This is a genomic window from Pseudomonas sp. 3HC3 (assembly GCF_044904505.1).
Classification (GTDB): Bacteria; Pseudomonadota; Gammaproteobacteria; order Pseudomonadales; family Pseudomonadaceae; genus Aquipseudomonas; species Aquipseudomonas putida_Y.
Map to the genome: position 1 here is coordinate 57,672 of NZ_JADDRH010000020.1, position 46,869 is coordinate 104,540.

43 protein-coding genes and 1 riboswitch (1 of these 44 cut by a window edge) are annotated in these 46,869 nt (G+C 61.6%); of the genes, 31 read left to right on the forward strand and 12 right to left on the reverse strand.

Annotated elements, in window-relative coordinates; genetic code table 11:
* From INQ47_RS21380 to INQ47_RS21395, 4 genes are all read left to right on the forward strand, one after another.
* Positions 1–1,366 carry the 3' portion of a PIG-L deacetylase family protein gene (locus INQ47_RS21380; RefSeq protein WP_404702534.1) on the forward strand. Its footprint begins 38 nt before the window's first position, so 1,366 of the gene's 1,404 nt are visible here — the last part of the coding sequence; its start codon lies off the left edge, out of view; its stop codon occupies positions 1,364–1,366.
* 48 nt (positions 1,367–1,414) lie between these two features.
* Positions 1,415–2,371 (forward strand): glycosyltransferase, encoded by a 957-nt coding sequence (locus INQ47_RS21385; protein ID WP_003249439.1) that lies wholly within the window; start codon positions 1,415–1,417, stop codon positions 2,369–2,371.
* Between the two features lie 65 nt (positions 2,372–2,436).
* Positions 2,437–3,210, forward strand: a complete 774-nt coding sequence (locus INQ47_RS21390; protein WP_252461264.1) for a glycosyltransferase family 2 protein — start codon at positions 2,437–2,439, stop codon at positions 3,208–3,210.
* A gap of 37 nt (positions 3,211–3,247) precedes the next feature.
* Complete coding sequence (locus INQ47_RS21395; RefSeq protein ID WP_252461263.1) at positions 3,248–4,339, forward strand: glycosyltransferase; 1,092 nt, start codon at positions 3,248–3,250, stop codon at positions 4,337–4,339.
* A gap of 3 nt (positions 4,340–4,342) precedes the next feature.
* Here INQ47_RS21395 and INQ47_RS21400 read toward each other — a convergent pair whose 3' ends face one another.
* On the reverse strand, positions 4,343–4,948 hold the full coding sequence (locus INQ47_RS21400; RefSeq protein ID WP_404702535.1) for a toluene tolerance protein: 606 nt from the start codon (positions 4,946–4,948) through the stop codon (positions 4,343–4,345).
* A gap of 100 nt (positions 4,949–5,048) precedes the next feature.
* Here INQ47_RS21400 and INQ47_RS21405 point away from each other — a divergent pair, with 100 nt between their 5' ends.
* The 3 genes from INQ47_RS21405 (at position 5,049) to hldE (ending at position 9,600) form a co-directional block, all read left to right on the forward strand.
* The gene (locus INQ47_RS21405; RefSeq protein WP_404702536.1) at positions 5,049–6,224 is read left to right on the forward strand and encodes an O-antigen ligase family protein; all 1,176 of its coding nucleotides are present in this window, start codon (positions 5,049–5,051) and stop codon (positions 6,222–6,224) included.
* Positions 6,225–6,239: 15 nt separating this feature from the next.
* The gene (msbA, locus tag INQ47_RS21410) at positions 6,240–8,048 is read left to right on the forward strand and encodes a lipid A export permease/ATP-binding protein MsbA (protein ID WP_252461260.1); all 1,809 of its coding nucleotides are present in this window, start codon (positions 6,240–6,242) and stop codon (positions 8,046–8,048) included.
* Positions 8,049–8,178: 130 nt separating this feature from the next.
* Positions 8,179–9,600, forward strand: a complete 1,422-nt coding sequence (gene hldE, locus INQ47_RS21415; protein ID WP_021783834.1) for a bifunctional D-glycero-beta-D-manno-heptose-7-phosphate kinase/D-glycero-beta-D-manno-heptose 1-phosphate adenylyltransferase HldE — start codon at positions 8,179–8,181, stop codon at positions 9,598–9,600.
* An 81-nt stretch (positions 9,601–9,681) separates the two neighbouring features.
* Here the strand turns inward: hldE and INQ47_RS21420 are convergent, their stop codons facing one another.
* The 4 genes from INQ47_RS21420 to INQ47_RS21435 form a co-directional block, all read right to left on the reverse strand.
* The gene (locus INQ47_RS21420) at positions 9,682–10,650 is read right to left on the reverse strand and encodes a metal ABC transporter ATPase (protein WP_209969682.1); all 969 of its coding nucleotides are present in this window, start codon (positions 10,648–10,650) and stop codon (positions 9,682–9,684) included.
* 58 nt (positions 10,651–10,708) lie between these two features.
* Positions 10,709–11,521: an aldo/keto reductase gene (locus tag INQ47_RS21425; RefSeq protein WP_003249454.1), complete on the reverse strand. Its 813-nt coding sequence runs from the start codon at positions 11,519–11,521 to the stop codon at positions 10,709–10,711.
* Positions 11,518–12,693 carry an FAD-binding oxidoreductase gene (locus INQ47_RS21430; RefSeq protein WP_014859637.1) on the reverse strand — a complete coding sequence of 392 codons (1,176 nt, stop codon included), beginning with the start codon at positions 12,691–12,693 and terminating at the stop codon, positions 11,518–11,520. The genes INQ47_RS21425 and INQ47_RS21430 overlap by 4 nt, the downstream gene beginning before the upstream one ends.
* Before the next feature lie 88 nt (positions 12,694–12,781).
* A complete protein-coding gene (locus INQ47_RS21435; RefSeq protein WP_098089472.1) occupies positions 12,782–13,114 on the reverse strand; it encodes a multidrug efflux SMR transporter in 333 nt (110 codons plus the stop codon).
* An 86-nt stretch (positions 13,115–13,200) separates the two neighbouring features.
* On the opposite strand from INQ47_RS21435, the gene INQ47_RS21440 reads away from it, so the two are divergent.
* The 8 genes from INQ47_RS21440 (at position 13,201) to INQ47_RS21475 (ending at position 19,420) form a co-directional block, all read left to right on the forward strand.
* Positions 13,201–14,091 (forward strand): LysR family transcriptional regulator, encoded by an 891-nt coding sequence (locus INQ47_RS21440; protein WP_003249460.1) that lies wholly within the window; start codon positions 13,201–13,203, stop codon positions 14,089–14,091.
* Between the two features lie 11 nt (positions 14,092–14,102).
* Complete coding sequence (waaA, locus tag INQ47_RS21445) at positions 14,103–15,374, forward strand: lipid IV(A) 3-deoxy-D-manno-octulosonic acid transferase (protein WP_404702537.1); 1,272 nt, start codon at positions 14,103–14,105, stop codon at positions 15,372–15,374.
* A gap of 238 nt (positions 15,375–15,612) precedes the next feature.
* Positions 15,613–16,053 (forward strand): cysteine peptidase family C39 domain-containing protein, encoded by a 441-nt coding sequence (locus INQ47_RS21450; protein ID WP_404702538.1) that lies wholly within the window; start codon positions 15,613–15,615, stop codon positions 16,051–16,053.
* A 277-nt stretch (positions 16,054–16,330) separates the two neighbouring features.
* Positions 16,331–17,059, forward strand: coding sequence for a hypothetical protein (locus INQ47_RS21455; RefSeq protein WP_404702539.1), 729 nt, complete (start codon positions 16,331–16,333; stop codon positions 17,057–17,059).
* Positions 17,060–17,150: 91 nt separating this feature from the next.
* Entirely contained in the window at positions 17,151–17,387 is a 237-nt protein-coding gene (locus tag INQ47_RS21460) for a hypothetical protein (protein WP_404702540.1), read from the forward strand.
* A gap of 243 nt (positions 17,388–17,630) precedes the next feature.
* Positions 17,631–18,437: a hypothetical protein gene (locus tag INQ47_RS21465; protein WP_404702541.1), complete on the forward strand. Its 807-nt coding sequence runs from the start codon at positions 17,631–17,633 to the stop codon at positions 18,435–18,437.
* A gap of 157 nt (positions 18,438–18,594) precedes the next feature.
* The gene (locus INQ47_RS21470) at positions 18,595–18,813 is read left to right on the forward strand and encodes a hypothetical protein (RefSeq protein ID WP_404702542.1); all 219 of its coding nucleotides are present in this window, start codon (positions 18,595–18,597) and stop codon (positions 18,811–18,813) included.
* A 31-nt stretch (positions 18,814–18,844) separates the two neighbouring features.
* Positions 18,845–19,420 (forward strand): hypothetical protein, encoded by a 576-nt coding sequence (locus INQ47_RS21475; RefSeq protein WP_404702543.1) that lies wholly within the window; start codon positions 18,845–18,847, stop codon positions 19,418–19,420.
* A gap of 462 nt (positions 19,421–19,882) precedes the next feature.
* Here INQ47_RS21475 and INQ47_RS21480 read toward each other — a convergent pair whose 3' ends face one another.
* Positions 19,883–21,319, reverse strand: coding sequence for a TolC family outer membrane protein (locus tag INQ47_RS21480; RefSeq protein ID WP_404702544.1), 1,437 nt, complete (start codon positions 21,317–21,319; stop codon positions 19,883–19,885).
* 160 nt (positions 21,320–21,479) lie between these two features.
* Positions 21,480–21,586: riboswitch (TPP riboswitch) on the forward strand.
* A gap of 154 nt (positions 21,587–21,740) precedes the next feature.
* Between INQ47_RS21480 and thiC the strand changes: the two genes are divergently transcribed.
* The gene (gene thiC, locus INQ47_RS21485) at positions 21,741–23,621 is read left to right on the forward strand and encodes a phosphomethylpyrimidine synthase ThiC (protein WP_021783856.1); all 1,881 of its coding nucleotides are present in this window, start codon (positions 21,741–21,743) and stop codon (positions 23,619–23,621) included.
* Between the two features lie 145 nt (positions 23,622–23,766).
* Positions 23,767–25,050 carry a putative hydroxymethylpyrimidine transporter CytX gene (cytX, locus tag INQ47_RS21490; RefSeq protein ID WP_404702545.1) on the forward strand — a complete coding sequence of 428 codons (1,284 nt, stop codon included), beginning with the start codon at positions 23,767–23,769 and terminating at the stop codon, positions 25,048–25,050.
* Here cytX and INQ47_RS21495 read toward each other — a convergent pair.
* On the reverse strand, positions 25,019–25,765 hold the full coding sequence (locus INQ47_RS21495) for an RsiV family protein (protein WP_176683123.1): 747 nt from the start codon (positions 25,763–25,765) through the stop codon (positions 25,019–25,021). The genes cytX and INQ47_RS21495 overlap by 32 nt on opposite strands.
* 185 nt (positions 25,766–25,950) lie before the next feature.
* On the opposite strand from INQ47_RS21495, the gene INQ47_RS21500 reads away from it, so the two are divergent.
* The 9 genes from INQ47_RS21500 (at position 25,951) to INQ47_RS21540 (ending at position 35,230) form a co-directional block, all read left to right on the forward strand.
* A complete protein-coding gene (locus INQ47_RS21500; protein ID WP_021783858.1) occupies positions 25,951–26,568 on the forward strand; it encodes an NUDIX domain-containing protein in 618 nt (205 codons plus the stop codon).
* Positions 26,559–27,011 (forward strand): DUF1249 domain-containing protein, encoded by a 453-nt coding sequence (locus INQ47_RS21505; protein WP_176683124.1) that lies wholly within the window; start codon positions 26,559–26,561, stop codon positions 27,009–27,011. The genes INQ47_RS21500 and INQ47_RS21505 overlap by 10 nt, the downstream gene beginning before the upstream one ends.
* Before the next feature lie 85 nt (positions 27,012–27,096).
* A complete protein-coding gene (gene cpdA, locus INQ47_RS21510) occupies positions 27,097–27,897 on the forward strand; it encodes a 3',5'-cyclic-AMP phosphodiesterase (protein WP_404702546.1) in 801 nt (266 codons plus the stop codon).
* Between the two features lie 131 nt (positions 27,898–28,028).
* Positions 28,029–28,637: a YqiA/YcfP family alpha/beta fold hydrolase gene (locus INQ47_RS21515; RefSeq protein WP_084851068.1), complete on the forward strand. Its 609-nt coding sequence runs from the start codon at positions 28,029–28,031 to the stop codon at positions 28,635–28,637.
* Positions 28,638–28,672: 35 nt separating this feature from the next.
* Complete coding sequence (parE, locus tag INQ47_RS21520) at positions 28,673–30,577, forward strand: DNA topoisomerase IV subunit B (RefSeq protein WP_404702547.1); 1,905 nt, start codon at positions 28,673–28,675, stop codon at positions 30,575–30,577.
* Positions 30,574–31,560 (forward strand): esterase-like activity of phytase family protein, encoded by a 987-nt coding sequence (locus tag INQ47_RS21525; protein ID WP_404702548.1) that lies wholly within the window; start codon positions 30,574–30,576, stop codon positions 31,558–31,560. The genes parE and INQ47_RS21525 overlap by 4 nt, the downstream gene beginning before the upstream one ends.
* Positions 31,557–32,075 (forward strand): TIGR02281 family clan AA aspartic protease, encoded by a 519-nt coding sequence (locus tag INQ47_RS21530; RefSeq protein WP_404702549.1) that lies wholly within the window; start codon positions 31,557–31,559, stop codon positions 32,073–32,075. The genes INQ47_RS21525 and INQ47_RS21530 overlap by 4 nt, the downstream gene beginning before the upstream one ends.
* 13 nt (positions 32,076–32,088) lie before the next feature.
* Positions 32,089–34,347: a DNA topoisomerase IV subunit A gene (parC, locus tag INQ47_RS21535; RefSeq protein ID WP_252461242.1), complete on the forward strand. Its 2,259-nt coding sequence runs from the start codon at positions 32,089–32,091 to the stop codon at positions 34,345–34,347.
* Positions 34,348–34,519: 172 nt separating this feature from the next.
* Positions 34,520–35,230: a membrane integrity-associated transporter subunit PqiC gene (locus tag INQ47_RS21540; RefSeq protein ID WP_252461241.1), complete on the forward strand. Its 711-nt coding sequence runs from the start codon at positions 34,520–34,522 to the stop codon at positions 35,228–35,230.
* Between the two features lie 518 nt (positions 35,231–35,748).
* Here INQ47_RS21540 and INQ47_RS21545 read toward each other — a convergent pair.
* On the reverse strand, positions 35,749–37,206 hold the full coding sequence (locus INQ47_RS21545; RefSeq protein ID WP_404702550.1) for a histidine kinase: 1,458 nt from the start codon (positions 37,204–37,206) through the stop codon (positions 35,749–35,751).
* A 134-nt stretch (positions 37,207–37,340) separates the two neighbouring features.
* Between INQ47_RS21545 and serB the strand changes: the two genes are divergently transcribed.
* Positions 37,341–38,555, forward strand: a complete 1,215-nt coding sequence (gene serB / locus INQ47_RS21550; RefSeq protein ID WP_392523566.1) for a phosphoserine phosphatase SerB — start codon at positions 37,341–37,343, stop codon at positions 38,553–38,555.
* 77 nt (positions 38,556–38,632) lie between these two features.
* Here the strand turns inward: serB and asd are convergent, their stop codons facing one another.
* Genes asd through INQ47_RS21565 form a run of 3 tightly spaced genes read right to left on the reverse strand, consistent with a single transcriptional unit; the run spans position 38,633 to position 41,895 of the window.
* Positions 38,633–39,496: an archaetidylserine decarboxylase gene (gene asd, locus INQ47_RS21555; protein ID WP_025340835.1), complete on the reverse strand. Its 864-nt coding sequence runs from the start codon at positions 39,494–39,496 to the stop codon at positions 38,633–38,635.
* 9 nt (positions 39,497–39,505) lie between these two features.
* Positions 39,506–40,315, reverse strand: a complete 810-nt coding sequence (locus INQ47_RS21560; RefSeq protein ID WP_404702551.1) for a rhodanese-like domain-containing protein — start codon at positions 40,313–40,315, stop codon at positions 39,506–39,508.
* A gap of 44 nt (positions 40,316–40,359) precedes the next feature.
* The gene (locus INQ47_RS21565) at positions 40,360–41,895 is read right to left on the reverse strand and encodes an HDOD domain-containing protein (protein WP_404702552.1); all 1,536 of its coding nucleotides are present in this window, start codon (positions 41,893–41,895) and stop codon (positions 40,360–40,362) included.
* A 130-nt stretch (positions 41,896–42,025) separates the two neighbouring features.
* Between INQ47_RS21565 and motA the strand changes: the two genes are divergently transcribed.
* Entirely contained in the window at positions 42,026–42,877 is an 852-nt protein-coding gene (gene motA / locus INQ47_RS21570; RefSeq protein ID WP_003249507.1) for a flagellar motor stator protein MotA, read from the forward strand.
* A 3-nt stretch (positions 42,878–42,880) separates the two neighbouring features.
* Positions 42,881–43,912, forward strand: a complete 1,032-nt coding sequence (gene motB, locus INQ47_RS21575) for a flagellar motor protein MotB (protein ID WP_252458782.1) — start codon at positions 42,881–42,883, stop codon at positions 43,910–43,912.
* 307 nt (positions 43,913–44,219) lie between these two features.
* Here the strand turns inward: motB and rsgA are convergent, their stop codons facing one another.
* A complete protein-coding gene (gene rsgA / locus INQ47_RS21580) occupies positions 44,220–45,251 on the reverse strand; it encodes a small ribosomal subunit biogenesis GTPase RsgA (RefSeq protein WP_404702553.1) in 1,032 nt (343 codons plus the stop codon).
* Between the two features lie 151 nt (positions 45,252–45,402).
* On the opposite strand from rsgA, the gene orn reads away from it, so the two are divergent.
* Together orn and INQ47_RS21590 are read left to right on the forward strand one after the other, a co-directional pair.
* Entirely contained in the window at positions 45,403–45,945 is a 543-nt protein-coding gene (gene orn / locus INQ47_RS21585) for an oligoribonuclease (protein ID WP_404702554.1), read from the forward strand.
* 91 nt (positions 45,946–46,036) lie between these two features.
* Positions 46,037–46,648, forward strand: a complete 612-nt coding sequence (locus tag INQ47_RS21590) for a trimeric intracellular cation channel family protein (RefSeq protein WP_252460653.1) — start codon at positions 46,037–46,039, stop codon at positions 46,646–46,648.
* Positions 46,649–46,869 lie beyond the last annotated feature (221 nt).

Consider the following 46,869-nt stretch of genomic DNA (forward strand, 5'->3'; position numbering starts at 1 on the left):
CAACAAACGCCTGGGGCTGCTGGCGGGCCTGGTTGCGTTGGTCGCCCTCGGTGTATTCAGTTGGTGGTGGCTGCCACTGCTGCTGTTGCCGCTGCTCTGGGCTGCCCATGAGGCCTGGTTTGCCGACCACCTGTTCTATGCACCGGGTGAGGACTATGCCTACGACTTCGGCGATCAGGTGCAGCAGGTTCCTGCCAGCCTGCACGATGGCTGGCTCAAGGCTGAGTGCATGCTGCAAGGCGGCGAAACCCTGGTGCTTGAACTGCGGCTAAAAAGCACCTGGTTAGGGCGCTTTCTCGACCCTCGGGTTGAGTTACTGGCTGGCGAGCAGGCCGATCGGCAAGCGTTCGAGCGGGGCGTCGATGGCGTGCGTTTCCTCAACCTGACGGGTCTTGCTGCGCCATTGCAGGCCGGCACGTTGCGCCTGCGCGGCCGGCATTGCAAGTTGCAGGGTCAGTTGCGCCTGTGGATAACCCCTTCGATCGAGCTGCAGCGTCGCCGGGTGATGGTGATCGCGCCACATGCCGACGATGCCGAGTTGGCCGCGTATGGTTTGTACAGCCAGGCCGACGAAAGCTGGGTGGTGACCCTGACCGCCGGTGAGATAGAGGCCGAGCACTATCAGCAGATGGGCCTGGCAAAGGCCGAGGCCGCGCGCCTGAAGGGGCGCCTGCGTGCCTGGGACAGCATCGTCGTGCCGCGTTGGGCCGGTGTGCAGGAGTCGCGTTGCATACAGCTGGGTTACTTCTGCCTGCAACTACCTGCCATGCAGGCCGCACCCGACCAGCCGGCGGCCTCACGTGAGGCAGACCTGGCCGATATCCGTGTGTTCCGCCAGCTCAACCCGTTCCCGTTACCGGGCGACCGTGATGGCGCACCCACCTGGCACAACCTGCTGGCCGACCTGCGAGCCTTGCTGGAACTGGCCAAGCCAGAGGTGCTGGTGATGCCGCACCCGCAGCTAGACCCCCACCCGGATCATATCTGCGCTCAGGCGGCGGTGCTGGAAGCCTTGCAAGGTATGGCCTGGCAGCCGCAAACCTTACTGTGCTACGCCAACCACCTGCACGATAACGACCGCTGGCCTATGGGCAACAGTGGCGATGGCGTGGCTTTGCCGCCGCAATTGAGCGCTGCCCAGGCCTGGGCACCCTGCAGCCTGGTGCTGGACTGCGCAACCCAGCGCGACAAGGCCATGGCCCTGGGCATGATGCACGACCTGCAGCCGCCGGCACCGTTCAAGCGCCGCCTGCGCCGCCTGCTGCAACGCTGGCTTGCCGGGCGACAGCCATCGCCTTACGGGGAGAACGAATTCTTCCGCAAGGCCGTGCGCCGACACGAACTGTTCTGGCGGCGTGAGCTGTAAGCACGCCCCATGGTTGACCGCGAAGGCGCAGAGCGCCCAAGGAAAGCAATGAAAGTCCTATTTCTGGTGCAGAAGGAACAGCGGGCGATTCTTGACCGCCTGTACGATGGCGTCGCGGCCAACTGCGAGTGCGACCTGCGCTGGCTGACCAGCCAGGATCAGCGCAACCTGCGCCGTTACTTCAAGCGTGAGGTGCAAGTCGAGCGCTATGACCGCATCGTGTTCTTCCTGCGTTTCAAGCAGGAGATCCGCCAAGTGGCCTTCATCCGCACTGTGCCGAACCTGGTGATTCTCGAGCACGACGCCTACCAGAACTACATCCCGTGCAAGTACACCGGCAAGTTCAGCGCTCATTACCGCCAGTTGCCATGGGCGCGGGTGATCAGCTCCGGCTATATGGTAAGCGAGCGCCTGCGCCAGGAAGGTTTTGACGCGGTGTTCGTGCCCAAGGGCTATGACGAGCAGTTGCTGGCCGACCAAGGGCGCGAGCGTGACATCGAGCTGGCCTTTGTCGGTAGCGTCAACAGCGTGGCCTATAGCGGCCGCAAGGCGCTGCTGGACGAGTTGGGGCAGGTCGAGAACCTGTTGGTAACCCGTACCAAGTCGGGCGAGGACTACTGCAACACGCTCAACCGTATTCGTTTCTTCGTCAGTGCCGATGTCGGCATGGGCGAATACATGATCAAGAACTTCGAAGCCATGGCCTGTGGCTGCGTGTTGCTGGCATACGACCAGGGCGAGGAAGAGAACCGTGCGCTGGGCCTGCAAGACATGCACAACGTGGTGTTCTATGACAACATCCCGACCCTTCAGGAAAAGCTCCGTCGCTTGCGCGCGAACCCCGAACTAGCCCGGCAGATTGCAGAAAATGGCCGCCATCTGGCGGTTTCCCGTTTTAGTTTCGGCGCAGTTGGACGTAGCATCGTCGACCACATGCGCCCGGCGCTCAGGCCCCACCCGCCATTGTCTGCATGGCAGCGGCTGCGCCTGAAGCTGGGCATCTAAACAAGAGTTTTCACGCCCAGGAGCGGGTTGTTGAAAACCGATAGTCGTAATGCGGAGGGAGTCCGGTGCGCTTTTCAAATGAGAGTGACGTCACGCTCGTCGTGACCAGTTGTGGGCGGTTCGATCTGCTCAAAGACACCCTTGAGAGTTTCGATCGCTACAACACCGCGCCCATTCGCGAGGTATTCATCACCGAAGACTCTGGCGACGATGCTGTGCATGCCGCCGTGCCGGCGCACTGGAAGCCGCACTGCAAGGTGTTCGTCAACCGGCCCAAACTTGGCCAGTTGCCGTCTATCGACCTGGCCTACAGCCACGTCAAGACGCCGTACATTTTTCACTGCGAAGACGACTGGCAATTCTACCGCCAAGGCTTTGTCGAAGACTCGCAGGCCATCCTGGATGTCAGCCCCAACCTGTTGCAGGTGTGGTTGCGCAGCCATGCCCACGACTTGGCTATCCACAGCCCGTACATCCACTTGGGCGATCGCCAGGTGATCGCCGGGGTGCCGTGCTATCCGCTGCTGTCCGACAAGGCCGAGTGGCAAGCGTTCTCGCTCAACCCTGGGCTGCGCCGATTGAGCGATTACCAGCGCTGTGCGCCATTTGCCGCCTATGCTGGAGAAAAGGCGCTTTCCCGTCGCTATGCTGAGTTAAATCTGACAGCGGTCACCTTGGAGGGTGACGCAGTATTGCACACTGGATTCGGCAATCACGTGACCTTGCCCATTGAAGTGGAGCGTAAGGCCAAGCGTCGTCAGCGTGACCGGATGAAGCTGGTATTGACGCTGGTTGCGGGGGCCTTGATCGGCATGGGAATCACCATTTTTGTTCAATGAAGTCGCTGTCCCACCTGACTTGAGCGGGAGAGGGCCCATGAACATCGTCAATATGATGTGGGCGGGTGGAACGCCGTACATGTCCATCCACAAGGTGCATCGGCAGGTCTTGTCGAATGCGGGTGCCGATGCCCGGATCAGTAACTGGCTACTGCTGGGGAGCGGGCTCTGCTGTGGGCTCGGTTCGACCCGCGAATGGCATATGCCCTCACGAGCGCTCAAAGGGCGGCACTTGTGGCGCTTGCTGCGCCCATGGCTGCGCATGCGCTTGCGCAAGGCACTGGCCGATGCCGCAGCCGAAATCGTGCTGCTTGATGGTATTGGCGTGGCCCGGTTGGTGCTGCCGTTGTTGCAGCGCATTCCGCACGTGCGTGCCAAGGTACTGTTCCATGGCAAGACGCGTCTGCATGCCAGCGATATCCGCATGTTGCAGATGTTTCCGTCCGAGCGCCTGAGTATTGCAGCGGTATCACAGACCTTGGCCGAGTCGCTGGCGTGTGACCTGGGCAGGCCGGTGCAGACGCTGCGCATGGCGCTTGACCCGCTTGCATTCGTCGAGCCTTTGTTGAACCGGGACCAGGCCAGGCAGGCGCTGCGGTTGCCTCAGGGTGCTGGAGTGATGCTGGGTGCGGTAGGGCGATTGGTAGAGAGTAAAGGCTTCGAAATGCTGATTGGAGCATTCGCCAAGGCCAGTGCACGGCAGCCGGGCTTGCAGTTGGCGATCATTGGTGAGGGACCGCAGCATGCCATGCTGCAGCAGCGTATCAACGCGCTGGGCCTGGCTGAGCGTGTTCATCTGCGCGGTCACCGCGAAGACCTGCAGCAGCTGTATCGGGCATTCGACTGGCTGTTGGTGCCTTCGCGCTCCGAAGGCCTGGGGCTGGTGGTGCAAGAGGCGGTGATGGCCGATGTACCGGTGGTCTGCAGCGACCTGCAGGTGTTTCGCGAGCAGTTGCGCGACACTGGTGGCTACCTGCCGGTTGCCGACGAAAGCGCCTGGGCTGAGGCGATAGAGCGCTGCACGACGCTCAGTGCTTCGACGATAGCCGCGAAGCAGCGCCAGGCACTGGCACCGGAGCAGGCCTGGCAGGCGTTCTGCAACGGCTCGCAGAGCCTGTTGCGCAGCTGACCTTCAGCGAGTCAGCAAGGCTGCCTCGAAGGCGGCAAGGGGGAACCGGTCGCCCAGGTTCTCCCGCTGGATATAGCGCACCATATGCTGCACATTGCGTCGAATCATGCGGGCCGACAGCGGCGGGCGCAAAAAGCGCATGTCGGCCACGTCGATCAGGCCCAGACGCTGGTCGGGGGTGACCACCACATTGCCCAGGTGCAGTGAGCGGAAATAAACGCCGCTGCGGTGCAACTGACGGATCAGTTCGATCAGGTGCGGCAGGTAATTGTCCCAGCTGAAGCCTTCATCGCGCGATATCTGCAGCAGCGTCCGCCCTGGTAGCGGGCGATACAGCACAGCAGTGCGGCCCGGCAGGTCGAGCTTGTGCTGGCTGATCACTTCGAGGGTAGGGATGCCCAGTTGCGCCAGGCGCGCGGCGTTATCGACGAAGCGCTGCGAGTAAGGTCGTAGCAGTGCGGATGAAATCAGCCGCTTCCTACGAAAAACCTTGAGGAAATTTCCATCTGTGAGCAGGTAGACTTTGGCGCCATGGCTGTCTGCCTCAAGCACCTGTGCGCCGAGTGTCAGCTGATCGAAGTCGACCTGGGTGAGCCGGGAGCATTGCATGAATAGAGCCTTGTCGTCTGGCGAGCAAAATGACCGGCAATAATGCCGAAAATAATGCTGTAGCACCATGGATGGTGTTTTTGATTCATCGGGGGAAAGGATGTTGTATCAAAAAAGCTGGGCACAGGCCTGGTTAGGTTTTGGCCTGGTCTGGTTCCTGGCGGCGATTGCCCTGGCACCCAGCAACAAGGTTTATCAGCAAGGTCTGGTGTTGTTCTTGTGGCTGCCAACGCTGGTATTGGCCTGGTCGGCCCGAGGTGTGCTGGTGCAAGCCTGGAGGCGCCAACCGGCGCTGTGGGGGAGTGTGCTGCTCCTCCTGGTCTGGAGCGGCCTTAGCCTGGCATGGTCGCCCGCCGAGGAGCCCGGGCGCGAGCTCAAACGCTTGCTCTACATCCTGGTGTTCCTGCTGGCGTTTCCGCTGTTGGCCCAGCTTGGCCAGGCCCGCATTCGTCAGCTATTGCTGCTTGGCAGCGCGCTGCTGGCCCTCGCTGCGTTGCTCTCCATCATCAATTTCTATGGGTTGCAGCGTACGCCGCTGCTGGTCAGGCTGGCGGGTATCGGCGAGATATCCCACCCCATCCTGGGGGCCTATGTCATTGGTGCGGCCGTGCTCTTGATGCTCTACGAGCCACCTCGGCAACGTGGCTTGCAGTTGTTGTGGCTGGCGGCACTGGCTTGCCTGGGGGCCTTCGCCATGCTCAGTCAGAGCCGTGGCGCTATTCTGGCACTGGTGATTACCGTAGTGATGGCGCCGCTGTGGTTCCGTGACCGCTACAGCCGGGTGTTTTCTGTTCTGGCGTTGCTTGCCACTGGCCTGGCCTTTTTGGCCGTGTACGATCTTATCGCCCAGCGTGGCTCGTCCTACCGGCCGGAAATTTTCCATGCCGTGGTCGAGATGATTGCCGCGCACCCTTGGACTGGACTTGGCCTGGGGGCTGATTACAAAGTGAGCGCCGTCGGCATGCACTTCGATCACACCCACAACATGTTCACCCATGTTGCCGTTGAAATGGGCGTGCCCGGCATGTTGCTGTGGGTAATGGTATGGCTGTTCACGCTGGGCGAAATCGTGCGCGCACGCAGCACCCTGCTGGGCAAGGTCCTGCTGGGCTTCTGGGTGTACTCGACCCTGGCCATGCAGTTCGATGCCGCCAGCCTCACCGGTACGCCACGTGCCGAATGGTTCATCAGCTGGCTGCCGGTGGGCCTTGCCATGTTGCTGCCATGGGGGCGTGCCGAAAATGACGCCTGTGGTAAAATTGCCGGTTCAACCTGAACAGCGAGCTCGATAATGGCCGAAACACCGCGACCAGCGGAGCACACCTCCAGCCTGAAGATCTACTTCCGGCTGTTGAGCTATGTGAAACCCTATGTCGGCATTTTCCTGCTGAGCATTGTCGGTTTCGTGATCTTTGCCTCGACCCAGCCAATGCTGGCCGGCATTCTCAAGTACTTCGTCGATGGGCTGAGCAACCCCGAAGCGGTATTGTTCCCCAACGTCCCCTACCTGCGTGACCTGCAATTGCTGCAGGCGGTGCCGCTGCTGATCATCTTGATCGCTGCGTGGCAGGGCCTGGGCTCGTTCCTCGGCAACTACTTCCTGGCGAAGGTCTCTCTGAGCCTGGTGCATGACCTGCGGGTGGCATTGTTCAACAAGTTGCTGGTGTTGCCCAACCGCTACTTTGACAACCACAACTCCGGGCACCTGATTTCGCGCATTACCTTCAATGTGACCATGGTCACCGGCGCCGCTACCGACGCCATCAAGGTAGTGATCCGCGAAGGCCTGACCGTGGTGTTCCTGTTTGCCTATCTGCTTTGGATGAACTGGCATCTGACCCTGGTGATGGTCGCCATCTTGCCGGTGATCGCGGTAATGGTCAGCATCGCCAGCAAGAAATTCCGCAAGCAGAGCAAGAAGATCCAGGTAGCCATGGGCGACGTCACCCACGTTGCCTCGGAAACCATCCAGGGTTACCGCGTGGTCCGTAGCTTCGGTGGCGAGGCGTATGAGGAGCGGCGATTCGGCCAGGCCAGCCAGAGCAACACCGACAAGCAACTGCGTATGACCAAGACCGGCTCGCTGTACACACCGATGCTTCAGCTGGTGATCTACAGCGCCATGGCTGCGCTGATGTTCCTGGTGTTGTTCCTGCGCGGGGACTCCACTGCCGGTGACCTGGTGGCTTATATCACCGCTGCCGGCCTGCTGCCCAAGCCTATTCGCCAGTTGTCGGAAGTCAGCTCGACCATCCAGAAGGGCCTGGCAGGTGCCGAGAGCATCTTCGAGCAACTGGACGAAGCACCCGAAGTGGACACCGGTACTGTCGAGAAGGAACGCGTGGAAGGGCGCCTGGAAGTGCGTAACCTGAGCTTCACCTACCCGGGTACCGAGCGTGAAGTGCTGAGCGACATCAGTTTTGTAGCCGAGCCCGGGCAGATGATCGCCCTGGTCGGCCGCTCAGGCAGTGGCAAGTCTACTCTGGCGGCACTGATCCCGCGTTTCTATCACCACGACAAGGGGCAGATCCTGCTCGATGGCGTGGAGATCGAGAACTATCGCCTGCGCAACCTGCGTCGCCATGTTTCGCAAGTCACCCAGCATGTCACCCTGTTCAACGACACCGTGGCCAACAACATCGCCTATGGCGATCTGGCTGGCGCGCCGCGCGCAGACATCGAAGCCGCCGCAGCCGATGCCTATGCCAAGGAATTCGTCGACCGGCTGCCAAAGGGCTTCGATACCGAAGTGGGTGAGAACGGTGTACTGCTTTCTGGTGGGCAGCGCCAGCGCCTGGCTATTGCCCGTGCGCTGCTTAAAAACGCGCCGTTGCTGATCCTCGACGAAGCCACTTCGGCGTTGGATACCGAGTCCGAGCGGCATATCCAGGCCGCTTTGGACCACGTGATGCAAGGCCGTACCACGCTGGTGATCGCCCATCGCCTGTCGACCATCGAGAAGGCCGACCAGATCCTGGTCATGGACCAGGGCCGCTTGGTCGAGCGCGGTACTCACGCCGAGCTGCTTGCGGCTAATGGCCATTATGCCCGCCTGCATGCCATGGGGCTGGATGAGCCGGCCAAGGCCGATATCACTTGAACCCTCCTTGATCGGGGCCGTCATGGCCCCGATTGTCACGGGAATTTTCCAGGGATGATCTGGCCATAAAGCCATTGACTACCCTGTGCTAATATCCTGCCCCTGTTCATTATTTCCATATGGGTTGCCCATGAAGTTGTCCATGCCGCGTTTCGATCAAGCCCCGGTACTGGTGGTCGGCGATGTCATGCTCGACCGCTACTGGCATGGCGGTACTTCGCGTATTTCGCCTGAAGCGCCAGTCCCGGTGGTCAAGGTCGATCAGATCGAGGATCGCCCCGGCGGTGCGGCCAACGTTGCCTTGAACATTGCTGCGCTGGGCGCGCCGGCTTCGCTGATCGGCGTTACCGGCCAGGATGAGGCTGCCGACAGCCTGGCCAACAGTCTGCAGGCTGCCGGTGTCCGTTCGGTATTCCAGCGCATCGCGCACCAGCCGACTATCGTCAAGCTGCGGGTCATGAGCCGTCACCAGCAGTTGCTGCGTATCGATTTCGAAGAGCCGTTCGCCACCGACCCGCTGTCGCTGGGCGCGGAGGTCGATGGCCTGCTCGAAGGTGTCAAGGTGCTGGTGCTGTCTGACTACGGCAAAGGTGCATTGAAGAATCACCAAGACCTGATCCAGGCGGCGCGCGCCAAGCGTATTCCGGTGCTGGCCGACCCCAAGGGCAAGGACTTTTCCATCTACCGTGGCGCCAGTCTGATTACCCCGAACCTCAGCGAGTTCGAGACCATCGTTGGCCGTTGCGTCGATGAGGCCGAACTGGTCGCCAAGGGCTTGCAATTGCTGCAGGACCTGGACCTGGGTGCCTTGCTGGTCACCCGCGGTGAGCATGGCATGACCCTGCTGCGTGTTGGTCAGCCGGCGTTGCACCTGCCAGCACGGGCACGCGAAGTGTTCGATGTTACCGGTGCCGGCGATACCGTCATCTCCACCCTTGCCGCGGCCATTGCCGCGGGTGAGGACCTACCCCATGCGGTGGCCCTGGCCAATCTGGCGGCGGGCATCGTGGTCGGCAAGCTGGGTACGGCTGCCATCAGCGCCCCTGAACTGCGCCGGGCCATCCAGCGTGAGGAAGGCTCCGAGCGCGGCGTGCTGGGCCTGGAGCAATTGCTGCTGGCCATTGATGACGCGCGGGCGCACAACGAGAAGATCGTCTTTACCAATGGCTGCTTCGACATCCTGCATGCCGGGCATGTCACCTACCTGGAGCAGGCGCGGGCCCAGGGTGATCGCCTGATCGTTGCGGTAAATGACGATGCCTCGGTAAGCCGCCTGAAGGGACCGGGCCGGCCGATCAACAGCGTTGACCGGCGTATGGCCGTACTGGCCGGTCTGGGCGCGGTGGACTGGGTGATCAGTTTCCCGGAAGGCACCCCGGAAAACCTGCTGAGCCAGGTCAAGCCGGACGTGTTGGTGAAGGGTGGCGACTATGGCATCGACCAAGTGGTGGGCGCTGATATCGTCAAGGGCTATGGCGGCACCGTGAAGGTGCTGGGGCTGGTCGAGAACAGTTCGACCACGGCGATTGTCGAGAAAATTCGCAAGAACTGATCTGACCTTGGGGCCGCTGTGGCGGCCCTCTGCTGGGGCGGGTTTACCCGCCCCAGCAAGCAGGTGAAAGCCTCCGGGATGTCACTTGTTCAGCGAGGTACGTGCCCGCTCCAGCAGTGCTCGCGCCTTGTCGCCAAACCGTTGCAAGTGCGACGCCCGTGCGGGCTTGCTTTCCACCAAACCTTGCTGCTTCACCCAATCCTTCCAGCGTACCCGTTCATCTGCCACCACCCAGCCTTCCTGCCGGGCAAAACTTTCTGCCAGGTACAGCCCACGCGTACTCGCCGGCACCAGTTCATCCTTTTTCAGCGTGTACAGCTCTGCCAGTGGCTGGCCGTCCTTCAATGGCATCAGGTACAGGTCGGGCCGTTTGCGGTTGAGTCGCGCCACCAGTTGGTCGCCCTCCAGCCGCTCGTCAACGTGGAACAAGCTGAGTTTCTTGGCGTCCCGGGGCACTTGCAGGCGCATGTCATAGATCAGCTGTAGCGAAGCGGTGGGCAGGTGCACATAGGCCCGTGGGCGCTCCAGTAGCATCAGCTTGCCGCAATGCACCGGGCGTGCGGCACCGGACTGAGGTGCCAGCACGAAGTGGGGTGTTTCGCGGTAGTGCAGGGCGGCGGCGTAGGGTACGGGCAGCCAGGTGTCGTTGAAGCGACCGCCCAGCCAACCTTCCGGGGTTTCCAGCAGACACTCCTCGGCCACTTCCTGTACAGCCGTGTGCAGCGGCAGGTTCAGCTCCTGTGCCGGTACATAACCGGAAATCAGTTTCAGCACCACATCCCCACGGTCTTGGCGGCGCTGGCGCACCAGTACCCAGTAATCGCGGTTCTGCCAATGCAGCGTGAGGCGCACTGACACGCCCAGGTTGGCCAGTTCGACCACGAAGTGTTGCGCGTCGGGTAACTGGATGGCCTTGCGCCGTTGCTGGGTCTGGGCAAAGTTCAGCGGCATGCCGATGCTTTGGTAGATCAAGCCTTCGGGCGTGGCCTCGACATGCAATGGCAGTGTCTTGAAGTTGCTCGGGTTCTTGCGGATCAGCGTTCGCGCCACGAGGCTCCTCCTTGCGTCGGGTCAGTCTCCAGGCCCTGAGTCGGAGGCCTGAGGTAACTCAATGCTGGCCCAGGATGCGGGCGACGGTGGCCACGTTGTGGGCCAGGTGCAACGGGTTGATGGTGCCGACAATAGCACTGCTGACGCCCGGGTGGGCGAACAGCAGCTCGAAGCTGGCCTGCACCGGGTCGACGCCCGGGGCCAGGCAGATGTGCCCGCTCGCCAAGGCCTTCTTTACCAGGATGGCCTTGCCGTGTTCGGCAGCGTAGTCCAGCACCGGGCGTTCTGCCTGTTCATTTAGGTTGTAGGTGACCATGGCGCAGTCGCCTTGCTCCAGCGCCTTCAGGCCGCCGGCGACGGTCTTGCCGGACAGCCCGAAACCGAGGATCTTGCCCTCCTGCTTGAGTTCGGCCAGGGTCTGGTAGACCTCCTGCTGTTCGAGGATGGCCAGGTCGTTGCCGTCGGAATGCACCAGCACCAGTTCGATGCGGTCGGTTTCGAGCCGGCGCAGGCTGCGCTCCACCGAGCGGCGGGTGTGGGCAGCGCTGAAGTCGAAATGCGACAGGCCTTCCTCGAACTCTTCACCGACCTTGCTGACGATTACCCATTCATCGCGCTGGCCGCGCAGCAGCGGGCCCAGGCGTTCTTCGCTACGGCCGTAGGCTGGGGCGGTGTCGATCAGGTTGATGCCAAGCTCGCGGGCCTGGGCCAGTAACAGGCGGGCTTCCTCATCGCCAGGGATCGTGAAGCCAGTGGGGTACTTCACGCCCTGATCGCGGCCCAGCTTGACCGTGCCGAGGCCCAGTGGGGAGACCGTGAGGCCGGTGCTGCCCAGCGGGCGATGGAATGCGTGCAGGGTTGGCAGGCTCATGGCAGCAACTGCTCCCAGGCCGGTACGCTCAGTGGAGGGCGTGGGAGGTCGGCCAGGTCGGCCTGTGCTTGTGGGCGAATGCCGTCGCGCTCCAGGTGGCTGATTACCCGGTCGCTGAAGTCCGGTGCCAGTGCCAGTTTGGTCGGCCAGCCCACCAGCAGGCGCTGCTGGTCGGCAAGGAAGGCGTTGTCCGGGCGTGCCAGGCCAGATTGTGCAGGCTCAGCGCGGTCGACGCGCAGTGTGGCCCAGCGCACCAGGCTCTGATCGACCCAGGGCAGCAGGTTGGCGATTTCCTTCTGCGCTGCAGCTATCTGCGCTGCAGGCTCGCGCGCCACGCCATCGGCTTCGGCCAGGTCCCCACCGAGGTACCAGACCCACTGGCCATCGGCTGCCGGATGGGTGGTCACCGTTACCCGCGGCTTGGGCCCGCCGCCGAGGCAGTGGGCGTACAAAGGTTTGAGGTTCGGGCCCTTGGCCATGACCATGTGCAGCGGGCGGGTTTGCATGGCCGGCTGATCCAGGCCCAGCGCCTGCAGCAAGCCTTCGGTGCCGGCTCCGGCACTCAATACGATGCGCTGGGCACGGATTTCCCGGTCGTCCACGCGCAGGCCGACCAACGCATTACCTTCACGCAAGGGTTCGATGCGTTCACCTGCCAGCAAGGACTCGCCGGCCAGCTCGGCCAGGTTGGCCAGCAGGCTCGGGACATCGACCACCAGTTCCGCCAGGCGATACACCTTGCCCTTGAATGCGCGGTCCTGCAGTGCCGGTGGCAACTGGTCACCTTTGACCTGGTCGACCCGGCCGCGCACGGCCTTGCTGGCGAAGAAGCTTGTGAGGTTGCCGGCCAAGGTGCCCGGCGACCACAGGTAGTGGGCATCGGAGAGCAGGCGGGTACGCCCGAGGTCGAGTTCACCGTTGCCGGCCAAGGCCTCGCGCCAGCGGCGCGGCATGTCGGCGATGGCTTCCGAGGCGCCGGTCAGGGCGCCGTGCAGGGCGTATTTGGTGCCGCCATGGATGATGCCCTGCGACTTGATGGTCTGCTCGCCGCCAAGGCTGGCGCGCTCCACCAGTACTGTCGAGTAGCCCAGGCGGCGCAGGCGGGCATTGAGCCAGAGGCCTGCGACCCCGGCGCCGACGATCAGCACGTCAGTGGAAATGGCAGATGGCATGGCGGTACCTCGAAGACTGGGACAGCTGGCAAGTATACAGGCTATACCTGAGATGGCCCTATCGTCGGCGAGCCCCGCACACGGGCTCTCAATGCCCAGCGGTCTTCGAGAACAGCTGAATCACCACCACGCCACCCACGATCATGGCCATGCCAAGCATCGCCGGCATATCCAGCTTCTGCCCATAGATCAGCAGCGCCGCCACACTGATCAGCACAATCCCCAGCCCCGACCAGATGGCGTAGGCAATCCCCACCGGAATGCTGCGGACCACCAGCGTCAGCATCCAGAACGCAATGCCATAGCCAACCACCATCAGCAGCAGTGGCAACGGCGTGCTCAGGCCTTTCACCGCCTTCATCGAGGCGGTGGCGATGACTTCGGCGCAGATGGCAATGGCGAGGTAGGTATAGGCATTCATGGCGGGATCCTCCGTTACTGAGCGGGCATTCTAGACGTTGCCTGGATGGGGTAAAGTCATTACCTATCAATGGGGGAGATAGGTTGATGGCCGAGCAGTGGAACCTTGAACAATTGCGTACCTTTCTGCGCGTTGCAGAACTGCGCTCGTTCTCCGCGGTGGCACGTGAGCAGCACAAAGCCCAGTCGGCGATCAGCAGCGCCATCGCGCTGCTCGAAACAGACCTAGGGGTCACCCTCTTCGAGCGCAGCAGCGGCCGGCAACCGAAACTGACTGAAAACGGCAGCGCCTTGCTGGAGGACGCCCGCGAATTGTTACGCCAGTGCGAACGCCTGGATGGCCGCGCCCTGGCCCTGATGCGCGGGCAGGAGGCCTTGCTGCGGGTCGCGCAGGACGAAGCCATGCCGTATCAGCCGGTGATCGACAGCCTCGACGAACTGGCGAGCCGCTACCCGTTCCTGGAGGTGCAACTGGCCAGCGGAGCCCAGGGCGATGTGGCGCGCAAGCTGGTGGAGCGGCGCGCCGATCTGGGCCTGTTCTTCCTCCACGAAAGCATCCCGGCTTCCTTGGAACGCCGTGCCTTGGGCAGCGTGGAGATGGTCACGGTGTGCGCGGTCGGCCACCCGCTGGCGGGCGAAGGCCGGGTCACCCGCCAACAATTGGCCCGCCACCGGCAGTTGCTGATCACGCCACAACAAAGCGGCTACCCCGGCGGCGAAGCGATCAGCCCGCAGGTCTGGCGTGCCGACAGCTTCTACGCCATGGCCGAACTACTGATGCGCGGCCTGGGCTGGGCCTGGTTACCCCGGCATGTGGTGCAGTACCCGACCTACCAGGCGCACATGGTCGAACTGGACAGCGATTGGCGGCCCCCGGCTTTGGTGGCGGAGCTGGCCTGGCGCCGTGATGAGCCTCTGGGCCCGGCCGCGCAGTGGCTGGCCGAGCGCTTTGCAGTGCACCTTCGCGCGATCGGGTAGACTTAGCCGCCATGAACAGAACTCTCTATACCTTGCTGTTTCACCTGGGCCTGCCGCTGGTTGCGCTGCGCCTGTATCTGCGCGCGCGCAAGGCACCGGCCTACGGCCAGCGTATCGGCGAGCGCTTTGCTTTCAAGCTGCCGGCCATGCGCCAGGGTGGTATCTGGGTACACGCGGTATCGGTGGGCGAGAGCATTGCTGCCGCACCCATGGTGCGTGCCTTGCTCAAGGCTTACCCGGAGTTGCCGATCACACTGACCTGCATGACCCCTACCGGCTCTGAACGCATCCGCGCCATGTTCGCCGACGAACCGCGCGTGCAGCATTGCTACCTGCCCTACGACCTGCCTTGGGCGGCGGGGCGTTTTCTCGATCATGTGCAGCCTAAGCTGGGCATCATCATGGAAACCGAGCTTTGGCCCAACCACATTCACCAGTGTGCCAGGCGCGGCATTCCGGTGGCGCTGGCCAATGCGCGCTTGTCCGAGCGCTCGGCCCGTGGCTATGGGCGCTTTGCCAGGCTGACCCGGCCGATGCTGGCCGAGATGAGCCTGATTGCCGTGCAGACCGAAACCGAGGCCCAGCGCTTCCGTGACCTGGGTGCACGCCCTGAGCGCGTGCGAGTCACCGGTTCGATCAAGTTCGACCTGACGATCGACGAACAACTGTTGCCGCGCGCCAGGGCATTGCGTGAACAGTGGGGGGGCGGCCAGCGCCCTGCGTGGATCGCCGCCAGTACCCACGAAGGTGAAGATGCCTTGATCCTGCAGGCGCATCGGCAGTTGTTGCAGGTGCATGGCGATGCCTTGCTGATTCTGGTGCCGCGCCATCCCGAGCGCTTCAATGCAGTGCATGCGCTGTGCAGCGAGCAGTTCACCACCGTGCGCCGCTCTGCCGGCACGCTGGTCGATGCGCAAACGCGGGTATTGCTGGGCGACACCATGGGCGAACTGCTGTTCCTGTATGCCCTGGCCGACATTGCCTTCGTCGGTGGCAGCCTGGTGCCGACCGGTGGGCACAATCCGTTGGAGCCTGCGGCGCTGGCCTTGCCGGTGCTCATGGGGCCGCATGTGTTCAACTTCCTCGAAATCAGCGCGATGCTGCGCGAGGCGGGTGCGTTGCAGCAGGTGGATGATGCTGACGGGCTGGCCGGCGCGGTGCGCCGTCTGGTGGAACTGCCGCAGGATGCCCAGCGCATGGGCGAGGCGGGCAGGGCGGTGATGCGGGCCAATCAGGGGGCTTTGCAGCGATTGCTCGAGGGTCTGGGGGCCTTGATCCGCTGATAATCGACATATCCACTCAAAGACCCGGTCTAGAGTGGGTATGTCTGATTCTGGTTATTTATTCCTACGGCGTAAGTTATAACTTCCTACACTGGATTTCTCGCCGTTAGGAAACTTCCTACGAATAGACTTTAAAAGTCAGAAGTGTCACACGCTTGCGTCGGAAGCTTGTAGGACGTTTGTCCTATTGCTTCGGGCTAGTATCGCCTCATGTCCGGTTTTCATAAGAGGTGGCGTGATGGCTGATTTATCTGATGGCAATGCCAACACTATTGAAAGTGGGCTGGTGTGTCTTATCACGCTGGCGCGATACCATGGTGTTGCCGTCTCTGCCGAGCAGTTGCAGCACGATCATGCAGCAGCGGGTGAGCGGTTCTCTACCGGCACACTACTTCGGGCATTTCAGCAACTTGGCCTCAAGGCCAAACACCGCAGCGTCGATCCGGCCCGGCTGCAGCAGACGCCCTTGCCCGCTATTGCAGTGGATACGCGTGGTGAATACTTCATCATCGCGCGCGTGGAGGGCGAGAAGGTTCTGGTGCAGGCCCCCCATTCCCGCGCGCCGCAAGCGCTGACCCTCGCGGAACTGGTGGTGCGCTGGTCGGGAGAACTCATTCTGGTTCGCTCCGATGCCCAGTTGCCCCTCGGGCTGTCGCGCTTCGACTCATCATCCGCCTAGCCCACAAAGCCATTGAAGATGAGAAGCGGGGATTGGTTTATAGCGCTCGAGTCCGCCTGGGTAAGGAAATAATGCGTGTAGGAAAACAGGATGTTCCGTTGACGGCGGGTATGTCAGTGCGTGCAGAGGTTATTACGGATAAGCGCAAGGTTATAAGTTATTTTCTAAGGCCTTTGCGGCGACATGTGCAGGAAAGTTTAACGGAGCGCTAAGTGATTACTTGTGAGGGTGATAACAGATGGACGCGAATCGGCTACGAGAAAAAAGCAGCTGGAGAATGCTGTACGAAATTATATGGAATGCACTGAGGGTTAGCGCAGCGGTCGCGTTGTGTCTTCCCGCGAGCTGTGTTGCTTTAGCAGTGGCGACTGTTGCTTTAAGCGAAAAATCGAAGCCGGTCGCACCCCCTGCACCAAAAGTATGTGGTGTGGTGTCCGGTGTTATGTATGAGTTTTCAAGCGAATATGTTCCTTTCTGGTCGGAATATGAGGATGAAGGAAGTTATAAGAGAGGTTCTGGCGGCGTTGATAGAGGGTGTGAATCAAATTTATATTCTTTAAGTCTGGCTATGAACTGGCCTGAGTTAACGCCGGGGAACTATTTCTCAGAGAAGTTTAGTGGGATCGTAGTGACGCTTGAACCATGGCCCGCTGGTGAGAGGGGACTGCGCGAAACCTTTGATTTTTTCATTTCCGAGGCAACTTATAAGCAGCGAGAGGCCAAGGTGTTTGATAGACAATTAGGTTTGAATCGAGTGGAAGGTGTTGATAGCGTTTTCCCCAATTCACCACGGATGATTTTCTGGTCTGAAAGAAATGGGCATATGGAGCAAATTGGAAGGTGTAGTTGGAGTAAGTATAGGTCTAAATACCATCGCTGTCATTTTAGATATTTGCTGGAGGACAGTAAAGCTATTGTGAAGATTGATTTTGGATGGGACGAATTAAGCGAGTGGGGTGAGATGGTGTCGCGTGTCAAGAGCTTCTTGGCATCTAATGGCGTGTAAGGGTAATTTTTAATGATGAAGTTAACCTCTTCTGATCAGGGATGGTAAGTGGAAATTAAAGTTGAGATGTTGACGTTTGCCAAGTACGGGGATGTCCAAGGGGGTGGAGAGTATTTCTGATGACGATATTGAAGATGAGCGGCTCGGCCTGATGTATAGCGCTCGAATAGAGCTGACCAAGGAAATTTTACGCGCAGGGGATAAAGACGTACCGTTGACGGCAGGCATGGCTGTGCGTGCAGAAGTGATTGTGGATAGGCGCAGGGTTATCAGTTTCTTCTTGAGTCCCCTGCAGCGGCATGCAAAGGAAAGTCTGAAGGAGCGGTAAATGAAATATAAAAATGCGTGCATTGTATATAGAGCGGCTTGGAATTTGCTGCGGATCTGTAGTGCAATAATTTTGGCTAGCATGGCGAGTTGCTGTGCTGTCGGTCTCGGTGGTTCAGATGCGTTTGGGGCTGGGAGCAGCATTTCCGTGTTGTGCGAAAGAAATTTTGGAAAAGTTTATGCATTGTCTGAAGCGAAGTTTGCTTAGTGGCTGATATGGGTAGACTGGTTCTAGGGAGGGGTGATGATTAGTTGCAGGTATATCTTTCTCTTTGTGAAGGTGCTGTTCGGAAAGCTAATTGCGCTGTGTAGAAGATTTGGTTTGGTGCTGTGGGGTTTTAGCAAATTGTTGTTGTTGCTAAGTGTGGCGTGGTTGTTGGTCGCCATTGTTATTACCCCGGCTTGGGCGCCGAAGAAGCTGACGACCCCTAATCCAATGGTGTGTGGAAAGATCTCGGGTGTTGTTTATGAGCTCCCTAGGAAGTATGTGATCTATTGGCCTGAGTATGAGGGTAAGAGTTCTTGGGAGCCGGGATTTACAAATAACAAAAAAGGCTGTGGTGCAAACTTGGTGTCACTCTATATGGCAATGAGTTGGCCGGAGATGCAGCCCGTCTCTTACGGTGAGGCGACGTCTTTTCGCTTTGATGGGATATCGGTCGCAATTGAGCCTTGGCTGCATGGGGAAGCAGGGTTGAGAAAACAGCTCCAGCATTACCTTCGTGAAACACCTGCGGCTGTAGTTCAGGCTAGCAAGCTGAACGAAGATCTCGGTCTAAATTTTCTTGAGGGAGTTGATAGTGCATTTCCTAATCAGCGCAAGGGCTTTTTCTGGCTAGAGACCAAGGGGCGCATGCAATACATCGGTTATTGCAACTGGGTGGAGCCCAAGGCCAATTACTCGCGTTGCTATTTGGAGTTTTTGATACCCGGAGGGGATGCAATTGTTAATGTGGAGTTTTTATGGGGGAGGCTTGGGGAGTGGCATAACATTGCTTTGGCAGTGGGTGAGTTTTTCATGAGTGCTGTGAGGTATGGGGTCGATAAATGATCAGGATGGAAATGTCCGATGTGGAAGAGGCGCGTCAGGCTTAGCGTGGTAAGAGGGCTGGCTCTTGTGAGTGTTGATTTTTTGCGAGGTGAGTTGAGGTGTGTGGTTAATAGAATTGAAGAATTGCAAGGCGAGGTGTAAGGCAAGGAGAAAGGAAATGATCAAAGTTAGATTCAGTCCTCTTTTGGTTGCATGTCCGAGAAAGCTTGAAGGAGCGCTAAGTCATTATGAGAAAGATACCATGTTTGTTTTTCCTATGGGCTTGGAGTTTTTTGAGGCTTTGCTCCGCTGTACTCTTGTTGATTCCCGTGCTGATGATGATAGTTGTGGCCTGGAAGAGCGAACCTTGGAAGCCAGGGGAGAAGATAACGTTTGATCCTTTCGTGTGCGGCAGAATTTCAGGGGAAGTGTATAAGTTCTCGAGGTTGTACTTTCCATTTTGGCCAGAATATGAGGGCAAAAGCTCTTTTGATCCTGGCTTTATTTATAACAAAAAAGGCTGTGACGCAAACCTAGTATCTGTATTTTTGTCAATGACCTGGCCAGAGCTCGAGCCGGCGGATGACAGTTTAGTGTTCCGGCAGGGCTTGGAGCATGAGGGGCTGTTGGTCGCAGTGGCCCCGATAACTGCAAGAGAGGGGGATTTACGGCGTCAACTCGAGTTTCTTTTGCGGAAAAGCCCAGCAGAAACAATAACGCTTGCTGAGTACGATGAGTCAAGCAGCCTCTATCGTGTAGAGGCGCGTGACACGACTTTGGGAAATCACAAGAAGCTTATCTATTGGCAGGGTGAGTTCGATGACTTGGCTGCTGTGGGGTATTGCAGTTGGCGCCCGAAAGTGCCGAATTACTATTCGTGTGAAATGACCTTTGTGGTGTTTGGAGACGTACTAGTCGAGGTGATAATGCGCCCTGATAAGTTAATGCGGTGGTTGGAAGTGAGGCGCTCAGTGGTCGATTTTTTAATTAATAGCAGAAGATGAGGTGGCAAATGTCGGGGTTGACCAAAGAGGATATAGCGGCTGCACGTAGCATTTTTGAGTCCAAAGGTGTTGGTGATATGTATGACTACATGGCTATGAAGGGGGATCGATATGCCGTACTGGCCAATGGCGTTGCTAACCGGTTGCTGTGCCAGAAATTTCCGCCATTTCAGCAGGGTCATCGCTGTTTGCTGTCGAGCAATCGCTACCGAGCCTGGGGAATCTTGTTGATGCAATGGCTGCGTTCGCCCCTGAACCTGCGGGGTCTGTGCTTATCGGTGATATGTCGGCTCAACGCATCGACTCGACGATTGCCGTAGCCGCCTAGGCGTTGTCGTTCAGGGCTGGAGTTATATTGGAGGCCTATCGCCAGCAAGCCAGCTCTCACAGGTGCATGATGCCTTCAGGCCTGGCACGGTACGTGTGGGAGTGGGCTTGCCCGCGAATGGTCCAGCCCCTACCTCAAGGCCTGCGCTCGAAGTTCTTGGCCGCTGCTGCCGCCAGGTCCGGCGGCAGGAAGTCCTTGTCCGGGTTGTAGTCAGGTTTCAGGTAGCGCTTCAGGTCCTGCAGGTCTTGCGGGCTCAGGGTGCCGGCTGCCTGCTTCAGGCTCAGGTTGTCGAGGATGTAGTCGTAACGGCTGTTGTTGTAGTCGCGCACGGAGGTGTACAGCTGGCGCTGGGCATCAAGCACGTCGACGATGTTGCGGGTACCGACCTGGTAGCCGATTTCGGTGGCTTCCAGCGCGCTCTGGTTGGAAATGATCGACTGCTTGCGCGCCTGTACCTGTTCCACATCGGTGTTCACTGCGCGGTGCAGGTTGCGGGTGTTTTCCACAACCTGGCGGCGCAGGCTTTCACGCTGTTGCTCGCTCTGGCTCAGGCGCTGGTAAGCCTCGCGTACCTGCGAGCTGGTCAGGCCGCCGCTGTAGATCGGGATATTCAGTTGCAGGCCAACGCTGGTCTGCTCGACATCGCCGCCGTAGCGCACGTTTTGCTGCGGCGCCGGATTGGTGAAGCCAAGGCTGTCGTTGTCACCCTTCTGGTACTTGGCCACTGCGTCCAGGGTCGGTGCATGCCCGGCCTTGCGCTGACGCAGGGTCTCTTCTGCGGCAGAAACCGCGTAGTTGGTGGCCAGCAGGTTGAGGTTCTGGCGCCCGGCGGTTTCGACCCAGGCTTTGGCATCGTTGGGCGTTGGCACTTGTACCGGCAGGCTATGCGCCACGCCCTGGATAGAGGTGTACTCACGGTTGGTCAGGGTTACCAGGGCCTCGAAGGCATCCTGCACCTGGCGTTCGGCGATAATCCGGTTGGCGCGTGCAGTGTCATAACTGGCTTGGGATTGCAGCACGTCGGTCTTGTCCGAAAGGCCCACGTCGAAACGCTCGTTGGACTGATCCAGCTGGCGCCTGAACGCGGCTTCTTCTGCCTTGGTGGCAGCCAGGTTGTCTTGGGCGCGGAGGACGGCGAAGTAGTTTTGCGCGGTTTGCAGGATCAGGTTTTGCTCGGTCGCCGACAGCTCCAGTGCTGCCTGTTCGTTGACGGCTTCGGCGGCTTGCAACTGGAACCAGCGATCAGCGCGGAAGATCGGCTGAGCCAGGGTCGCGCTCCAGGAGTTGCCGCTGCGATTGGACGTCATGGACGGCTCGTCCAGCTTGGTGCGGGTGTTCATCATCTCGGCACCGGCCGACAGGTTTGGCAGCAACCCGGCGCGGGCCTGCGGCACCACTTCGCGGCGCGCCCCGTAATCGGCGCGTGCGGCAGCCAGGTCGGCGTTGTTGTCCACTGCCTCCTGGTAGACGCTGACCAGATCGGTCTTGACTGTCGAGGGCACGTCCGCTGCCCAGACCACTCCGTTGGACGCACAAGACACGGCTATCGCCAGTGAGAGTTTGCGCAGCATAGAGGCAATCCTTGTACGAAATTTAATTACTGAACTGTTGAGTATCGAGCGATGGGCCAGTGTAGTGCCATGCGCACCCGGCAACAATCGCTCGGTGTGCCTTTCATCATCCGCGCATTTACCTGCTTGGCTTTGCCGACCACTCCAGTCTAGACTGCGCATGTTCTTGTCGGGGTGCCTTGAAGCAAAGGCTGAGATCGCAGAGGTGCGGATCCCGTTGAACCTGATCAGGTTAGCGCCTGCGTAGGGAACAAGATTGCTCACCTTCCCGGGGAGCCTCTTGTGCCAGGTCCGGGATTGTCACAGCTGCATACAGCTTCAGGCACCCCCATATCCGGCACTGCACCCAAAGAGGGTGCGTCCGCGCGTTTCAGGTTCACCCCGACATTCCACTGCTAGGAAGCCGTCAGGAGAGCCTGTGATGACCAAACAAGAAAAAACGATCAACCTCAGCGAATCGGCACAAGTCGATCAGCAGTCCGTACAACCGTTCCCGCGTTCGCGCAAGGTGTATGTCGAAGGCTCGCGCCCGGACATCCGCGTCCCCATGCGTGAAATCAGCCTGGATGACACCCCGACCGATTTCGGCGGCGAGGCCAACGCCCCGGTGCTGGTGTATGACACTTCTGGCCCGTACACCGACCCCGACGTGATCATCGACGTGCGCAAAGGCCTGGCCGATGTGCGTTCGGCGTGGATCGAAGCCCGCGGTGACACCGAGCGCCTGGAAGGTCTGAGCTCCGACTTCGGCCAGCAGCGCCTGAACGATGCAGAGCTGGCCAAGCTGCGTTTCGCCCATGTGCGCAACCCGCGTCGTGCCAAGGCCGGCGCCAACGTCTCGCAGATGCACTATGCCCGCCAGGGCATCATCACCGCCGAGATGGAATACGTGGCCATCCGCGAAAACATGAAGCTGCAGGAAGCCCGCGCAGCCGGCCTGCTGAATGAGCAACATGCCGGCCACAGCTTCGGTGCCAACATCCCGAAAGAAATCACCCCTGAATTCGTTCGCCAGGAAATCGCCCGTGGCCGCGCGATCATTCCGGCCAACATCAACCACCCGGAAGTAGAGCCGATGATCATCGGCCGTAACTTCCTGGTGAAGATCAACGGCAACATCGGCAACAGCGCCCTGGGTTCCTCGATCGAGGAAGAGGTGGCCAAGCTGACCTGGGGCATCCGCTGGGGCTCGGACACGGTCATGGACCTGTCCACCGGCAAGCACATCCACGAAACCCGCGAGTGGATCATTCGCAACTCGCCGGTGCCGATCGGTACCGTGCCGATCTACCAGGCCCTGGAAAAGGTCAACGGTGTGGCAGAGGACCTGACCTGGGAACTGTTCCGCGACACCCTGATCGAGCAGGCCGAACAGGGCGTGGACTACTTCACCATTCACGCCGGTGTGCTGCTGCGCTATGTACCCCTGACCGCCAAGCGCGTCACCGGCATCGTCAGCCGTGGTGGCTCGATCATGGCCAAGTGGTGCCTGGCGCACCACAAGGAAAACTTCCTGTACACCCACTTCGACGAAATCTGCGAAATCATGAAGGCCTACGACGTCAGCTTCTCGCTGGGCGACGGCCTGCGCCCTGGCTCGATTGCCGACGCCAACGACGCGGCGCAATTCGGTGAGCTTGAAACCCTCGGCGAGCTGACCAAGATTGCCTGGAAGCACGACGTGCAATGCATGATCGAAGGCCCCGGCCACGTGCCGATGCAGTTGATCAAAGAGAACATGGACAAGCAGCTGGAGTGCTGCGACGAGGCGCCGTTCTACACCCTCGGCCCACTGACCACCGACATCGCGCCGGGTTACGACCACATCACCTCGGGCATTGGTGCGGCGATGATCGGCTGGTTCGGTTGCGCCATGCTCTGCTACGTCACGCCGAAGGAGCACCTGGGCCTGCCGAACAAGGACGACGTCAAGACCGGCATCATCACCTACAAGATCGCCGCGCATGCCGCCGACCTTGCCAAGGGCCACCCGGGGGCACAGATCCGCGACAACGCCTTGTCCAAGGCGCGTTTCGAGTTCCGTTGGGAAGACCAGTTCAACCTGGGCCTCGACCCGGACACCGCCCGTGCTTTCCATGACGAGACTCTGCCGAAGGAATCGGCCAAGGTCGCGCACTTCTGCTCAATGTGCGGGCCGAAGTTCTGCTCGATGAAGATCACCCAGGAAGTGCGTGAGTACGCTGCCAAGATCGAGGCCGTGGATGTGACGGTCGAGCAAGGCATGCGTGAGCAGGCCGAGCGGTTCCGCCAGGAAGGCAGCCAGCTGTACCACAAAGTCTAAACCGCAGCACCTTACCCTGTGGGAGCGGGCTTGCCCCGCGAAGCAAGCACTGCGGTGCATGGCACCGGCTTTGCCGGTGTTCGCGGGCATGCCCGCTCCCACAGGGTGGTGCATGCCACTCAACATCATTCCTGCGGACATGACAATGACATCACCCAGCCAGTTCTCTCCCGACCATCCAATCCCCATCCAGCAGCGCATCTTCGGTGCTCGCGACCTGTTTTCACTGTGGTTTTCCCTCGGCATCGGCCTGATGGTGCTGCAGGTCGGTGCCATGCTGGCGCCAGGCCTGGGCCTTGCTGGCGCGGTGCTGGCCATCGCCCTGGGCACCGGTGTCGGTGTGCTGTTGCTGGGCGCCGCCGGGGTTATCGGCAGCGATACCGGCCTGTCTGCCATGGGCACCCTGAAACTTAGCCTGGGCAGCCATGGTGCGCGCTTGCCGGCGCTGCTCAACTTGCTGCAACTGGTGGGCTGGGGCGCCTTCGAAATCATTGTCATGCGCGATGCCGCCAGCTTGCTGGGCGCGCGGGCGTTCGGTGAGGAGAGTGCCTGGAACAGCCCCATGCTCTGGACCCTGTGCTTTGGTGCCCTGGCCACCCTGTTGGCCGTCAGCGGGCCACTGGCCTTCGTGCGCAAGGTGTTGCGCGCCTGGGGCATCTGGCTGTTGCTGGGCGCTTGCCTGTGGCTGACCTGGAACCTGTTCGCCAAGGCCGACCTGGCCGAACTGTGGAGCCGTGCCGGGGATGGTTCGATGTCGCTGGCGGTTGGCTTCGATATCGTCATCGCCATGCCGCTGTCCTGGCTGCCGCTGATCGCGGACTACTCGCGTTTTGCCCGCAATGGCAAGCATGTGTTCGGCGGTACGGTAGTTGGCTACTTCATCGGCAACACCTGGCTGATGAGCCTGGGCGTGGCCTACACGCTGGCGTTCGCCGCCAGTGGCGAAGTCAATGCGCTGTTGCTGGCCCTGGCGGGCGCCGGCATGGGGATCCCGCTGCTGCTAATTCTGCTGGACGAGTCGGAAAAGGCCTTCGCCGACATCCACTCGGCGGCGGTTTCCACCGGTGTGCTTATACCGCTGAAGGTCGAGCACCTGGCGTTGGCCATCGGCGTGTTGTGCACCCTGATCGCCCTGTTGGCGCCACTGGCACAGTACGAAAACTTCCTGTTGCTGATCGGTTCGGTGTTCGCGCCGCTGTTTGGCGTGGTGCTGATGGACCACTACGTGGTCCGTCGACGCCGTCTGCCAGCGCAGGTCAATGGCTTGCACTGGCAGGCGTTGGTGGCCTGGTTTGCCGGGGTGGTGGCCTATCACCTGATTGCCGCCAAGGCGCCGGAACTGGGCGCGACCCTGCCAGCATTGCTGCTGGCAGGTGTGCTGCATGGGTTACTGAGCCTCAGCCGCGGCCGGGAAACAGTTCAGGCTTGAGTACGCCATTCAGGCGCGGGTAGGGGATCTTCAGTTCCACGTGGCCCATGGAGTAGGGCGCGATGGCATAGACCTCGTACTTGACCACTACCGCGCCGTACGTCAGGGCGACGTGCGGCGATTTCTTGAATGGCCAGGTCTTGACGAACTCGGCATCCTTGTCCATGCCCACGCTCATCAGCCAGGCGCGGTGCGATTCTTCGACGGTTTTCCAGAAGGTGTCTTCCTGGCCGGGCACCAGCATGTCCTGCAGGGTCAGCACCTTGTCCAGCTTGCGAGAATAGTTGATGAAGCCGCGCCCGGGCATGCCGTGGGCGCCACCGCTGTCCAGGTAGCTGGACAACTCGATGATCACCAACCCGTCATGCTGTTCGCGTACCTTGGCTTGCAAGTAACTGCTGTTACGTTTGTCGGCGCTGGCCAGATATTGCTGTTCGTAGGCCTGCAGGGTGCCTGGCGCGGTGCCATGCTGATTGTCTTCGGTCAGTTGCAGCAGGCGTTTTTCGACGATGCCGTCGAGCTTGGGCAGGGCCGGGAAGTGGATCATGTCGATGTTCACCAGCGGGCAGTCGCTCTCGCTGCAGCCGGGTTTGACATGCTCCCAGGCGTCGCGCTTGACCTCGAGCGGGGCCCGGTAGTTGGGCGTGAACAGGCTCTGGCAGGCGCCCAGAGCGAGTGCCAGCACGGCCACGGAAGTCAGTTTGACAAGTGTCATGATGATCCTTGCAGAACAGGGAAAAGTCGGCCTTTGACCGTCTACGCGGCCTTCAGTTCGCCACTAAGCTAACAGAGTGAAGGGCTGCTGTCCCGAGTGCGCCAGCGGTTGCTGGAAAGGGGTGAAACCAACAGGCGTGCGGAGTAGGATGGCGCGAAGCAGTATTCGAGGTAATGAGGATTTCCATGTCAGACGCGTTGAACGCTGTGCCCAAGGGCTTCGAAATCATCGAGCGGGCCAATTGCTTCCAGGGCTTTTACAAGCTCGACAAGTTACGCCTGCGCCACGAGCTATTTGCCGGGGGCATGGGGCGCGAGATCAGTCGCGAACTGTTTGTGCGCCACGATGCGGTATGCGTGCTGCCGTACGACCCTGCGCGCGATGAAGTGGTGCTGATCGAACAGTTCCGCGTGGGCGCACTGGACAAGGTCGCCAACCCTTGGCTGATCGAGATGGTTGCCGGGCTGATCGACAAAGACGAGCAGCCCGAGGAAGTCGCCCATCGCGAGGCCGAAGAAGAAGCAGGCCTGACGTTCAGCGCCCTGTGGCCGATGACCCGGTACTTCCCGTCGCCTGGCGGTAGTGACGAATACGTTCACCTGTTCCTCGGCCGTTGCAGCAGCGAGGGCGCGGGAGGGCTGCATGGCCTGGAAGAGGAGGGTGAAGACATTCGCGTACGCGTGTGGTCGTTCGAGGATGCCCTGCAGGCGGTGCGCGACGGGCGCATCTGCAATGCGGCCACCATCATTGGCCTGCAATGGCTGGCGCTGAACCGTGACGAAGTAAGAGGTATGTGGAAGTGAACCTGCTGCGCGAGCGCTATCGAGTCGACCTGGTCGGGCTGCAGGCAGCCTGCGAGGCCAACTATGCCCGGCTGATGCGTTTGCTGCCCGACATGCGCACCACCCAGAGCTCGCGCCGCATCGGCATGACCCAGGGTGACCAGATGCTCGGCGTGCTGGTAATCGACGTGGTGCTGGCCTGCCCATACACCACCACCCTGCATGTGCGCCAGGAACACAGCCTGCCGTGGTTGCCGGTGCCACACCTGGAAGTGCAGGTGTATCACGATGCGCGCATGGCCGAAGTGGTCAGTGCTGAACACACCCGGCGCCTGCGCAGCATCTACCCGTATCCGAACGACGCCATGCACCAGCCGGACGAAAAGGCCCAGCTCAACCTGTTCCTGGGTGAATGGCTCAGCCACTGCCTGGCCTGCGGCCACGAACTGGCAAGTGTTCGCTGAATTGTGACGTGAGTCGGTTGCGGGTGTTTGCTCGTCAACGTCGCACAGCCATAATTCCCGCTGAATCCATTCGAGGAGATGGCCGTTGTCGCCGCCAGACCAATCCCGCCCTGTGCATGTGGTGCAACTGACCGATGCCCACCTGTTCGCCGATCCGGCTGGCAGCATGCTGGGCCTCAATACCCGTGACAGCCTGCGCCACGTGGTGGCCCAGGTGCGGCGCGAGCAGCCGCTTGTCGACTTGCTGCTGTGCACGGGCGACCTGTCCCAGGATGCCAGCGTGGCATCCTATGAAGCGTTTCGTGAGCTGACCGCACCGTTTGCCGTACCCACCCGCTGGTTACCGGGCAACCATGACGAGGCTCAGGTGATGGCGCAGGTGGCGCCGGAACTGGTGCAGGCGGTGACCGATATTGGCGCATGGCGGGTGGTCATGCTCAACACCGCCGTGCACGGTGCTACCCACGGGTTTCTGCAAGATGACCAGTTGGCCGTGCTGGAAGCCGCCTTGAAAGAGGCTGGTGAGCGGCATTGCCTGGTGTGCTTCCACCATCAGCCGGTGGACATCGGCTGCGCCTGGATCGCGCCGATCGGCTTGCGCAATTCCCAGGCGCTGTTCGATATCGTTGAAGGATATCCACAGGTACGGGCTTTGTTATGGGGGCATGTGCATCAGGAATGGGATGAGGTCCGAGAGGGGCGGCGCCTGCTGGCCACACCGTCGACCTGTATTCAGTTCGCGGCGCGCAGCGAGGGCTTCCAGGTGAGCGAAGAGCATCCGGGGTACCGCTGGTTGCGCCTGCATGCCGATGGGCGGCTGGAGACCGGGGTGGAGCGGGCGCTGGATTTCGAGGTGCAGCTCGACTTCGACAGCCCAGGGTATTGAGCAGGCCACGTCAGCCTGCCGGAAAATTATTGCGAAATCCGTGGCACTGCGTCAAAACCCGGCGAACGCGCTACACTGCGCGTCCCTGCGCCCGCATTATCAGGCGCGAAGCCACAGATTCCGGGGGCAGCATGTCGGGTTCCATCCTCTATATCCATGGCTTCAACAGCTCACCGCTTTCGACCAAGGCGCGTCAGCTGGAGGCAGTCATGCAGCAGCTCGGCCTGGCCGACCAGTTGCGAGTGCCGGCCCTGCACCACCACCCACGGCAAGCCATGGCCCAGCTCGAAGCGGCCATCGCCGAACTGGGTGCGCCACTGCTGGTGGGCAGTTCGCTCGGCGGCTACTATGCCACCCATCTGGCCGAGCGCCATGGCCTCAAGGCCCTTCTGGTCAACCCGGCGGTAACCCCGCACAAGCATTTCGACGGTTACCTGGGCACCCAGCGCAATCATTACAGCGGTGAAACCTGGGAGCTGACCCACGATCATGTGCAGGCCCTGGCCGAACTGGAAGTCGCGGCCCCGGCCGATGCCGACCGCTATCAAGTGTGGTTGCAGACCGCCGATGAAACCCTGGACTACCGACACGCCGAGCGCTATTACCGTGCTTGTGCGCTGCGTATCCAGGCCGGTGGCGACCACAGCTTCCAGGGGTTCGCCGAGCGCCTGCCGGCACTGCTGGCCTTCGCCGGCATTGCCCGTGGGCAGTATGCGGCGCTCGATTTTTCTGTATTTTGACTTTTTTGCATTCACCAGACTGACGACGAGACCCTATGGCCAATCCCAGCGCTAGCGCCTATAACGCAGACGCCATCGAAGTCCTCTCGGGCCTTGATCCGGTCCGCAAGCGGCCGGGCATGTACACCGACACCAGCCGCCCCAACCACCTGGCCCAGGAAGTCATCGACAACAGTGTCGACGAAGCACTGGCCGGCCACGCGCGTTCGGTGCAGGTCATCCTGCATGCCGATCATTCGCTGGAAGTCAGCGACGACGGCCGCGGCATGCCGGTGGACATTCATCCGGAAGAGGGCGCGTCCGGGGTCGAGCTGATCCTCACCAAGCTGCACGCCGGCGGCAAGTTCTCCAACAAGAACTATCAGTTTTCCGGTGGCCTGCACGGGGTGGGCATCTCGGTGGTCAACGCCCTGTCGACCCAGGTGCGCGTGCGCGTCAAACGTGACGGCAACGAATACCAGATGACCTTTGCCGATGGCTTCAAGGCCAGCGAGCTGGAAGTGGTCGGCTCGGTCGGCAAGCGCAACACCGGCACCAGCGTGTACTTCAGCCCCGACCCGAAGTACTTCGACTCGCCCAAGTTCTCCATCAGCCGCCTCAAGCACGTGCTCAAGGCCAAGGCGGTACTGTGCCCAGGGCTGCTGGTCAGCTTCGAGGACAAGGCCAGCGGCGAAAAGGTCGAATGGCACTACGAAGATGGTCTGCGCTCTTATCTGGTCGACTCGGTCAACGAATTCCAGCGCCTGCCCGACGAGCCGTTCTGCGGCAGCCTGGCGGGTAACAAGGAAGCGGTTGACTGGGCTTTGCTGTGGCTGCCCGAAGGCGGCGACAGCATTCAGGAAAGCTACGTCAACCTGATCCCCACCGCCCAGGGCGGCACCCACGTCAACGGCTTGCGCCAAGGCTTGCTGGATGCCATGCGTGAGTTCTGCGAGTTCCGCAACTTGCTGCCGCGCGGGGTGAAGCTGGCGCCGGAAGACGTTTGGGAGCGCATCACCTTCGTACTGTCGATGAAGATGCAGGACCCGCAGTTCTCCGGGCAGACCAAAGAGCGCCTGTCATCACGCGAGGCCGCAGCGTTCGTCTCCGGCGTGGTCAAGGATGCTTTCAGTCTGTGGCTCAACGCCCACCCCGAGCTGGGCATGCAACTGGCAGAACTGGCCATCAGCAACGCCGGGCGCCGCCTCAAGGCCAGCAAGAAGGTCGAACGCAAGCGCATCACCCAGGGCCCGGCATTGCCCGGCAAGCTGGCCGATTGTGCGGGCCAGGACCCGATGCGTGCCGAGTTGTTCCTGGTCGAGGGTGACTCGGCCGGTGGTTCGGCCAAGCAGGCGCGGGACAAAGAATTCCAGGCCATCCTGCCGCTGCGCGGCAAGATCCTCAACACCTGGGAAGTGGACGGTGGCGAAGTCCTGGCCAGCCAGGAAGTGCACAACATTGCCGTGGCCATTGGTGTCGATCCGGGTGCCACCGACCTTGCGCAGCTGCGCTATGGCAAGATCTGCATCCTCGCCGACGCTGACTCCGACGGCCTGCACATCGCCACACTGCTGTGTGCGCTGTTTGTTCAACACTTCCGGGCACTGGTCGAGGCTGGGCATGTTTACGTGGCCATGCCGCCCCTGTACCGCATCGACCTGGGCAAGGAAATCTACTACGCCCTCGACGAAGCCGAGCGTGACGGCATCCTCGACCGCCTGGTGGCCGAGAAGAAGCGCGGCAAGCCGCAGGTAACACGCTTCAAGGGCCTGGGCGAGATGAACCCGCCGCAGTTGCGCGAAACCACCATGGACCCGAACACCCGGCGCCTGGTACAACTGACCCTGGACGACGTAGAAGCCACCTGCGAACTGATGGACAAGCTGCTTGCCAAGAAGCGCGCCGGTGACCGCAAGAGCTGGCTGGAAACCAAGGGCAACCTGGCCGAGGTCATGGTTTGATTCGGCAAGTCCTTGCCGTTTGCCTGGCGCTGGTTGCCCTGCCTTGCCTGGCGGGCAACTTGCCAGAGCTGAAGATGAAAGCCGAGCACCCGATCGACGGTATGCGCGGTGGCAACCTGTCTGGTCTGGTGGAGTGCCGGGGCGGGCTGTGGGGCGTGTCCGACCGTGACGACGACCGTATCTACCGCTTCGATCAGCAGAACCCCACCTGGCGCGCGCAGCCGCTCACCTTCACCCCGCCGGCTGTCCCGGAAAGCGGCCTGCCATGGGGGTTGAAGTCACGCAACTGGGCGGCATCGTTCATTCGCGGTGGCGAGCTGGATTTCGAAGGCATCACCTGCGATCAGGCGGGTAACCTCTATCTGGTCAGCGAGGCGCATGCCGCGGTGCTGCAATTGCCGCTGGAAGGCGAGCCGGACTGGTTGAGGATCGACTCGGCCATGGTGCGCCAGGCCCGGGCAAGCGGCATGCTGCTGAACTTCAATGCCCTGTTCGAAGGCGTGGCGATCAACCCGGCGGGTGACCGCCTGTGGCTGGCCGCCGAGCGTGAGCGCCGTGGCCTGGTGGCCATTGAGCGCCGGCAATCGGTATGGACCTGCGGGCGCAGTTGCGTGCTGCTGAGCGAGGCCGGGGTCGAGATGCAGCCGGCGCAAATGCCCAATGCCAGTGCGCTGTCGCGCGACTTCTCTGACCTGGCCTGGTTCGAGGGCAAGCTGTTTACCCTAGAACGTAACGCTTACCGGGTGTGCCGGCGTGATGCCGACAGTGGCAAGGTCGAGCGTTGCTGGTCGTTCGCTGCTGATGCGCTGGTCGAGTCACGGCGTTACGCGCAGCCGTTTGGTCTGGCCGAAGCACTGGTGATCGATGCCAAGGGTGCCTGGATTGGCCTGGACAACAACAACAGTGCCCGAGCCGATGGCGAAACCCGCCCGGTCGTCTGGCGCTTCGACGCCCCGCAAGGCGGCTGGAGCGCCAAACCATGAGCCAGGCGCCGGGCAAGCGCGCGGGCAGGGTGCTGATGATCGTCGCCTGGGCGGCGGCGCTGTTTCTTGCCACGCGCTTTTTCGGCCAGTGGGAAGACAGCCAGCGTAACCCCAATAGCCAGGTGCAATCCGAGCATGGTGCAGGCTATATCGAAGTGCGCCTGCTGAGTAATGGCCAGGGCCACTTCGTGGTGGATGGTGCCATCAACGGCCAGGTGGTGCATTTCATGCTCGACACCGGCGCCACCGACGTGGCGATCCCGGAGGCGTTGGCTCATGAACTGAGCCTGGAGCGCGGTAGCCCGGTGCTACTGAGCACCGCCAACGGCCGCACCGAAGGCTACCGCACGCGCCTGGCCAGCCTGCAACTGGGCGATATCCGCCTGCAGAACGTACGCGCCATCGTGGTGCCGGGCCTGGACGGGCCCACCGTACTGCTGGGCATGAGTGCCCTGCAACAACTTGAATTTACCCAGCGCGGTGGCACCATGCTGCTGCGCCAGAACCTGAAATAATGACGAGGCCCGCATGAGCGACTCACTGGAACTCAGCCTGGACGGCGTCGAACGCCGCTCGCTGGCTGACTTCACCGAACAGGCCTACCTCAACTATTCCATGTACGTGATCATGGACCGCGCACTGCCGCACATCGGCGACGGCCTGAAGCCGGTGCAGCGACGCATCGTCTACGCCATGAGCGAGTTGGGGCTCGACGCCGATGCCAAGCACAAGAAGTCGGCGCGTACCGTCGGTGACGTGCTCGGCAAGTTCCATCCCCATGGCGACTCGGCCTGCTACGAGGCCATGGTGCTGATGGCGCAGCCGTTCAGCTACCGCTACACCCTGGTCGATGGCCAGGGTAACTGGGGTGCGCCGGATGATCCGAAGTCGTTCGCCGCCATGCGCTATACCGAGGCGCGGCTGTCGCGCTACGCTGAAGTGCTGCTCAGCGAAGTCGGCCAGGGCACCGTGGACTGGGTGCCGAACTTCGACGGCACCTTGCAGGAGCCGGCCGTGCTGCCCGCGCGTTTGCCCAATATCCTGCTCAACGGTACCACCGGTATCGCGGTGGGCATGGCCACCGATGTGCCGCCGCACAACCTGCGAGAGGTGGCCAGTGCCTGTGTACGACTGCTCGATGAGCCCAAGGCAACCATCGAGCAGTTGTGCGAGCACATCCAGGGGCCGGATTACCCGACCGAGGCAGAGATCGTCACGCCGCGGGCAGAAATTCTCAAGATGTACGAAAGCGGCCGCGGCTCGATCCGCATGCGCGCCGTGTACCGTGTCGAAGATGGCGACATCGTCGTCACTGCGCTGCCGCACCAGGTCTCCGGGGCCAAAGTGCTGGAGCAGATTGCCGCGCAGATGCAGGCCAAGAAGCTGCCGATGGTCGCCGACCTGCGCGACGAGTCGGACCACGAAAACCCGTGCCGTATCGTCATCATCCCGCGTTCCAACCGCGTGGATGTCGACGAGCTGATGCAGCACCTGTTCGCTACCACTGACCTGGAAAGCACCTACCGGGTCAACGTGAACATCATCGGCCTGGACGGCCGTCCGCAGTTGAAAAACCTGCGAACCATATTGGTAGAGTGGCTGCAATTCCGCACCAACACCGTTCGTCGCCGCCTGCAGCACCGTCTGGACAAGGTCGAAAAGCGTCTGCACCTGTTGGACGGTTTACTCACCGCGTTCCTCAACCTGGATGAAGTGATCCACATCATCCGTACCGAGGAATACCCCAAGCAGGCCCTGATCGAGCGTTTCGAGCTGACCGAGATCCAGGCCGACTACATCCTTGAGACCCGCCTGCGGCAGTTGGCGCGCCTGGAAGAGATGAAGATCCGCGGTGAGCAGGATGAGTTGCTGAAGGAGCAAGCCAAGCTGCAGGCCCTGCTGGGGAGCGAGGCCAAGCTGCGTAAGCTGGTGCGCAGCGAGCTGATCAAGGATGCCGAAACCTATGGCGATGATCGTCGTTCACCGATCGTAGCGCGTGCCGAAGCCAAAGCGCTGTCGGAAAACGAGCTGATGCCGACCGAGCCCGTCACCGTGGTGCTTTCGGAGAAGGGCTGGGTGCGCTGCGCCAAGGGCCACGATATCGACGCCACTGGCCTTTCCTACAAGGCCGGCGACGGCTTCAAGGCTGCTGCAGCCGGGCGTTCCAACCAGTTTGCCGTGCTTATCGATTCGACCGGGCGCAGCTACTCGCTGGCCGCCCACAGCCTGCCATCGGCGCGTGGCCAGGGTGAGCCGCTGACTGGCCGTCTGACGCCGCCACCGGGGGCGACTTTCGAATGTGTGTTGTTGCCTGACGACGATGCGCTGTACGTGGTGGCTTCGGATGCCGGTTACGGCTTTGTGGTCAAGGGTGAGGACCTGCAGGCCAAGAACAAGGCCGGCAAAGGCTTGCTCAGCTTGCCCAACGGGGCCAAGGTCATGACCCCGCGCCCAGTGGCCGATCGCGAGCAGGACTGGTTGGCGGCGGTGACCACTGAAGGCCGCCTGCTGGTGTTCAAGGTCAGCGACTTGCCACAGCTGGGTAAAGGCAAGGGCAACAAGATCATTGGCGTGCCGGGTGACCGGGTGGCCAGCCGCGAAGAATTTGTTACCGATCTAGCCGTGATTCCCGAAGGCGCGACCCTTGTATTGCAGGCCGGCAAGCGTACCCTGTCTTTGAAGGCGGACGACCTGGAGCACTACAAGGGCGAGCGCGGACGGCGCGGTAGCAAGCTGCCACGTGGGTTCCAGCGCGTCGATGGGTTGCAGGTGGAAGTGCCGGCATAACCGGTTGCAATGTCTGGAACGGCAATTTCAACGCCGTTTCGGGCAGAAATGCTGGAGTCGGACGGTTATTTCGCGGATGATATGCCCCTTGCGGTGCCGGCGTGGCCGTGTGCCCGTTTGAATATACATGTATCACTGCGGTGTGCCTTGTGGCAGCCGCCTGGATGGGATGATGAAATTTCTGCGCCTTCCATTTGCGCTGTTGATGACTGGCCTGCTGGGCCTTGGCGGGTGCACCATGCATCAGCCGGTTGCCCTGTATCAGCTCGACAGTGGTGATCCTGGCCAGCCTTCGCAGAGCGCGGGCATGGCCGTTGTACTCGGCCCGGTATCGGTGGCCGATTATCTTCAGCGTGAGACGTTCCTGCAGCGTCAAGCTGATGGCAGCCTGAGCGCGGCGACCGACGGTCGCTGGGCTGGCAGCCTTTCATCGGATATCGACCAGCTGCTGGTGCGTCAACTGGCCTGGCGTCTGGACAGCCAGCGCGTAGTGCTGGCCCCGGCGACTGCAGGCTTCAGCCCGGACGTGCAAGTGCTGTTGTCGATCACACGCCTGGACTCGGGCAAGAACCAGCCGGCCATTCTGGATGCCCAGTGGCGTCTGCTGGACCGTCGTGGCCATGTGCGTGACAACCGTATCATTCACCTCGAGCAGCAGCACGAGGGCAGTGAGTCGTCGCAGGTGCAGGCTCAGGGCCAACTGCTGCAAAAGCTGGCCGAACAGTTGAGCACAGCGGTGAAGCCGCTGGCCAACCAGCCGGCGATTGCCGAAGAAGCACCGAAAAAATCCGCTGCACCGACGCAGGTGAAGAAGGGGCCAGAGAAACCCAAAATCCCGATGGCCTCGCCGATTCGCACCGATATGGAAGTTTATCGGTTCTGATCAAGCTGGCACGGTCTTTGTGGGAGCGGGTTTACCCGCGAAGAAGCCGGATCTGCTGGCCAATTCTCACCGGCCGTTCACCGTTGCCGCCGCTACCGTATTCGCGGGTAAACCCGCTCCTACACCTGATTGAGCTGCGACACATGTCGGTGGCTGGGCGCAGCCCGTCGTAGGGGCGGGTTCACCCGCGAAAGGGCCGGGCCTGCTGGCCAATTTTCACCGGCCGTTCACCGTTGCCGCCGCTACCGTATTCGCGGGTAAACCCGCTCCTACACCTGATTGGGGGCGACACATGTCGGTGGCTGGGCGCAGCCCGTCGTAGGAGCGGGTTCACCCGCGAAAGGGTCGGGCCTGCTGGCCAATTTTCACCTGCCGTTCACCGTTTCCGCTGCTACCGTATTCGCGGGTGAACCCGCGAATACGGGGTTTGCGCTACTGGCTGGATTTTGCGCCAGGCAGGTGATCGCAAGGCAACCAGCCTGGCTCAAGACATACGCTGTAGATGCAGCGTATGTCTGTCAGGCACGGTGCTCATGCATGCGCGCCAGTTGCCGTTCCAGCATCGACGGGTAGGGCTCCATCAGGCGCTCCACACAGCACGCGCCTTCGGGGCTGGCGATCGGGCGAATACGCGCACGCTGGCGAATCAGGGCGTCATCGTTGATCTGCCGCTCTACCAGCAACAGGTTGCGGCTGTGCTGCGACAGCGCCAGGGCATCCTGGACTTTCTCGGCAATCAGCAGGTCAACCAGTTCCAGCCCATGCAGGTCGTTGCCCAAGACCAGGCCTAGCTGCAGTTGCAGGGTGATGCCGCTGTCGGCTACCTCGATCTGCAGGGCGTGGCCCAGGGCGCGCAACAGTTCGCCGCAGCAAATGGCGTTTGTCAGGTAATCCTCGCCACACTCGCGGCTGTGGAACAGCACCAGGGTGCTGCCGTCGTTCAGCGTGTGGGTTTCACCGTCGTAGAGCGAAGCCGCGTGCTCCAGGCAATCGCGGTAGCGCTCGGTCAGCTCGTCCAGGCGTGTACGTGGCAGGCGGCGCAGTTGCTCCTGCGAGCCCAGCTGCACGGCAAGTACGGCGCTGTACTGCGGCTCGTCGGACTCGACCTCTGCGTGGGCCTTGGGTGCAGTGTCGTCGTCCAGCAGGCCGGCGAAGGCTGCGTCGTCATCTTCGTCTTCCAGGGCTACCTTGGTGCGCGGTACGGCTTTGGGTGCCGGGGCAGCTGCGTGCAGGTCGTCGAATTGCTCGTCGTCTTCTTCCTCGGGCTCCGGCTCTGGTGGCGGAGGCGGGGCCAGGCGTGCATGCAACTGGCGGGCGATGTCGCCGATCTCGTCCTGGCGGTCGGTGGCCGGGGTATAGGGCTGCGGGTCGCGCAGCCATACCCGCAGCTGCAGCAGTGGCAGGGTGATGAAGCGGCCTTGACGCAAGCTGAGGGCCAGGGCCAGGGCCAGCAGGATGGCGGCCAGAATGCCCATGCTCTGCAGGCTGATCAGCATCGGCTGCTGGAACTGGCTCATGTCCAGGCTGATGCGCAGTTGCCCGGCCGTCACGTCCTGGAACGTGATCTTGGTCTGGAACAGGCCTTCGGCCTCGCCCAGCAGGCTGTTGCGCGGGCGCTGGCCGGCTTCGGCGAGGATGCGGTTATCCACGCTGTAGATTGCCGCATGGGCTACCAACGGGTTTTTCACCAGGTTGCCCAGTAGCACGTTGAGGCTGAGGATGTCGTTGGACACCAGCAGCTCGGTTGCCGATGTGGCAGTCTGGGTGGTCAGGCTCTGGCCCAGGGCATCGGCCTGCTCATGCATGGCCTGCTTGAACTGCAGGCCCATCACGCAGGCGTAGATCACCAGCGCCAGCGCCACCAGGAAGATGTTGGTGCAGGCGATGCGCAGTGCCAGCGGCACGCGACGTTGACTCAGGGCGCGATAGATCATCAGGAAGAAGTTGTCTGGTTTGACTGGCGTGGGCCGGTTCACAGAGCTCGGCTCTTAATGGCATGAAAGTGGGGGGAGTATAGCGAGCCGGGTTTTGTCGGCAAAGTATCGTTGGCGCCCGATGGTCATGGAAAATCGGTAGAATGCGCATTTTTCATCGAAGTCGGAGCCAGGTTGTGCGCGAAATCGTCCTGATCAACATCACCGGTGAGGACCGTCCCGGTCTCACTGCGGCTATCACCGGCGTCCTGCTGCAGGGCGGTGTGAGTATCCTCGACATCGGCCTGGCGGTCATGCACGGCACCTTGTCGTTTGGCATCCTGGTCGACATCCCGGACAACGAAGTGGCTACCGCGCTGTTGCAAAGCGTGCAGGCCAAAGCCCACGAACTGAACCTGCAGGCCCGTTACACGCCGATTTCCGAGGCGGACTACCAGCATTGGGCCGATGGGCATGGCGAAGCGCGCCACATCGTTACCCTGCTCAGCCGCAAGATCACTCCCGAGCAGTTGCAGCGGGTGAGTGCGGTGATCAGCCAGTACGGCCTGACTATCGAGCGCATGGAGCGCCTGTCGGCCCGGGTGGCACTGGATGCCGAATTCGACAAGGGCAAGGCAGCCGTCGAGATCTCCGTGCGCGGCGTGCCGAGCGATGCCCAGGCCCTGCGTGCCGACTTCTTTGCCCTGGCTGAAGAACTGAGCGTCGACATCGCCTTCCAGAAGGACGATCTGTTCCGCCGCAACCGCCGGCTGGCGGTGTTCGACATGGACTCCACGCTGATCGAGGCCGAAGTTATCGACGAACTGGCCAAGGCAGCGGGTGTGGGGGAGCAGGTGGCGGCGATCACCGAGCGCGCCATGCGCGGTGAGCTGGACTTCCGCGCCAGCTTCAAAGAGCGCATGGCTTTGCTCAAGGGGCTGGATGTTGGGGTGCTGGACGAGATCGGGGCATCGCTGCGCCTGACCGAGGGTGCCGAGAACCTGTTTGCCGAGCTCAAGCGCCTGGGATACAAGACTGCGATTCTGTCCGGTGGCTTTACCTACTTTGCCCGTCAGGTGCAGGCGCGCCTGGGGATCGACTATGTGTTCGCCAACGAACTTGAAGTGGTCGATGGCAAGGTGACCGGCGTGGCTGTTGAGCCGATTGTCGATGCCCAGCGCAAGGCCGAACTGCTGAAGAAGCTGGCCAGTGAAGAAGGCTTGCAACTGGAGCAGACCATTGCCGTGGGTGATGGCGCCAATGACCTGCCGATGCTGTCGCTGGCCGGGCTGGGCGTGGCGTTTCGTGCCAAGCCGCTGGTGCGCCAGTCGGCCAAGCAGGCGATTTCCACCTTGGGGCTGGATGGGGTGCTGTATCTGCTGGGCCTGCGTGACCGCGACGCCCGCGGCTGATCCGTGGATCTGGGGGCCGCATGGCGGTCCCAATGAAAAAGGCCCTGCATATGCAGGGCCTTTCCATTGGGCTTGAATCAGGCCTGCACAGGTGCCGCCAACTGTTGCCCCATGCGCACTGCGGAGCCAGCACCCAGGCTCTCGGCCCATTTCACCTGCTCTGGCCCGAACAGCACGATGGCAGTCGAACCCAGCTTGAAGCGGCCTAGTTCGGCACCTTTCTCCAAGTGGATCGGGGCGCGGCTGGCTTCGTCGTAGCGGAAGGTCTTCAGTTCACGCTTGGGCGGCGTGACCAGCCCTGCCCATACCGTTTCGATCGAGGCGACGATCATCGCACCGACCAGTACCACGGCCATTGGCCCACGCTCTGTATCGAACAGGCAGACCACGCGCTCGTTGCGGGCGAACAGCTCGGGGACATTCTCTGCGGTGGTCTGGTTGACCGAGAACAGACGGCCCGGTACGTAGACCATTTCGCGCAGGGTGCCGGCCAGCGGCATGTGCACGCGGTGGTAGTCCTTGGGCGACAGGTAGATGGTGGCAAACTCGCCGCCCATGAACGGCGCGGCCATGGCCGGGTCACCGCCCAGCAGCTCTTGCGCGCTGAAACCGTGGCCTTTGGCCTGGAAGATACGGCCGTGCTCGATCGGGCCGAGCTGGCTGACCGCACCGTCGGCCGGGCACAGGATGGCGCCCGGGGTTTCGTCCAGTGGGCGGGCGCCTGGCTTCAGGGCGCGGGTGAAGAACGCGTTGAAGTGCTCGTACGCGCTCAGGTCTTCGACCAGGGCCTCGCTCATGTTGACCTGGTAGCGCTTGGCGAACCATGCGGTGAAGGCGTTCTTGAACCAGCGCACGCGGCACTCGGCGATGCAACCGGCCAGCCGCGACAGCAGGTGGTGCGGCAGCAGGTACTGGCTGATGATGAACAGACGGGATTTCATGCAGGTTCCTTAGACTTCTACAGGCGTGTCCGGGTGGTTGCCCCATTCGCCCCACGAGCCGGCGTAGGCCTTGACGCGTGGGTAGCCGAGGGACTTGGCCACCAGGTAAGTGAAACCGGAGCGGCGGTGGGTCTGGCAGTGGGTGATCACTTCCTTGTCGGGGGTGATGCCCAGCTTCTCCAGGACTTCAGCGATGTCCTGGCGGATGCGCAGGTGGTCGTTGAAGTCCATGCCGGCGGTCCACTCGAAGTTGATCGCGCCGGGGATGTGGCCGCCTTTGGCTGCCAGCACTTTTTCGCCGCTGAACTCCTGCGGGCCGCGCGCGTCCCAGATGACCAGGTCATCGGCGCCCAGGCGGCTTTGCAGGTACTCGCGGGTGGCAGTGGGTGCGCTGTCGATGTGCAGACGGACCGGGGCGTTGCCACTGGCAAGCACTTCAGTGGACAGCTTGTCTGCCGGCCAGGCCTGGATACCGCCATTGAGGTAGTGGTAGCGCTTGTGGCCGATGACATCGAGCAGCCAGATGAAGCGCCCGGCCCAGCCACCGCCTTCATCGTCGTACACCACATACACGGCATCGGCGCGGTGGCCTAGTTCGCTGAACAGTTTCTCGAGCTCGCCCAGGGCCGGTAGCAGGCCGGGCGCCGGGGGCTGGCCGAGCTGGGTGCGCTTGCCTTCGACAAAGCGCGCGCCGGGGATATGCCCGCTGACATAGCGGTTGGCGCTGCTCAGGTCGACCAGGATCAGTTGCGGCGAATCCAGGCGTGGCAGCAGGTCTGCAGCTTCGATCACCAGGGGCAGGCCGGAAAAGTCGGTCATCCACGGTCTCCAGTGTGGAAAGAGAGGCGATTGTAGCGCAAGGCTCAACCCTTGCGGTTGGTAAACACCGACAAGGCCCGCTCGATGCATTGCGCGGTCTTGCCGAACGCTTGCACGCTGATATCGGCCATCGGCCGGCAGCCCTGGTCGGCCACCAGCAGCATCAGCACCTGGTCGTTCGCAGCCAGCGAGCGAAGTAGAACATGCTCGCTGCGAAACAAAGCGCGCAACGGGGCGGGTAACAGTGCCGAGAACTGGCTGTGGTTTTCCGGTGTGATGCGCAGTTGTCCGGCCTGACTCAGCAGCTTTTGCAGCAGCTTGTTCTGCGATACCTGCAGGGTAAGGGCCCCGGCCTCCTTGGGCAGGCCGGCAATTTGCTGTGCGCGCAGGCAGTCACTTGCCTTGTCCAGGCTAAGCAGCATTATGCGTTGCATGCCGCAGGCCAGCAGGGCCTCTTGTGCCTGGGTGGCCAGGTGCACGGCGTTGGTGAACGGGCTGGGTTGGGCCAGCAGGTGCTGGCACAGCGTGCGCCAGCGTGCCAGGTCGTCGCTGCTGGGCGGGGGTGGGGCCAGCATATCCGGGTGAGGCCGGCGTTGGTGCCATGGCCAGATCAAAGCCTCGGCCGGGTGGAACAGGGCATGCCGGGCGTGGCGGCGGGCGCTGGCGGCCGCCTGCTGGTGCACCTGCTGTTGCACGTCTTCCAGCGAGGTTTGCAGGTACAGTGCGGTCAGCAGTTGCCAGCGCAGCAGGTGCGGGTTGTCCCAGCCGACCTGTGCCGCCAGGGCCAGGTTGTTGGCCAGCAGCACGGTATTGGCCGGCTGGTTGAACCAGCGTCGCAAGCCGGGCTCGGCGTCCAGGCGGTGCTGTTGGCTGAGCAGGTCTTCGTCGCGGGCGATGTTCAGCACCTTGGCCAGTTGCTCGCGCTCTTCCAGCAGCAGGCGATAACCCTGGGTGACCCACTGGGGCAGGCGCCAATACTCGGCCATGGTCTGGCACAGCGCCATGATGCGCACGCCAAACAGTTCTTCCTCGACGTGGGCGGCGTCTTCACCTTTGTGGATAACCCGCAGTTCCCAAGTGTCGAGGAGCTTGGGGTAGGCCAGTGCCAGTGGCCAGAGTGGCGACAGGAACAGCAGGCTGCCCCAGTGAATCTCTTGCCACAGCCGTGCCAGGCGGCTGGCGAACAGGCCGCTGGCCTGCTGTGCCGCATGCTGGCTGATCATCTGGAACTGGCACAGTACCGGCGGAATCTCCTCCACGGGCAGTGTCGGCAGGCGTTTGAGAAGCTGCTCGCTGCGCTCCAGGCCCAGGCGGTTGAGGGCGACTTCCAGGCTTTCGGCGGGCTCAGCGAGGCTGGCATTGGTGGGGTGATTGGCTTCGCGCATCACTGACAGCACCAGCGCGGGGCTATCCTGCATCAGTTCGGCGATATCGCGCAGCGAGCGGCAGCTATCGTGGATGGCGGCCATGACCCGGTCGTAGCTGTGCTTCGGCACGGGGATGCGAACACTCTCGAGCAGCTTTACCCAGGCCTCTAGCGTACGCGGGGCCTGAGTGGGCACCTTGGTTTCAATTGGCATTTTGACATCAGTCCGAACTGGCTTTTCGCATTGAGTGGCTATAGTCTGGCGCAGTTCTGCCGATAAGTAGAAGAAGAGTTTTAAAGCTCCCGTCTCTTCCCCTGACCACGACAGCAAGTGCTTTGAACCTATGGCTAAAATTATCGGCATCATCGTCGTATTCGCGAGCGTGCTCGGCGGCTACGTGCTCTCCCACGGCAAGATCGCAGCGCTGATCCAGCCGTTCGAAGTACTGATCATCGGCGGTGCGGCCTTCGGTGCATTCCTGCAGGCCAACCCTGGCCACATGACCATGCATGTCATCAAGAAGTCGATGAAAATGTTCGGCTCGCGCTTCAGTCATGCCTTCTACCTGGAGGTGCTGGGCCTTGTATACGAAATCCTCAACAAGAGCCGTCGCGAAGGCATGATGGCCATCGAGGCCGACATCGAGGACGCCGCTGCCAGCCCGATCTTCGCCAAGTACCCGACGGTACTGGCCGATGAGCGCATGACTGCGTTCGTCTGCGACTACCTGCGTATCATGTCCACCGGCAACATGGCCCCGCACGAGCTCGAGGGCCTGTTCGACATGGAACTGCTGAGCATGAAAGAAGAGCTGGAGCACCCGTCCCACGCGGTGACCGGCATCGCCGACGGTATGCCCGGCTTTGGTATCGTTGCGGCGGTATTGGGTATCGTGGTGACCATGGCCTCGCTGGGCGATGGCGACCAAGCGGCCATCGGCATGCACGTAGGTGCGGCGCTGGTGGGTACCTTCTTCGGTATTCTGGCGGCTTACGGTTTCTTCGGTCCTTTGGCCAAGTGCCTGGAGCACGATGCCAAGGAAGAACTGAACCTCTACGAATCGATCAAGGCTTCGCTGGTGGCCTCGGCGTCGGGCATGCCGCCCTCGCTGGCGGTCGAGTTCGGGCGCAAGGTGTTGTACCCCAAGCACCGCCCAAGCTTCGCCGAACTGGAACAAGCGGTTCGCGGTCGCTGAGTCATGGAGAACAATCAGCCCATCATCGTCAAGCGCGTCAAGCGCTTTGGCGGCGGCCACCATGGTGGCGCCTGGAAAATCGCCTTTGCCGACTTCGCCACGGCGATGATGGCGTTCTTTCTGGTGCTGTGGCTGTTGTCCACGGCCACGCCTGAGCAGAAGATCGCCATTGCCGGCTACTTCCAGGACCCTATTGGTTTCTCCGAGAGTGGCACGCCTTATGTCATCGACCTGGGTGGTTCACCGGAGATGGCGCCGGACAAAACCATCAATCCGGAAGTGAAGACCGAGCCGACGCAGCAGTCCCCCACTCAGCTGAGCAAGGACCAGGTCGAGACCATGGCCGAGCAGGTCGAGCGCGAGCGTCTGGAGCTGTTGCTGCAGGAACTGCAGAACAAGGTGGAAGAGAACCCGCAGCTGCAGAAGTTCAAGGACCAGATCCTGTTCGAGATCACCCAGGACGGCCTGCGCATCCAGATCATGGATGCCGAGAACCGGCCGATGTTCGACATCGGTAGCGCGCGCCTGCAGCCATACTTCGAAGATATCCTGCTGGCAATGGCCGACACCATCAAGGCGGTGCCGAACAAGATCAGCATCAGCGGCCACACCGATGCCAAGCCGTATGCGAGCACGGGCGAGTACGGTAACTGGGAGCTGTCGGCCAACCGCGCCAACGCCGCGCGTCGTGCGCTGGTGGCCGGTGGTTACCCGGACAGCCAGGTGGCGCGGGTGGTGGGTTACGCCTCGTCATCGCTGTTCGACCGCAACGACCCGTTCAACCCGGTCAATCGCCGCATCGACATCATCGTGCTGACCAAGAAAGCCCAGCGCAACATCGAGGGTGAGCAGGGTGCGCCGCAAACACCGCCAGCTGCTCCTGCAGCGCCAGCCAGTGGTGCTGCGCCAGGGGCTTCGGCGCCGGCTGACCCAGGGGCAACTGAACAGCCACCGATGCAACCGCGTGAGCTGCGCCAGAAGCTGAACATCTTTGAAGATGGCACGCTGAAGATGGATGAAGCCAAGGAGCAGTAAGCGGCTTTTTGGGGTGGGCAACTGTGCTACCCAACACTTGAACGCTGGCGCGATCACTGTAGGAGCGGGTTTACCCGCGAAGCCTCCAGCGCGGTGAATGGCACCGGCGTTGCCGGTGTTCGCGGCTAAAGCCGCTCCTACATACGCATCGGTGATTGGGCGCAGGCCGTCGTAGGAGCGGGTTCACCCGCGAAAGGGCCGGACCTGCTGGCCAATTTCCACCCGCCGTTCACCGTTGCAGTCGCCACCGTATTCGCGGGTAAACCCGCTCCTACAAGGGATCGCGGCAACTTTCAATTCGAGCGTTTCAGTAGCTGTCTTCTGCCAGGCTGGCGATGATCGAGCGATAGCTGTTCATGCGCTGCGGCTTGATACGCCCCTCTTCCAGTGCCTTGAGCAGCGCGCAGCCCGGTTCGCGGTCATGCTTGCAGTCGCGGAAGCGGCAGGTGCCGAACAGGTCGCGGAACTCGATGAAGCCATCTTCCACGTCGTCGCGGCTGACATGGCCAAGGCCGAACTCGCGAATGCCCGGCGAGTCGATCAGGTCGCCGCCGTTGGGGAAGTGGTACAGCCGCGCCGTGGTGGTGGTGTGGGTACCCTGGCCAGACCATTCCGACAGGTCGCCGACACGGGTACCGGCGTCCGGCAGCAGGCTGTTGACCAGCGACGACTTACCTACCCCTGACTGGCCGACGAACACACTGATGTGGCCGTCGAGTAGCTGCTGCAGGCGCTGCATGCCGTCGCCCTGGTGTGCCGATACTTCCAGCAGCGGGTAACCCAGTTCGCGGTAGACCTCCAGCAACGCATGCAGGCCGGGGCCGTTCTCATCGTTGATCAGGTCGGCCTTGTTCAGCAGCAGCAGCGGGCGCAGGCCAGCGTGCTCGGCCGCTACCAGATAGCGGTCGATCAGGTTCGGGTGTGGTTCCGGCGCCGGGGCGAACACGATCACGATCAGGTCGACGTTGGCAGCTACGGGCTTGAGCTGGCCATGGTTGTTCGGCCGGCACAGCTCGGTGCTGCGCGGCATCTGCGCCACGATCACGCCAATGCCCTGATTGCCCGCACGCCATACCACGCGGTCGCCGGTGACCAGTGCTGGCAGGTTGGCACGCAAGTGACAGCGGAACACTTGGCCCGCGGTGTCGCCGTCCTGGGCTTCCACTTCTACCTGTACGCCGAAGTGTGCGATCACCAGGCCAAGTTGCTCCGGCCCCAGGTCGCCACCCTCCAGTTCCTGCAGTGCATGCTGCTCGCGTTTGGCCGCGCGAGCGGCGCGCTCACCCTGGATTTTTTCGATCCGCCAGTTCTGGCGGCGATTGAGCTGGCGTTTGGCCATGAAGGTACCGTAAGAGAGGCCCGGCGTGGGCATTGAAAACGGCAGGCAGTTTAGCACGCCAGCCGCTGGACTATTCCGCCCAGCTTTATGCCGTGAATGGGCGTGCCTTGGCCACTAGGCTAATATGACCGCCTATATGAGGAGCCCCTGCATGCAAAACCCACAGAACCTGATCTGGATCGACCTGGAAATGACCGGCCTGGATCCGGACAGCGACGTTATCATCGAAATGGCCACCATCGTCACCGACAGCGAGCTGAACACCTTGGCCGAAGGGCCGGTGATCGCCATCCACCACAGTGACGAAGTGCTGGCGCGCATGGACGAGTGGAACACCCGCACCCATGGTGCTTCGGGGCTGACCCAGCGCGTGCGCGAGAGCAAGGTCAGCATGGCCGAAGCCGAGGCACAGACCATCGCCTTCCTTGAGCAGTGGGTGCCTAAAGGCAAGTCGCCGATCTGCGGCAACAGCATCTGCCAGGATCGTCGTTTCCTCTACCGTCACATGCGCGACCTGGAAAACTACTTCCACTACCGCAACCTGGATGTCTCTACCCTGAAGGAGCTGGCCGCGCGCTGGGCGCCGAACGTGCGTGACAGCTTCAAGAAGGGCAATACCCACCTGGCGCTGGACGATATCCGCGAATCCATCGCCGAGCTGCGGCACTATCGCGAGCACTTCATCAAGCTGTGATTCGAAACGGCGCAGATATTGTATCTGTGCCCCCTTTTGGTGCCCTGGGCAACTGGTTAGACTGCGCGCCTTTCCTGCACGGACCCGCACCATGTTGCTGATGCTCTACCTTATCGCCATTACCGCCGAAGCCATGACTGGCGCGCTGTCTGCCGGGCGTCGCGGCATGGACTGGTTTGGCGTGGTGCTGATCGCCTGCGTCACCGCGCTTGGGGGCGGCTCGGTGCGTGATGTGCTGCTCGGGCACTACCCGCTGACCTGGGTTAAGCACCCGGAGTACCTGGTGCTGACCAGTTTTGCGGCGCTGCTGACCATTTTCATCGCGCCAATGATGCGCCGCCTTCGCTCGCTGTTCCTGGTGCTCGATGCCCTGGGGCTGGTGGCATTTACCCTGATTGGCTGCATGACGGCGCTGGAGATGGGGCAGGGCATGCTGGTGGCGTCGATCAGCGGGGTGGTCACCGGGGTGTTTGGCGGGATCTTGCGGGATATCTTCTGCAACGACATCCCGCTGGTGTTCCGCCGAGAGCTGTATGCCAGCGTGTCATTTGCGGCGGCCTGGTTCTACCTGGGTTGCGTGTATTTCAAGGTGCCGGCGGAGCAGGCGATGTTGCTGACGCTGTTTGGCGGCTTCCTGGTGCGCCTGTTGGCGATCCGCTTCCACTGGGAAATGCCCAAGTTCCACTACAACGACCAGCAATAGGCTGATGCAGCCCTGTAGGAGCGGGTTTACCCGCGAAAGGGCCGGGCCTGTCGGCCAATTTCTACCAGGCGTTCAATTTTGCCACTGCCACAGCATTCGCGGGTGAACCCGCTCCTATGTATGGACTCGCCCACACTGTCTAGCTGCTTTTTTGAACATAGGAACCCGGTTGCATCTATGTATCAGGCCTGTTCGAGGAAGCTTTTTGCTTCTGGCCAACA

Coding starts and splice junctions, on each gene's coding strand:
- INQ47_RS21440 (WP_003249460.1), top strand. CDS start 13,201: ATGGCCGAGCAGTGGAACCTTGAACAATTGCGTACCTTTCTGCGCGTT.
- INQ47_RS21480 (WP_404702544.1), bottom strand. CDS start 21,319: ATGCTGCGCAAACTCTCACTGGCGATAGCCGTGTCTTGTGCGTCCAAC.
- INQ47_RS21455 (WP_404702539.1), top strand. CDS start 16,331: ATGCTGTACGAAATTATATGGAATGCACTGAGGGTTAGCGCAGCGGTC.
- INQ47_RS21465 (WP_404702541.1), top strand. CDS start 17,631: ATGATTAGTTGCAGGTATATCTTTCTCTTTGTGAAGGTGCTGTTCGGA.
- INQ47_RS21590 (WP_252460653.1), top strand. CDS start 46,037: ATGTTGCTGATGCTCTACCTTATCGCCATTACCGCCGAAGCCATGACT.
- cytX (WP_404702545.1), top strand. CDS start 23,767: ATGACATCACCCAGCCAGTTCTCTCCCGACCATCCAATCCCCATCCAG.
- INQ47_RS21495 (WP_176683123.1), bottom strand. CDS start 25,765: ATGACACTTGTCAAACTGACTTCCGTGGCCGTGCTGGCACTCGCTCTG.
- INQ47_RS21515 (WP_084851068.1), top strand. CDS start 28,029: ATGTCGGGTTCCATCCTCTATATCCATGGCTTCAACAGCTCACCGCTT.
- INQ47_RS21405 (WP_404702536.1), top strand. CDS start 5,049: ATGTTGTATCAAAAAAGCTGGGCACAGGCCTGGTTAGGTTTTGGCCTG.
- INQ47_RS21460 (WP_404702540.1), top strand. CDS start 17,151: ATGTCCAAGGGGGTGGAGAGTATTTCTGATGACGATATTGAAGATGAG.
- orn (WP_404702554.1), top strand. CDS start 45,403: ATGCAAAACCCACAGAACCTGATCTGGATCGACCTGGAAATGACCGGC.
- parC (WP_252461242.1), top strand. CDS start 32,089: ATGAGCGACTCACTGGAACTCAGCCTGGACGGCGTCGAACGCCGCTCG.
- INQ47_RS21425 (WP_003249454.1), bottom strand. CDS start 11,521: ATGAGCCTGCCAACCCTGCACGCATTCCATCGCCCGCTGGGCAGCACC.
- motB (WP_252458782.1), top strand. CDS start 42,881: ATGGAGAACAATCAGCCCATCATCGTCAAGCGCGTCAAGCGCTTTGGC.
- INQ47_RS21385 (WP_003249439.1), top strand. CDS start 1,415: ATGAAAGTCCTATTTCTGGTGCAGAAGGAACAGCGGGCGATTCTTGAC.
- parE (WP_404702547.1), top strand. CDS start 28,673: ATGGCCAATCCCAGCGCTAGCGCCTATAACGCAGACGCCATCGAAGTC.
- hldE (WP_021783834.1), top strand. CDS start 8,179: ATGAAGTTGTCCATGCCGCGTTTCGATCAAGCCCCGGTACTGGTGGTC.
- INQ47_RS21470 (WP_404702542.1), top strand. CDS start 18,595: ATGATCAAAGTTAGATTCAGTCCTCTTTTGGTTGCATGTCCGAGAAAG.
- INQ47_RS21560 (WP_404702551.1), bottom strand. CDS start 40,315: ATGACCGACTTTTCCGGCCTGCCCCTGGTGATCGAAGCTGCAGACCTG.
- msbA (WP_252461260.1), top strand. CDS start 6,240: ATGGCCGAAACACCGCGACCAGCGGAGCACACCTCCAGCCTGAAGATC.
- INQ47_RS21395 (WP_252461263.1), top strand. CDS start 3,248: ATGAACATCGTCAATATGATGTGGGCGGGTGGAACGCCGTACATGTCC.
- asd (WP_025340835.1), bottom strand. CDS start 39,496: ATGAAATCCCGTCTGTTCATCATCAGCCAGTACCTGCTGCCGCACCAC.
- rsgA (WP_404702553.1), bottom strand. CDS start 45,251: ATGGCCAAACGCCAGCTCAATCGCCGCCAGAACTGGCGGATCGAAAAA.
- INQ47_RS21435 (WP_098089472.1), bottom strand. CDS start 13,114: ATGAATGCCTATACCTACCTCGCCATTGCCATCTGCGCCGAAGTCATC.
- INQ47_RS21430 (WP_014859637.1), bottom strand. CDS start 12,693: ATGCCATCTGCCATTTCCACTGACGTGCTGATCGTCGGCGCCGGGGTC.
- INQ47_RS21565 (WP_404702552.1), bottom strand. CDS start 41,895: ATGCCAATTGAAACCAAGGTGCCCACTCAGGCCCCGCGTACGCTAGAG.
- INQ47_RS21500 (WP_021783858.1), top strand. CDS start 25,951: ATGTCAGACGCGTTGAACGCTGTGCCCAAGGGCTTCGAAATCATCGAG.
- waaA (WP_404702537.1), top strand. CDS start 14,103: ATGAACAGAACTCTCTATACCTTGCTGTTTCACCTGGGCCTGCCGCTG.
- thiC (WP_021783856.1), top strand. CDS start 21,741: ATGACCAAACAAGAAAAAACGATCAACCTCAGCGAATCGGCACAAGTC.
- INQ47_RS21450 (WP_404702538.1), top strand. CDS start 15,613: ATGGCTGATTTATCTGATGGCAATGCCAACACTATTGAAAGTGGGCTG.
- motA (WP_003249507.1), top strand. CDS start 42,026: ATGGCTAAAATTATCGGCATCATCGTCGTATTCGCGAGCGTGCTCGGC.
- INQ47_RS21530 (WP_404702549.1), top strand. CDS start 31,557: ATGAGCCAGGCGCCGGGCAAGCGCGCGGGCAGGGTGCTGATGATCGTC.
- INQ47_RS21400 (WP_404702535.1), bottom strand. CDS start 4,948: ATGCAATGCTCCCGGCTCACCCAGGTCGACTTCGATCAGCTGACACTC.
- INQ47_RS21540 (WP_252461241.1), top strand. CDS start 34,520: ATGAAATTTCTGCGCCTTCCATTTGCGCTGTTGATGACTGGCCTGCTG.